This window comes from Pollutimonas harenae (genome assembly GCF_004153685.1).
Classification (GTDB): Bacteria; Pseudomonadota; Gammaproteobacteria; order Burkholderiales; family Burkholderiaceae_B; genus Pusillimonas_C; species Pusillimonas_C harenae.
This window is the reverse complement of record NZ_SDQD01000002.1, coordinates 1-57,517: the sequence shown is the minus strand read 5'-3', so window position 1 is coordinate 57,517 and position 57,517 is coordinate 1. Positions and strand designations below refer to the sequence as shown.

The following is a 57,517-nucleotide window of genomic DNA, read 5'->3' as shown; positions in this document are numbered from 1 at the left end:
CCCGCCGCGACAGCACCGAACACCTGGATACGCTGAAAGAACATGGCATAGATCGCATCGATCTGCTGGTCGTCAATCTTTATCCCTTTCGCGAAACCATCGCCAAACCAGGCTGCACCTTTGCCGACGCCGTTGAGAACATAGATATCGGCGGACCCGCCATGTTGCGCGCTGCTGCCAAGAACCACGGGACGCAAGAAGGTGGCGTCACCGTTGCCATTGATCCAGCCGACTATCCGCGCATCCTTGCCGATATGGACGGCCCGCAGGGTGGCCCCTCCTACGCCTTGCGCCTGGAACTGGCCACCAAGACGTACGCCCATACCGCCGCCTATGACGGCGCTATTGCCGCCTATCTAAGCAGCCTGTCGACCGCTGAACCTGTACAAGACCAGGAACCAGAACGTGGCCCCTGGCCCCATAACCTGACCGTGCAAGTCAAGCGGCAGCAGATTCTGCGCTACGGTGAAAACCCACACCAGTCTGCGGCTTTTTATGTCGACCAGCCTATCAAGGCCGGCCTGCTGGGTAGCTATACCCAATTGCAAGGCAAAGAGCTGTCTTATAACAACATTGCCGATGCCGATGCCGCCTGGGAGTGCGTACGCAGCTTCCAGGGTAGCGCCTGCGTCATCGTAAAGCACGCCAACCCTTGCGGTGTCGCGCTGGGCGACAACCCCTTGCACGCCTATCAACAGGCTTTCAAGACCGACCCCACCTCGGCGTTTGGTGGCATTATTGCCTTCAACCGCCCCGTCGACGAAGCCACGGCCCAAGCAGTTAGCGGTCAGTTCGTCGAAGTTCTCCTGGCTCCGGGCTACGCGCCCGAGGCACTGGCAGTCTTTGCCGCCAAGAAAAACGTCCGGGTGCTCGAGGTACCGCAAGGCCAAGGCCATAATGAATTCGACATCAAGCGTGTCGGAGGTGGCTGGCTGGTACAAAACCCCGACGACTACCAGGTACCCGAAGACGCCTTCAAGGTAGTCACCAAACTCGCACCGACCGAAGCGCAGATGCTGGACCTGCGATTTGCCTGGAAAGTGGCCAAATACGTCAAATCCAACGCTATTGTCTTTGTCGGAGGCGGCATGACACTAGGGGTGGGCGCCGGCCAGATGAGCCGCATCGATTCAGCACGCATCGCGTCCATCAAGGCGGACAACGCAGGACTAAGCCTGAACGGGTCAGCTGTGGCTTCAGACGCTTTCTTCCCGTTCCGCGACGGGCTTGACGTGGTGGCCGACGCAGGCGCCACTTGCGTCATCCAGCCCGGTGGCAGCATACGCGACGACGAAGTTATTGCAGCCGCGAACGAACGTGGCATTGCCATGGTCTTCACGGGTGCGCGGCATTTTCGCCATTAAACCCGGTCATGCGCATACTGGGCATTGATCCGGGCCTGCGTCGCACCGGCTTTGGCGTTATCGATGTCCAGGGTACGCGCCTGGTTTACGTGACCAGTGGCACCATAGTGGTGCCGCCCGACCAAGCGCTGGCCGGGCGGCTCAAAGTCATTCTGGACAACATCCGCGAAGTCGTCCAGAGCACCCGGCCGACGGTGTCTGCACTGGAAAAAGTATTCGTCAATACCAATCCGGCTTCGACGCTGCTGCTGGGACAGGCACGAGGCGCCGCCATGTGCGCGCTGGCCGACAGCCTGCTCGAGGTGCACGAATACACCGCCCTTCAAATCAAGAAATCAGTGGTAGGCAATGGGCATGCCGCCAAAGAGCAAGTGCAGAAAATGGTGCAGCACCTGCTGGGTTTGAATGGCGTTCCGGCAGCCGACTCGGCCGATGCCCTGGCTTGCGCCATCTGCCATGCCCATTTTCATCCGCTCAAGCAGCGCCTGCAAGACACCGGCCAACTCCCCGTATCGGGGCGCGCCAGCCGGATACGCGGCGGCCGCTTGCTTGGCTAAGACCACCCGCCTGTTGATAAGGACACTACATGATCGGTCGCATTACCGGCACTCTGATTGAGAAAACCCCACCTATGGTCTGTGTTGATGTGGGTGGTGTGGGATACGAAATCGATGTCCCCATGAGCACTCTGTACGACCTGCCCGACAATGGTGCCACCATCACGCTATACACCCACCTTGCCGTCCGTGAAGACGCTCATACTCTGTATGGCTTCCTGTCGCCCAAAGAACGCAGTGCATTCCGGGCCCTGATCAAGGTTACAGGCATAGGTGCCAGAACAGCGCTGGCAGTGCTTTCGGGCATGAGCGTCGATGAGCTGGCCAATGCAATTACACAGCAAGAAACAGGTTTGCTGACGCGTGTGCCCGGCATAGGCAAGAAAACCGCTGAACGTCTGCTACTGGAGCTGCGCGGCAAGCTGGGCGGCGATCTGGCACACGGCGCCGGCACGGTTTCATCGGGCCGCGACGACATCCTGAACGCCCTGCTATCGCTTGGTTATTCAAACAGCGAAACCCAGGCAGCCCTGAAAACCCTGCCCGAAGGCGTGGACGTGGCGGAGGGAATACGCCTGGCGCTCAAATCGCTCGCCAGGCACTAAGCTTTTACACAGCTCGAATGTTGTCCGCATAGGCCGACAAGTCGACGTTGCCACCACTGAGCAGCACACCGATTCTTTTGCCTTTGACCGGAACAATCTGGTTGAAAGCTGCTGCAGCACCCAAACAGCCGGTAGGTTCGACCACGATCTTCATGCGCTCGGCGAAAAACCGCTGCGCCTGCACCAGATGCTCATCACTGACCGTGAGGATATCGCGGGCATACTGGCGGATGATGGGAAACGTCAACGAGCCAAGCGCCAGGGTCAGGGCTCCATCGGCAATGGAGTCTGGGGGCTGGATACGCACGACCTCACCCTTGCGAAACGACTGCTGTCCATCATTGCCTGCCTCTGGTTCGACACCATAGACGGCGCAGTCGGGGCTGATGGCATGGGCGGCCAGCAAAGAGCCTGACAATAAGCCGCCGCCGCCCATGGGGACGAACAAGGCATCCAGGCCACCAGTCTCTTCCAGCAGTTCTTTGACCGCAGTACCCTGCCCGGCAATGACGTCTGGATGGTTGAAAGGCGGAATCAGCGTCAGGCCCTGCGCTTCCATCAGCTCGCGTGCAACCTCTTCCCTGTCTTGTGTCTGGCGGTCGTAGCCCACCACACGCGCACCATAGCCACGTGTAGCGGCAATTTTGGCAGCGGGAGCATCGTGTGGCATGACGATAGTGGCCTGTATACCCAACAGACGGGCAGACAGGGCTACCGCCTGTGCGTGGTTGCCGGACGAAAAGGCAATCACACCCGCCTTGCGCTGTGCATCGTCGAGCTTGGCCAGCGCGTTATAGCCTCCACGAAACTTGAAGGCACCAATACGCTGCAGGTTTTCGCACTTGAAAAATACCTGAGCACCAAGCCGGTCGTCGAGAGACGACGAGGTCATCACCGGCGTACGGTGAGCAATACCTTCCAGTCTTTTACTGGCCTGAACAACATCTTCATAGGAGGGGAAACTTGAGCTCATGGGATTTCGCTATGGTTAATGGTAAACAAGCATTAAGGAATTTTCGCCTATCGACAATTATGCTTCAATCGCTGCAAAGCTGCGCAAACAGCTTGCTTTAGAGTACGATTACCACTGTAAATATAATCAGCTACCAGCCATGGCCATCCACTCCGATTCGCTTTCCAGCCTTCCTCAACCCGAACGCCTCATAGCGCCCCAAAGCAGCTCACCCAACGAAGACTCTGCAGAACGCGCACTACGGCCGCGCGAACTGAATGAATATATTGGCCAACACCGGGTGCGGGAACAGCTTGAAATCTTCATTACGGCCGCCAAAAATCGTGGCGAAGCACTCGACCACGTTTTGTTATTCGGCCCACCAGGCCTGGGCAAAACCACGCTGGCCCATATCGTGGCCCACGAAATGGGTGTGCAGCTGCGTCAAACCTCCGGCCCCGTCCTCGAACGCGCGGGCGACCTTGCCGCACTACTGACCAATCTCGAAAAAAACGATGTGCTGTTCATCGACGAGATTCACCGTTTATCACCCGTGGTGGAAGAGATTCTGTATCCGGCACTGGAAGATTTCCAGATCGATATCCTGATCGGTGAAGGGCCGGCGGCGCGCAGTGTAAAGATTGACCTCCAACCCTTTACCTTGGTCGGTGCCACCACCCGTGCAGGCATGCTCACGAATCCCCTGCGTGATCGCTTCGGCATTGTTTCGCGGCTGGAGTTCTACAACACTGAAGACCTCACCCATATTGTTACCCGCAGCGCGCACTTGCTCAATGCCAGCACCACGCCAGACGGCGCCGCTGAAATCGCCCGCCGCGCACGCGGAACACCGCGTATCGCCAATCGTCTGCTGCGTCGGGTACGCGACTACGCCGAGGTCAAGGCCAATGGCAATATCGACGCTACGGTAGCAGGCGCGGCACTATCCATGCTGGAAGTCGATCCACAAGGGCTGGATCTGATGGATCGCAAGTTGCTGGAAGCCATAGTCCACAAGTTCGATGGAGGCCCAGTGGGGGTCGACAGCCTGGCAGCAGCCATAGGTGAGGAGCGTGACACCATCGAAGATGTGATCGAGCCGTTCCTGATTCAGCAAGGGTATTTACAGCGCACGCCGCGGGGCCGCACCGCCACGCAAACGACCTGGCGGCATTTGGGGCTGACGCCGCCATCTGGGGCGTCAGGGGCTACGTCTGATTTATTCGACTGATTAGTTGACTGTACACCTGAGCAGACCTGGATGACAGCACGTGGCGATCACGCGTTGCTGTCATCAATCTTGCGGGAGCAGGGCAAATAGACCCCATCTTAGGGGGCTATGCTGGCGCCTCGCGCAAGTCGTTCAACCAGATGAGTCGAACCGTCATCCAGCCACACAGCGCAGCAAATCCTCTCCATAGGCCTCGAGCTTGCGCACCCCCACCCCACTGATACCGCCCAGATCCTCCAGCGTTTGCGGGCAACTCAACGCCACCTCCCGCAAAGTCGCATCATGGAAAATCACATAAGCTGGCACACCATGGCTACGGGCAACCTCTGCCCGCCAGGCGCGCAAATCCTCAAAGCGCTGCTGTGCATCCGGCGGCAGCACGATGCCCGCATCCTTGCTCCGGGTACTGGCAGCGCGTCCATTTCGTGCCTTTTTCTCGGGCTCCCGCCTGAACATCAGCGTCCGCTCCCCCTTCAGCACCTCCCGGCTGCCCTCCGTTAAGGCCAGCGTGCCATAACCCTCGTGATCCACCGCCAACAAACTTTGCGCCAGCAACTGACGCAACACGCCACGCCAGGCTTGCTCGGAAAGATCGCCGCCAATACCAAACACTGTCAGGGTTTCATGCTCATACTGCTTGACCCGATCCGTCGTCTTGCCACGCAGGATATCGATCAGATGCCCTGCGCCAAAACGCTGCCCACGCTCGCGCCACAACCGGTAGACAGCTGACAGGATTTTCTGGGCAGCAACCGTACCATCCCAGGCCTGCGGCGGCTCCAAACAGGTGTCACAATTGCCGCAAGATGCCATGTCCTGATCGAAATAAGCCAGCAGACGCTGACGCCGGCACGATACCGTTTCACACAAGCCCAGCATGGCGTCCAATTGGGCTCCCAGCCGCCGCCTGAACGCCTCGTCGCCGGCCGACTCATTGATCATACGCCGCTGCTGAACCACGTCTTGCAAGCCATATGCCAGCCAGGCGGTAGCCGGAAGGCCGTCGCGACCGGCTCGACCGGTTTCCTGGTAATAGCCCTCTACCGACTTAGGTAGATCGATATGGGCCACAAATCGCACGTCGGGCTTGTTGACCCCCATGCCAAAGGCTATCGTGGCCACCATGACCACGCCTTCCTCCCGGAGGAAACGCGCCTGATTGGCCGCACGCACGCTGGCATTCAGGCCGGCATGATAAGGCAGCGCCTCGATCCCGTTCTCACATAGAAAATCAGCGGTTTCTTCGACTCGGGCACGCGACAGACAATACACAATGCCGCAATCGCCTTCGTGCTCAGCCTTGATGAAAGCCAGCAACTGCCGCCTGACCTCATTTTTTTCGATAATGCGGTAGCGGATATTGGGCCGGTCAAAACTGGCCACGAAATGCGGTGCGCCGGTCAGGTCCAGGCGTTGGGCAATCTCGCTCCGGGTCACCGACGTGGCGGTCGCCGTCAGGGCCAATCGCGGAACATCGGGCCAGCGCTCATGCAAGATCGACAGGCCCAGATACTCTGGCCGGAAGTCATGACCCCACTGCGATACACAATGAGCCTCATCGATGGCAAACAGCGACACCCGGCCCTGGCCCAACAACTCCAGGCAGCGGTCTGTCAGTAAGCGCTCGGGCGCCACGTACAATAAATCGAGTTCACCGCGCAGGAAGGCCTGCTCAACTTCGCGCGCGGTACGCCAGTCTTGCGACGAGTTCAGGAAGGCCGCACGCACACCCAGTTCGATCAAGGCATCAACCTGATCCTGCATCAAGGCAATCAAAGGCGATATCACCACGCCGACGCCCGGCCTTACCAAGGCAGGTATTTGATAGCAAAGTGATTTTCCACCCCCCGTCGGCATCAGCACCAAGGCATCACCACCCTGCACGACATGATCAATAATGGCTTGCTGATCGCCACGAAAAGACTCGTAGCCAAAGACTTGCTGCAGGGTTTCCAGGGAAGATAGGGACATGCTTAATAAATAGGTACTGAGAAACGAATACCTATATCATAGTCGCCGCCGTCCAACTCTCGTTCCGCCTTCAGGCCTATACGCAGATTCGGGCTATACCAGAACTGCTGTGTAAAGCCGAAGCTGCGCCGGCTATCACCCAGGGAGGTCTGTTCATTTTCATACCGACCGCTCAGATTTCCCCAGCGCCCCATTGGTATAGTGGCCATCCAACGCTGACGTTGTCCACCTACAGAAGGGTCTGCAGTGTACCGGCTCAGATCGGCGTAGCCCGGGTCGCGATACTCACCCAGCCAGGAAAGCCGTAGATCCTCGAATACATCCACCTCGTAGGCAGCCTGATAGCGCCAACCCTGGTCATCGTGCACACGCGCCCGAGCCAGGCCTGCACTCCAGTTGCCCAAGCTTGTACGGTACTGTCCACCCAATCCGGAAGACACCAGATTGGGTGCGAGCTGCATCTGGGACTCCAGTACAAAGCTTGGGCTAACGCCATAGCGGAAGACGGAATTAGCGGCAGTGGGACCGAGCTCCAGATCTCCCTCCGAGCCTGAGGAATAATCAAGGGCGCCAATGGATAAGGCATATTGCCAATTGTTTTCGACATCTTCTGCATTGACCTGTGACGACTGCGAGATGCTGATGCCACCCAATCTTGCAGAACTGCCCCAGGCCGGCGCAACAATATCGTTGCTGCCCAAGGCCAGATCCAGTCCATCATCGCCCTGAAAGCTCCAGTTGCTTGTACCCAATGTCCAAGGCGTCCCCCCACCTATAGACGAAGGAGTGAACTGCCGACCCCGAGGCGTACTTAGCGCCCCCCATAATCCGGGTGATGAAGGCGATACATCGCTGTTGCGCCAAATTTCCGAATCACCCGCACTCCAGGAAAAACTATAGGAAATATCGGGAATGCTGTCGGCCTCGTCTGTGAAGATGGTTTCGTCATTGTCCATGGCCTGCGGCACAACGACGCCCGGCAAAGAAACAGGCGGCGCCAGGTCGATTTGAGGTGCCGCGAATATCCGCACCGGCGCCAACTCGCGCAAGCGTGAGCTATCAGCATGCGCCGACGGCGCAATCAACAAGCATGCCAGACCAGCGCACTGCATGCTGACCGCTATATGCATCAGCCTGACAAAAGAGAAATTCTTAAAAGCACACTGCAAAACTACCCCGCCAAACAAACACACTCGCGTCAGCGCAAGCGCCTGCCTGCCGGAAAATCCAGCATGGCTTCACCACTGGTATCAAAAGATCTTTTCAGGGCACTGTATTTTTCAAGCAGGGACGATTTGTACACCACACCCAGTAGCGTAGGCTGATCGCCGCGACTGACCACAGGCAAGCGCTCGCCCTGGAAATGCACAAAATATTCCTGCGCCTGATCCAGCGTCATATCAGGATGCAAAGTCTTGACGAAATCCAAACGCAAGACCTCGCCTGCCAGCTTGCTCTGAACATCACCCTGACCCAACAATAAACTGGTCAAATCCTGTTGAGCAATCACCCCTTGGTAAGTATTCTTTTCATCGACCACATACAGATACTTGACCGGATACTCCAGAAACATCTGCAAGGCATCGCGCACCGGTGCTGTCGTGGCCACCACCGTATCGGCCGGACGGACCAGGTCCTGAATGACGGTGTGCCTAAGCCGATAGCGAAACCAGGCATCGCGCTCTCGCACGACGGTGACATCGTACATAGCCACTTCCGCCACAGCCCGGGAGACAAAATGGGCAATGACGCAAGCGAGCATCAAGGGCAGGACAATCTGATAGCTCAGTGTCATTTCGAAAATCATCAGTATGGCCATCAGGGGCGCACTGGTGGCCGCTCCCAGAAAGCTGCCCATGCCAACCAGGACATACATATAGGTTTCGGCCGTCATACCCGGCCAGAGCCAGGACACGACCATACCAAACAGCGCTCCAAGGCCTCCACCCACGAAAAGCGCGGGCGTAAAGACACCGCCCACAGCGCCCGACCCCACGGTAAAGGCCGTGGCCAGCACTTTGAACAACAAAATAGTCAGTACCGCATACCATGTCCATGAGGCATGCAGCAGCGAATGGACGACGCTGTAACCGTTGCCTGCCACCTCGGGCATGATGATGAGCAAAATACCCAGCAGGCCACCACCCAGACCTAGCCTGGCCGGCAAAGGCAATTCGGTACGTCGAAACTGGCGACGGGAAAAATCCAGGAACTTCAGGAACAGTGGCGCACCCAAGCCCGAAAAGACGCCGAGCAGCAGGAAGGGCAGCACCTCTAGGCCCGGGATCTGCGGCATGTCGATAATGGCATAGGTGGTATGGTAGTGGCCTGACAAACGCATGACGATATTGGCCGAGGCCGCTGCCACCAGCAAAGGCCCGAGGCTTTGCATGCCCATGGTCCCCAACACGATTTCCGCCACGAACAAGGCGCCAGCGATAGGCGTGCCATAGGCTGAGGCGACACCCGCCGCCGCGCCGCACGCCACCAGCAAGCGCAGGCGAGCGGTACTGAAACGGGTAAAACGGCCAATAAGCGAGGCACTGAGCGAGGCCAAATGCACCATGGCACCCTCCCGCCCTATAGAGCCGCCCGAAGCCACCGAGCTGAGTGAGGACAAGGAGCGCAGCAGTCCTTGTCGTAAAGACAGACGGCCATCGCCAATAGCCACCGCCTCCATGTAGTCGGAATTGGTGCTCTCTTTGAGCTGCTTGGACGCCCAGAGCAGAGCACCCGCCACTACACCGCCCAGCATTGGAAACAGCAGGCGGCCATACCAGGGTAGTTCGCGCGTCACCCCCACAATAGAGCCACTGCGGCCAGTGGCCAGTTCTTGCACCAAGCGCATGCCTTCATGAAAGGCAATCGTGGCAAATGCTCCGAGCGCACCCACCAGAGCAGCCCAGCACAACATAGCTGGAAGGTCGGACAGCCAAGAGTAGCCCGCAAGGCGTTCGCGTACCGATTGCACGGAGCTGCGTATCATGCTCAACCTATTTCTGATGAATCACAAACCATAACGTAAGGCGATGACTTATTTCAATCCATTTCGGATGCTTGCCTCGCGACCTGGCAAAAGGCACACTTTCGGTCTATGGAAAATCCCTTGCTAAAAGTACTGGTTGTTGACGACGACCCCGCACTGCGACAGTTGCTGGCCGACTATCTGAACCGCCATAATTACGACACACTGCTTGCTCCCGACGCCAGCGACCTACCTTCACGCATCCAGCGCTATTCTCCCGATCTCATCGTCCTAGACCGCATGATGCCAGACGGGGATGGTGCCGAGGCCTGCCGCAGCCTGCGCCAGCGTGGAGAAGACATTCCCGTTATTTTACTGACTGCCCGCGATGAAACCGTCGACCGGGTCATTGGGCTGGAGGCCGGCGCAGACGACTACCTGGGCAAGCCCTTTGACCCACGCGAGCTGCTGGCGCGTATCGAAGCCGTGCTGCGCCGCAAAAAGGGAGCTTCGGCACTCAACAAGGATCAGCCCGTATCCTTCGGTCCTTTCACTTTCGACCCGGCCACCCGCCAACTCACCAAAGGCGACGAAACCATAAAGCTTACAGGCGGCGAGGTCAACCTGCTGGAGGCCTTGATCAACAACTCCGGCAAACCCCTCTCACGCGAGCGCCTGCTGGCGCTGGCACGTGACGACGATGAGGGCGAACGCAATGACCGCGCCATCGACATTGCCATATTACGACTGCGCCGCGCCATTGAAGACGATCCCAAACAACCGCGCTGGATACAGACGGTATGGGGCGTAGGCTACCGGTTCTCGCCTTGAGAGCCAGCATGAGGCTAAGCCATTGGCTGCCAAGGTCACTAAGCTCGCGCATGGTGTTGCTGACGCTGGGCACCATTTTGCTGGTGCAGGCGGCCACCTTCGCGTCCGTGTCTTACTACAGAAAGAAGTACACCGAGGAAGTAACCGTCGAATTCACGGCAACGACAATACGTACACTGCGTGCCGCCCTGGCAGAGATTCCATCGATTCAACGCGACGAATTCGTACGCCAGGCGTCCCAGAACCAGTGGCATTTATGGTCGCGCAGCCTGCCCTCGAATGCCAGCATGGAGCACCGCCGCCCACCGCGCAACCCTGCGCCACCGCCACCAGGCGACATACGTCACTCGCTGCGTACTTTCGTCCAGGCGCTGAACCTGCGTCTTGACGATGACACCCGAGTAGCCCTGTCGCGCGGCTCCGAGCCGCGCCTTTATATCTCCCTGCCTTACCCTCCCGTCAGCGACATCCCCCCAAACCGGGAGTGGCTGGTGATCCCCCTGGACCGCATCGCACCGCCGGTCGCCACACCCATGATTGCCGTCTGGCTAAGTGGCATGGGCCTATTGTTGCTGTTGGCAGCCGCCTTCTCCTGGCACATCACCCGCCCTCTCACCCGGCTGGCCAAGGCGGCCGATCAGTTGGCCGCAGGCCAGCCGCAGCGTGTCACGCCATCGGGCCCCTCTGAAACCCGTATTTTGGGTGAACGCTTCAACGCCATGCTCGATACCCTGGCTGAGTCAAGCGCAGTTCAGCGCACCCTGCTGGCTGGCTTGCCGCACGACCTGAAAGGGCCTTTATCCCGTATGTGGCTGCGCATAGAAATGGTTGACGATCCTACTTTCAAGGAAGGCATGCTCAAGGACGTCCAGGATATGCAACGCATGGTGAATCAATTCATCGGTTTTGCACGTGGCTCCGACCCAGGCTCATATCAATTCACCCGGCTTCGACTCAACTCGTGGCTGGACGAGCAGGTTAGCGCCTGGGAAAGCGCCGGCAGCCCCGTCAAGCTGGCACGCATGCATCCAGAAGCCCTGCTCATCATCGGGGACAAAATGGCACTGGGGCGGTTGCTGGACAACCTGATCACCAATGCCCTGAATCACGGCGAGCCACCAGTCGAAGTCTCACTGGACCTGGTCGACGGCAAAGCGCTGATTACTGTAGCGGATCATGGCCCTGGTATTAGCGCCGAGCGGCGCACCGAAGCCCTGCGACCCTTTTCTCGTTTGGACGACGCTCGTACCCGCACGGGTTCGGTCGGCCTGGGCCTCGCGCTGGCCGACAGCATTGCTCGCGCTCACGATGGCACGCTGACGCTGGAAAACGCAAGCTGGGGAGGCCTGGAAGTACACATAAGCCTGCCCATCATGCCGCCAGCTAGCCATCAAAACTCGGCGGCGTAGGCGGTATCGACAAGCCGAACATCCGCCAGTACACCCAGATATTGAAGATCACTGCCACGGGCAAGGCTATGATGGTGGCCGACAAGACCAGTCGCATTGAATCTACCGATGCAGCGGCATCCCAAAGCGTGATCTCGTCCAGCACCAGATAAGGGAAAAAGCTGTAGCCCAGGCCGCCGAGCACTGTCATGAAAATCAGCAGAGTCATGAAGAATGGTAGCGCCGTAGTGCGGTAGCTGTTGTTGATCATGCGCTGCAAACACATTTCAACCGATACAAAGCACACCAGCAATACGCCCCAAAGCGCCACCACGATTTGCCAGTGCGGCCCATCACTCCACTTCAGAAACACGCCCGGGTTGGCGAAAGCCAGCACAACAGACACCGCGACGGCACCGGCCGCCGACCAGCGTACTGCGCGCCTGCCCCACATTACCGCGCGTGCGCGCAACTCGCCGGCCACCCGCATGATCAGCCACGATGCCCCCAACAAGCAATATGCAGCTACCGAGCAAAGGCCGACAAACAGTGAAAACCAGACATAGCCAGGCTCAGAGTGGTACGACACCACAACTTGCGCCAATAGCACGCCATGCGAAAACGCCGTCAGCAAGGATCCCAGGCCAAAGCCGGTCAGGCAACGCCCCTGCAGCTCCTTGGGCGCGCGCAAACGTATTTCGAATGCAGCCGAACGCAGCAAGACACCCAGACCCAGCAGACACAAAGGCAGATAGAGCTGCCCCATGATAATGCCCGCTGCCTTGGTGAAGACCGACAGGAACAAACCCAGACCTAAAAACAGCCAGAACTCATTCGCATCCCTCCAGGGACTTAATAAGGAAAGCATGCGTTGTCTGGACTCTTTTGGAGCGAACAGCGTCAGGCAACCCACCCCTATATCGAAACCGTCCAGCACCGTACCCGCCACGATAATGGCAAAAAACAGCAGCATGAAGACCAAGGGCATCCAGAAAAACGGATCTTGTGCGCTCAAGCCCAGAGCAGTCGCCAACACGTCTATCATGCCCTTCCCCTGCGCCGGGCAACCGGCACCACGCCATAGCGCACAATGTGGCGAAGCATGTGCAAGAAGCTGACGAGCAGCGCAATATAAACCACCAGATGAGCAAAATAGCCGCCCAACAGCGTCTGCCAGGACGCTGATACGGCCACTTCACTTACTGTAATCGTGCCGTTTACTGCGTACGGGTAAGCACCCAACAATACATGGGCCAAGCCGGCCAGCAACATCAGCCAGCCCGAAAATGTCATGCCTGCAAGCAGTCGCCGCCCCCAACGCGATAATTCTCCTGGATCGTATCGTACCCGGCGTGCGCGCCACAAAGTCAGCCACGCAGCAAGCAGCATCAGCAAGCCCACCAGCAGGGTCAGCCGGAATGCCCAGAATGTAGCGGCTACCGGCGGCCCCATGCCCGAAAACTGATCCAGGCCCCGCAATGCACCTGCCTCATCGCGCCCTATCCAGGTGTCGCCACCATCGCGCCATAGCCAGGCCAGGCGATTGGTGTGGCTGTGTGCGTCGGGCCAGGCGAACAGCACCAAGTCGGCTGGCTGGCCACTCATCCAATAGCCGGCAGTCGCCGCCGCCTTGGCCGGCTGATAACGCGCGGTCATGTGACCAGCCCCTGCAGCGGCGAGGCCCTGCAACACAATGCTGACCGTGGCCAGCCATAGTGCCGTCTTGAATACCAGGCGTCCGCTTTCGTCGACTGGACGACGCAGACTTTGGGCGGCAACCACGCCTATCATGAGGAATGCAGTCGTCAGAATCGCGGCCAGGCCAAAGAGTGCGGCATACCAGGGCAACGCAGGGTTGAACAAAATGTCCAGCCAGTCGACCACCGTGTACTGGTCGCCGACAAACTGCACGCCAGCTGGCGCGTGCATCCATGACAACAACACCAGCAGCCAGAAAATACTTGCGGCGACGCCCACTGCCACCATGAAAACCACCAGCGTATGCGTTCGATCGGACAAATGACGCTGTCCGAACAGCATGGCACCCAGGAAGCAGGACTTGAACACATAAGCCGACAACACCCCGGCCGCCAGCAAAGGTCCTGCCACATTGCCTATTTTCTCCATGAGCTCAGGCCATAGGCTGCCGAACTGTATCAGTACCGGCAGGCAGGCGGCAAAGCTTAGAATAAAGGCCAGTGCAAACACGCGCACCCAAAAGCGGTACGCTGCTGTCCAGGCGGCCGGGTCCCGTCCCAGGGCACGAAGCTTGAAGTACAGTAAAACCCACGCCAGGCCCAGCTCTATGGCTAGAAACAACAGCATAAACCCCAGGCTCGAGAAAAACTGTATCTGAGATAACCACAATGTCGTGTGCGTCATAATGAGCGCTAGTTTAGAGCCAGTTCGACATTTGTAAACCCACAAAGCGGGCAAATAACCCTGGACGTGGCAAAATGCTTACTTCAACCGACTATTCCTGTTTAATTAATTCTGTATGACCTCTGTGCCATCTCCTGCTCCCGTTTCCAACTTCCTGCGCACCATTATCGATAACGATCTGGCCCAGGGTCGTTACGCCGACAAACGTTGGGCGGGCAAACCGGGGCCGGCTTCGGTACAGGCCCTGGGCAACAGCGATCCCGCACGGATACGCACCCGTTTTCCGCCTGAACCGAACGGCTACCTGCATATTGGGCATGCCAAAAGCATTTGCCTTAATTTTGGCCTGGCTAACGACTATCAGGGCGCCTGCCATCTGCGCTTCGACGACACCAACCCCGAAAAAGAAGAAGACGAATACGTCAACGCCATTATTGAAATGGTCGAATGGCTAGGTTTCGACTGGCGCTACGGCAACGAGAACAACCGTTATTTCGCCAGCGACTATTTCGACTATATGTACCAATTTGCCCAGGCGCTGGTACAGGCCGGGCTGGCCTATGTCGACGAACAAAGCCCCGACGAAATGCGTGCATCACGCGGCACACTGACAGAAAAAGGTACGAACTCACCCTGGCGCGACCGTCCGGTCGAAGAATCGCTACGCCTGCTCGAAGAAATGCGCCAGGGCAAGCACGCCGACGGCAGTATGGCATTGCGCGCAAAAATCGATATGGGTTCGCCCAACATCAATATGCGCGACCCAGTGATGTACCGCATACGTCACGTACCCCATCACCGCACCGGCGATCACTGGTGCATTTATCCCATGTACTCCTGGGCTCACCCAGTCGAAGACGCCCTCGAAGGCATCACACATAGCTTTTGCACACTTGAGTTCGAAGACCAGCGCCCTTTCTACGACTGGATACTCAATCACCTGGCCGATTTGGGACAACTGCAGCGACCTTTGCCACGGCAATACGAGTTCGCCAGGCTGAATCTGAGCTACGTCGTGACCAGCAAGCGCAAGCTGTTGCAACTGGTGCGCGAAGACTATGTGCAAGGCTGGGACGACCCCCGTCTGCCGACACTGGCCGGGCTGCGTCGACGCGGCTATACACCAGAGTCCATACGCCTGTTCTGCGAACGCCTGGGTGTATCAAAAGCCCATCAAAGCATAGACTACAGCATACTCGAGCAAGCTCTGCGGGATGCACTCGATCCCATTGCCGCCCGCAGTGTAGCCGTGCTCGACCCGGTCAAGCTGGTGCTCACCAATTATCCCGAAGGCCAGGTCGAGACCTGCCACGCTCCTCGAAACCCGCACGCCCCTGATGCAGGCCAGCGCGAGTTTCCGCTCAGCCGCGAACTCTGGATTGAGCGCGACGACTTCCGCGAAGACCCGCCAAAAAAATACTTCAGGCTCTTTCCAGGCAATACCGTACGCCTGAAGTACGGCTACATCATCCGCTGCACTGGGTGCATCAAGGATCAGGACGGCAATGTAACGGAAGTTCACGCTGAATATCTGCCCGACACCAAGAGCGGCACGCCTGGCGCCGATTCGGTCAAAGTCAAAGGCAATGTCACCTGGATCAGCGTGGCCCATGCAATTCCAGCAGAAATCCGGCTATACGACCGGCTGTTCACCGATCCTCATCCTGACTCAGGTGACAAGAACTTTCTGGACGCCATCAATCCAGACTCTTGTCAGGCGGTCCACGGCTGGCTCGAACCCGGCACGCCATTATCGGCAGACAACCCTTTGCAATTCGAACGCCTGGGCTATTTTGTCGTCGACAGCAAAGAGTCTGTACCCGGCAAGCCGGTGATCAACCGTACGGCCACGCTCAAGGATTCCTGGGCACAGAAAAAATGATGCACCGAAGTTTTGTAAATTTTTATTAACGAAAGAAGAACCTGTGAGCAACGCCAAACCAAAAAGCAAAAGCCCTTCGGCGCTGGACTTCAAAAGTGCCACCCTCTATGCATTGCGTGTCGTGCTGCGCAGCCACGACGATGCCGAGCTGCTGGCGGCACTCAGCCAGCGCATGAACGATGCCGGCGCATTCTTCGAGAACGAGCCGGTCGTCATCGATGCAAACCTGATTACCGAGACCATAGACTGGGCGGCCCTGCTGCAAGCCCTGCGCGGCCATAGCCTACATCCGGTAGGGGTCGTTGCCCAGGGCGCCAACCTGGATGCAGCTCTGGCACAGGGCTTGGCTGCGGTAGACCTGGGTAGCCCCACGCCGCGCCCAACCGCTCAGCCAGCACCCGAACAAGAGGTCCCTGTGGTGGCTCCACCACCAGCGACACAAGGCAACGACACGAAAGCCGAGGGCGCTGAACAGACCACGCCACCTGCCGGGCATGTCCCCGAAGTGGCGCCTGCGGCCATGGTCATCAATCGCCCCCTAAGGTCAGGACAGCGTATTTATGCACGGAACACCGACCTGATCGTGATTGGCGTGGTCAGCCAGGGAGCTGAAGTCATTGCTGACGGCAATATTCATGTCTATGGGCCTCTGCGCGGCAAAGCCATGGCAGGCGCCCGTGGCGATACCAGCGCACGTATTTTCACGACGCAACTCGACCCCGAACTGCTGGCAATTGCCGGTGTATACCGTGTCATCGAAACCAAACTGGATCAGACATTGCACAACCAACCGACTATCATCCATCTTGACGACGATACCCTTAAAATTACAGCGCTGACCAAGTAACAGATATTTTTTGTTGCCAAGCTATTGTCAAATTGGCGTACGCTTGTGCAATTTTGATGCAATTTTGCATTACGATTACGTGTTTTATCAACAATACCTAAAGGAATTCTATCGTCATGGCGAGAATTGTTGTGGTGACTTCCGGCAAAGGCGGTGTGGGCAAAACCACCACCAGTGCAAGCTTCTCCTCCGGACTGGCGATACGCGGCCACAAAACTGTCGTGATCGACTTTGACGTGGGCCTGCGTAACCTGGATTTGATCATGGGTTGCGAGCGCCGTGTGGTATATGACTTCGTCAACGTCATTCAAGGCGAAGCAACACTGAATCAGGCACTCATACGCGACAAACAGCTTGAAAACCTGTTTATTCTGCCCGCCTCACAAACCCGGGACAAAGACGCGCTCACCAAAGAAGGCGTTGAAAAAGCACTGAACGACCTGGCCGAAATGGGTTTCGAGTACATTGTCTGCGACTCGCCAGCCGGCATTGAAACGGGCGCCTTGATGGCTTCGTATTTTGCTGATGACGCCCTCGTCGTCACCAACCCCGAAGTGTCATCGGTGCGCGACTCCGATCGCATCCTGGGCATACTGTCTGCCAAATCGCGCCGCGCCGAAAAAGGCGAAGAACCCATCAAGGAATACTTGTTACTGACACGCTACAACCCCAAACGCGTAGCTGAAGGCGAGATGCTGTCGCTGAAAGATATCGAGGACATCCTGCGTATCAAGCTGATAGGCGTGATTCCCGAATCCGAGTCAGTACTGCAGGCATCAAACCAGGGCATTCCAGCCATTCATTTGCGCGACAGTGACGTGGCGGTTGCCTATCAGGACGTCGTTGCCCGCTACCTCGGCGAAGAAAAAACACTGCGTTTTGTCGACTACGAAAAGCCAGGCCTGTTCAAGCGTCTGTTCGGGGGGAAATAATATGTCCCTGCTTTCCTTTTTTCGTGGCCAGAAGAAGACTTCCGCCAGCGTCGCGCGTGATCGCCTGCAACTGATCCTGATCAATGAAAGGGGTGATGGTGTTACCCCCGACTATCTGCCTCAATTGCAAAAAGAGCTGGTCGAGGTGATCTCGCGTTACGTCAAGATCAATCCAGACGACATCAAGGTCAATCTCGAACGCCAGGACTCACTCGAGATTCTTGAAGTCAAGATTGAAATGCCTCAAGCCGAAGTACGCTAAAAAAAGAACCCCAGGAGCCTGGCTACCTGGGGTTTAATACGGAGAAGACATTTTTCGAGGGTAGTGCAAGGCAAAGCCCTGCAATCAGGTTATCAGTTCTTGCCTACCTGGTCACCAATGACGCCGCCTATGGCTGCACCACCCACGGTGCCCAGTATGCCACCGCCGGTCAACACAGCACCGGCGACACCACCAAGGCCTGCGCCGGTAACGGTACTCTTCTGGCGATGACTCATGTTGTCCCATGAGGAACAACCGCTCATGACTAAAGTCAGTAAGCCGATGGCACCCAGTTTGCCTAATGTTGCTGCTTTCATTCTTTACCTCCAGATGTTGCATGCATGACCTTAAAGTAGCCTATTCCAGGCTATCAAGCATGGCAGGAGGTACCGCCTTGTGAACTTGCGCAACAAATGTTTCGAGGTAGAAAGTGAGGCGCGTCGGCTATAGCGCCTTGATCAGCGCCAGCACCTCTTTGAACTGAGGATGTGCGGGTGATTCCATCCATTCAAACATGGCCATTTCGGCACTGATCCGCTCGAGCCCGTAATGGTCCCAGCGTGCACACGCCGCAGCATGGTCATCAATATGGCGGGATCCGCTGCAGTCGGTCACCAGGATGGGCTGCAAACCCACATCGACCAGGCCAAGGCCAGTTTGTAACACACAGACATGAGCCTCGGTGCCTAGCAACAACACTTTTTCGCGGCGACGCGGCAACTCCGGTAAAAAATGAGACTCACGGGCGGCGTTGAAGTGTCGTTTATGAATGACGTGGTCGACCCAGCGCCGCAGCGCTGGGTCGGTGGGGCCTATTTTTTCAGCAAAATGCTCGGTGGCGATGACGGGCACACCCAACAGTTGAGCCGCCTGAAGCAAGCTGGCAGCCGTATGCACCAGCGCCTGATGATTGGCTATGGCAGGCAACAGCCCGGTTTGCATGTCAACCAGCAACACCATCGTGTCGTGCGTGCTCAGGGTAGGCATGATCGCTCCGTCAGGCCACGGCCTTATTTAAGCGCCTTATAGCGCAAGCGCTTGGGTTTGGCACCTTCTTCGCCCAGGCGCCGCACCTTGTCGGCTTCATATTCCTGGTAGTTGCCATCGAAGAAGACTACTTCGGAATCACCTTCGAATGCCAGTATATGCGTTGCAATACGATCCAGGAACCACCGGTCGTGACTGATGACCATAACGCTGCCCGCAAACTCCAGCAAAGCATCTTCGAGCGCGCGCAAGGTTTCAACGTCCAGATCGTTGGACGGCTCGTCAAGCAGCAGTACATTGCCGCCGGCAATCAGCGTCTTGGCCAGATGCAGCCGGCCGCGTTCACCCCCTGACAGCTTGCCCACCTGCTTGTTCTGGTCACCGCCCTTGAAGTTGAAACGTCCCAAATAGGCGCGCGACGGCATTTCGAAGCGCCCTACCGTCAGCAGGTCAGCGCCGTCGGAAATAGCGTCGAATACGGTTTTGTCATCGGGCAATGACTCGCGTGACTGGTCGACAAAAGCCAGTTTGACCGTCTGCCCTATTTTGACCGTCCCGCTGTCAGGCTGCTCTTGTCCGGCAATCATGCGAAACAGCGTCGACTTACCGGCGCCGTTTGGCCCGATAATGCCTACGATTGCACCAGCCGGAATCTTGAAGCTGACGTTATCGATCAACAGCCGGTCACCATAGCCCTTGCTGACATTCTCGAACTCAATCACTTCGTTGCCCAGGCGTTCGGCGACAGGAATGAAAATCTCCTGGGTTTCATTACGCTTCTGGTACTCGTGGGACGACAGCTCTTCGAATCGTGCCAGCCTGGCCTTGGCCTTGGCTTGCCGGCCTTTGGGATTTTGTCTGACCCACTCCAGCTCTTTCCTGATAGTGCGTTGCCGGGCCGATTCTGAGGCCTCTTCCTGCTTAAGACGATCGTCTTTTTGCTCGAGCCAGGAACTATAGTTGCCCTTCCAGGGAATACCATGCCCCCGGTCGAGTTCAAGTATCCACTCTGCGGCGTTATCGAGGAAGTAGCGGTCGTGGGTGACGCCTACAACCGTACCCGGAAATTTGCGCAGAAACTGCTCCAGCCACTCAACGCTTTCCGCATCAAGGTGGTTGGTTGGCTCATCGAGCAACAGCATGTCGGGTTTGGACAACAATAGACGGCACAACGCTACACGGCGCTTCTCGCCTCCCGACAGATTGCCAATAACTGCATCCCATGGCGGCAGACGCAGGGCATCTGCCGCAATTTCCATTTGATGCTCGATATCGTCGGCGCCACTGGAGGCTGCGGCTGCAATAACGGCTTCAAGCTCGGCCTGCTCGGTGGCCAGCTGATCGAAATCGGCATCTGGTTCGGAGTAGGCAGCATAGACCTCTTCCAGCCGCTTGCGTGCGCTGAATAACTCACCCAGCCCCTCCTCCACCGACTGGCGCACCGTGTGGTCGGGATTCAGGACGGGCTCTTGTGGCAGATAACCGATATTGAGCCCTGGCATGGGTATGGCTTCGCCCTCGATCTCGCGGTCGATACCCGCCATGATCTTGAGCAAGGTCGACTTGCCTGAGCCATTCAGGCCCAGCACGCCAATTTTTGCACCAGGGAAAAAAGACAGGGATATATCGCGCAGAATCTGGCGTTTGGGTGGCACAATTTTGCCAACCCGGTTCATCGTATATACGTATTGGGCCATAACAAGCAAGATCTAGAATAAAAAGCGGAAAACTTCTGAATATGTGATTGTAGGCGGTTAAAATGAAAGGTCCACCCAGGCCCTGTCAACACTGCTAAAGGAGCCCCGACGGTCGCCATGTCCAAAGAAGAAACGTCTCCCCTCGTCTTCACTGCCGAAGAACTCGATTTACTGGGCCGCACCGCCGATGCCCTAAGCGCGTATATGGGCAAGCCTGTGCTGGCTGAAATCATGGACGCCCAGGAAACAGGCTTCGAATGGGTCATCTTCGCCATACCACTCGATGTCCAGGACAACCCCGACGACTACGTATTAGTCCAGATCGGTGGTGCCGGCGCCCGTTACGTCGGCAACACGGGCGGCATGACCATCAGCGATGACGAAGTCTACGATTGCGAATACCTCTGGGCCATACAGCTCTCTGATCTTGAAGGCGTGCGCTATATCAAGGTTGATCAAGAAGGCGACGAAGTCGCCTGGGCAGACAAGCTGCAAGACATTCTTCCATTCATCATGATCGACGATGCTGCCGACAACGACACAAATGATGAGGATGACGACGAAGATGACGGCCTGCCTGATCTCGATGGTTCAGTCGAACCGCGAACACTGCACTAAGAAGGCATCCGTTCAAGCCCGATGGCGCGCCGGACTGCGCAGGAATCGGTCGCGCAGGTAAAGCAGCAAACCCAGCGGCCACATCGTGCCAACCAGCATGCGTGAAGCCCAGCCCTTCAATTCGCGTCCCGCCGGCAGGGCCTGCCTGTTGTGCCTGAGGTGCAATGAAAAACGTGTATAACGCACTGCCGCCATCAGAAAAGCCTGCGGCTTGTACCGGAACCATGGCAAACACTCGACGACAGTATCATGCGCCAGCAACCACAAGCCCAGTGCATGTTCCTGGCCATCCCTGCCCTGCCTGGACAGAGCATCGTCGCTTTCGTGATAAACCCTGAACACCTGGTTGACGAAGCGCGTGAGGTAACCGGCACGGGCAATGGCTCGCCATACCAGGCTTTCGGGTACAAAACCGACGATTTCCTCGGGAAAGGGAAACATGCGCAGTACATCAGTGCGCAGGCAGCCGAATTTCTCACCCTTGACATGGTACTTGAATGTCATGTCGAGCGACGACGCGTCGAGCAGGTCGCGCGGGTACATATCACCCACAATATGCCCATTGGGTCGCGCGCACAGCCCTGTGATTGCTACAAATCGGTCACGGTCCGCAAGGGGAATATCGCGCCAGGCGGTCGCCATGGCGTATAAGGCATTGGTATCCAGGCTATCGTCGCTGTCTAGTGCCACGACAAGCTCACCGCTGGCTTTGTTGACGCCACGGTTGAATGCGGTTTTTTTATGCTGATTTTCTTGCCACACGTAGTGGATGGGAAAACTGGCTTCTTGTTGCCACCCCATGACCACCTCTTGGGTATTGTCGGTAGAGCCATCGTCAACAATGACCCACTCGAAATCCTGGAACGACTGTTCCCCCAAAGACAGATACACCCGCTCAAGAGTATGGGCTCTGTTATAGGTTGGTGTGACAACCGTAAAAAGATGGCGCCAAGTGGACATACGACCTTCTTTATTCCCCTACTTCAATCAGCCTATCATAGGACAAAAAAAATCCACAGACCCTGGATCTGCGGATTATTTGCCAGACTTACGTATTGATACCAGGCAGTCTGGCAGGCCATTACAGGCCGTTACTGATTAAGCCGCTTAAACGCGCTTGACCTTTTCGAGCATTTTGAAAATGCCTTTGGGCGAGCGCACGAAAAGGCGCTTGAAAGCCTTGCCCAGGCAACGGCGTTCGAGGGTGTTGCGTCGCGTACGTTTGATTTCTGCCATGTTGATCTCCGATCTGTGCATAGTAGGCACGCAAAGCCGCGGGCCCAAAAATTCAGGTAACCCGGCATTCTACCAAAAACCGGCCACATTCACAAAACAAAGGATGCCAGGACACCCGTGGAAGAACGATTATCATAGCGACATGAGCTCACATATCCGCATTTTCGGCGCACGCCAAAACAATCTCAAGAATCTTGACGTTTCCGTCAATACCGGCGAGTTGCTGGTCGTGACGGGCGTTTCCGGGTCCGGTAAAAGTTCACTGGCTTTCGATACCCTATATGCCGAAGGCCAACGCCGCTACGTAGAGACTTTCTCACCCTACGCCCGGCAGTTTCTCGACCGCATGGACAAGCCTCAGGTCGAGCGCATCGAGGGCATATTGCCCGCCATCGCCATCGACCAGGTCAATCCGGTGCGTAATTCGCGCAGCACAGTGGGTACCATGACTGAGCTGAACGATCACTTGAAATTGCTGTTTGCACGGTTGGGCCGACTATATTGCCAGTGCTGCGGCCAGCGCGTGCAGCGCGACGATGCACAATCCATACAGCAGCAGTTGGCCGCTCGTACCCCAGAAGCTGGCGATCCACGCCTGATCGTTACCTTCCCGATCATCGTTCCAGCCAACTACACCGAAGAAGAGGTACGCGGCTTTCTGGAGCAACAAGGCTATACACGCATTCACCATGAGGAAACCCGCCTGCACACGCCCGCGCCAGCCAAGGGCAAAGGAAAGGGCAAGCGCGTACCCAAGGCGGAAAAACTGCGCGTGCTGCATGTTATACAGGACCGGTTCCGCTACAGCACCACCGAACCTGAACGCATCATGGAGGCTCTGGATACAGCTCTGAAGCAGGGCGATGGCCACATCGCGATTCATGCACTGGCCGATTCCGACACAGAAGGCGCTCAGGAAACCACATGGCGCTTCAGCAATCGTTTGCATTGCGCCACCTGCAATATCGAATACAGCACCCCACTGCCCAGCACTTTTTCCTTCAACTCGCCCTTGGGGGCCTGCGAATCGTGCCGTGGCTTCGGGCGTGTCATGGGCATAGACTATGGCCTGGTCGTACCTGACGAAAAGAAAACGCTGCGCCAGGGAGCGATCAAACCCTGGCAGACTAACAGTTATAAAGAATGTCAGGTCGAGATGGAGCAATATGCTCCTGTCGCGGGCATACGCCTCGACACCCCGTGGCAAGACTTGACGGAAGATGAAAAGCAGTGGGTGATTGGCGGCACTCCCGACTGGAAAGGCGGCCAGAACGCCTGGAAAACGCAATGGTATGGCGCACAGCGATTCTTCGACTGGCTGGAGTCCCGGGCCTACAAAATGCATGTGCGCGTGCTGCTTTCAAAATACCGCAGTTACACCCCCTGCCCCGCTTGCGGCGGCGCCCGGCTCAAGCCGGATGCCACCCTGTGGCGCTTGGGCACGCAACCTGCAGACCTCGACGACGCCTACCCTCGCTTCATGCCAGTGCACGCGCAATGGACTCATGCGCAGCTTGATGCCTTGCCCGGGCTGGGCATACACGACCTGATGCGTCTGCCCATCAGTCGTGTGCGCGACTATTTTCTGGATATCAGCTTCGGCGCCCAGATGGATGCCGCCATTGAGCTGCTGCTCAATGAGGTCCGGACCCGCCTCAAATTCTTGTGCGATGTGGGTCTGGGCTATTTATCACTGGATCGCCAGAGCCGCACCCTATCCGGTGGCGAAGTCCAGCGCATCAATCTGACGACGGCGCTGGGAACCTCGTTGGTCAATACATTATTCGTGCTCGATGAGCCCTCCATCGGCCTGCACCCACGCGACATGCATCGCGTCGTGGAAGTCATGCACCGCCTGCGTGCCAATGGCAACACCCTTGTGGTGGTTGAGCACGATCCTCAGGTCATGATTGCCGCCGACCGTATCATCGACATGGGACCTGGTCCTGGCGAGCGCGGCGGCCAGATTGTGTTCGATGGTACGCCGACACAGCTGCGTAATGCCGACACACTGACAGGCAACTACCTGGGCAGCCGCTTGCGCGTCGAGGCGCCACGTCCCATGCCCGTGGCGGCCAACACGCCGCGGCTTATTCTCGAAGGCGCCAGAGCCAACAATCTGCAAAACGTGTCTATCTCCATACCGTTGGGACGTCTGGTGTGCGTGACTGGGGTATCGGGCTCTGGCAAGTCGACACTGATCCAGGATGTGCTCTATCCGGCGCTGCTGAAGCAACAGGGCAAACCCACCGAGGCGCCGGGTGAATATGATCACCTGCTGGGTGCGGAGCAATTGGCCGAAGTCGTCATGGTGGACCAAACACCCATAGGCAAGACCGCACGCTCCAACCCTGCAAGCTATGTTGGCGCCTTCGATGCCATACGCAAGCTGTTTGCCCAGGTCCCGATGTCCAAAGAGCGCGGCTATACAGCAGGAACCTTCAGTTTCAATACCGGTGATGGACGCTGCCCAAGCTGCGGCGGCACCGGCTTTGAACATGTCGAGATGCAATTCCTGTCAGACGTTTACCTGCGCTGCCCCGATTGCGATGGCAAACGCTTCCGTCCCGAGATACGGGAAATCCGGGTCGAGCACCTGGGCCGCAGCGCCTCAATCGATGAAGTCCTCGACATGACCATCAGTGAAGCACTGGCTTTTTTCAGCGGGCTGCGCGACGTTCAATGGGCTTTGGCCCCACTGGCCGATGTAGGACTGGAGTATGTGCGCCTGGGCCAGCCTGTCCCTACGCTGTCGGGTGGCGAGGCCCAACGCCTCAAGCTGGCCGGTCATCTGGCGGCTGCGGCACGCAGCGGTATCTCGTCGGCCAAAGTTGCCAAGAAAGGCAGCCTGTTCCTGTTCGACGAGCCTACCACCGGCCTGCACTTCGACGATGTGGCTCGCCTGATGCGTGCCTTCCGCAAGCTACTGGCAGCCGGTCACTCCCTGCTGATTATCGAGCACAACCTGGACGTCATCCGCGCGGCGGACTGGCTGATAGACCTCGGGCCAGAAGGCGGTGATGCGGGTGGACGCGTCACCGATGTCGGGACGCCGCAAGACCTCATGTCCAACAAGGCGTCGTACACCGGACAAGCGCTGGCCGACTACACAAGCGCCATTGTCTACGAAGATAAATCACAGCAGGCCAGGCAACTGGCCGAGCCCGCGCCGCGTTACCAGGATGCCGCGGGTACACCCCTGCAAACAGCCTTGCGGCATCGGCGTGGACCGGGACTGAGCATAGACCTGGTCAATGCGCGCGAGCACAACCTGAAAGGCATCAATGTCAGCATTCCGCACGATACCTTTACCGTGATCACGGGCGTATCGGGTTCGGGTAAATCCACTTTGGCCTTCGACATCCTGTTCAATGAAGGGCAACGCCGCTATCTCGAGTCGCTCAATGCCTATGCCCGTGCCATCGTGCAGCCTGCCGGCAAACCCGACGTGGATGCCATTTATGGCATCCCTCCCACGGTCGCCATCGAACAGCGCACCAGCCGTGGTGGCCGCAAGTCGACGGTTGCCACCATGACCGAGATCCATCACTTTCTGCGCTTGCTGTATGTCAAGCTGGGTACGCAGATGTGCCCCACCTGCAATGTGGCGGTTGAACCGCAGAAGGCCGAACAAATCGTTGCCCAGATCCTGAAGGACTGCAAAGGCCGCCATATAGGCATACTGGCGCCGCTGGTCAGCGCACGCAAGGGCTACTACACTGACCTGGCCAAGTGGGCTGCCGGCAAAGGCCATACACATCTGCGGGTAGACGGAGAATTCATACCGGTATCTCCCTGGCCACGACTGGACCGATACAAAGAGCACACTATCGAACTGCCTGTCGCCGATCTGATCGCCGACCCGAAGGACGAAGCGGCACTGCGTGAAGCCGTGCGCAGTGCACTGGAATATGGTCAAGGCACCATGAGCCTATTGCTGGACATCTCGGCAACGCAGGCCAGCAGTCTGGACGAGCGCCGCGGCGCCATGCTCAATGCGTCGGCCGAGCAAAGACATTTTTCAGTCAAGCGCGCCTGCCCTAGCTGCGGCACTAGCTTCCCCGAGCCCGATCCACGCATGTTCAGCTACAACTCCAAGCATGGCTGGTGCAACAGCTGCTTTGGCACAGGCCTGCAGTTGGCGGGCTTCGACGCCGAACAGACGGGGGAGGAAACCACCTGGAACGCCTGGTACGAAGGCCATGCCGAAACCTGCTCCAGCTGTCATGGCGCACGCCTCAACCCGGTCTCCCGGGCATTTCTATGGCGCGAGCGCTCTATTGCCGATCTGGCCGCCATGCCGGTATCTGATGCACAGAGCTTTTTCGACGGACTGATCATCCGCGGACGCGAAGGCGAAATCACTCGTGACATTCTTGCCGAAATCAGGGGCAGGCTCAATTTCATGCGGGAGGTCGGCCTGGGCTACCTGGCGCTGGACCGTGCCGCGCCCACTCTGTCGGGCGGTGAAGCACAGCGCATACGGTTGGCCGCCCAACTGGGCTCCAATCTGCAAGGCGTTTGCTACGTACTCGACGAACCCACTATCGGCCTGCACTCGCGCGACAACCAGATTCTGCTCAATGCCCTGGCCTCGCTGGAAGGCAACGGCAATACATTGGTTGTGGTCGAGCATGACGAAGACACCATACGACGGGCCTCGCACATTATCGACATAGGTCCAGGAGCCGGTACGCGCGGTGGCATGGTGGTGGCTCAGGGCACAGCCGAAGACCTGATGAAGAGCCCAGCCTCCGTCACAGGCCGCTACCTGAAGCAACCCCTGCAACATCCCTTGCAAGCCCGCCGGGCCATCACGGACGAAACTGCCCTGATCACCGTACAAAACGCCCATCTGCACAATCTGCACAATGTCACGGCCCAATTGCCTGTCGGGCGCCTGAGCGTGGTCACCGGCGTATCGGGATCCGGTAAATCCACACTGGCACGTGACGTACTGCTAGAAAATCTTGCACAGGCAGTATCACAGCGCAAAGATCCTCCATGGCATGGCTGCACCGGCATGACCGGCTGGCAAGCCATAGACCGCGTGCTGGAAGTAGACCAGACGCCTATCGGGAAAACCCCGCGCTCCTGCCCTGCCACCTATGTAGGTTTCTGGGACGATGTGCGCAAGCTCTTTGCCGACACGCGCGAAGCCAGGATACGCGGCTGGACGGCGGCGAGATTCTCATTCAACACCGGTGAAGGCCGCTGCCCCATCTGCGAGGGGCAAGGTATGCGAACCATAGAAATGAGCTTCCTGCCCGACGTTAAGGTATTGTGCGATGGCTGCAACGGCGAACGCTTCAACCGCGACACGCTGGGTGTGACCTGGCGTGGCAAGAACGCCGGCGAAGTCCTGAAAATGGAAGTGGACGAAGCCGTGGAATTCTTTGCCGCTCATTCCAGGATTTCGCGCATCTTGCAATTGATGCAGGATGTCGGTCTGGGCTATCTGACGCTGGGACAGCCCTCACCTACCTTATCGGGAGGAGAAGCGCAGCGCATCAAGCTGGTAGCGGAACTGGCCAAGGCACGCCTGACCGAAGGCGTGATCAAAACCGGTCGGGCCTCCCGGATTCCCCACACGCTCTATGTGCTGGATGAGCCTACCGTGGGTCTGTCGACAGCCGACGTTGAAAAACTGATTCATGTCCTGCATCGCCTGGTCGATGCCGATAACACTGTACTGGTCATTGAACACAACTTGGATATCATCGCAGAAGCCGACTGGATTCTCGACCTCGGACCCGAAGGCGGCAACGGCGGAGGACGTCTGGTGGCACAAGGATCCCCTGAACAGGTCATGGACTTGAAGTCGGTTTCACATACTGGCGCTGCACTCGCGACGTTTCTTGAACCGGCACAACACTGACATGCTGTGCCGCTTTGAGAACCGGTTGTCAGGCCAGGCTCTGGAGCTGGATGGCTTCAGTCGCCGCATTACGGCCAGTTCGGCGTCAGAGCTGGGCGCAGTCTTCGGGGCAATCGAGGCAGCGCAGGCCGCCGGTTGCTGGATTGCGCTACTGCTGGACTATGAGCTGGGAGAATGGCTGGAGCCGGCAAGTCAGCCCATGGCCAACAAATCCGCCATACAGCCACAACCCCGTTTGACGGCACTCGTTTTCAAACAAGCCCGCCACGCAACAGTATGGGCGGCACCTGCACAGGCCGTCAGCCTGGAAAACCGCCCCCTGATTGATCCACAGCGTTATCTGGATGACATTCATGTCCTGCGCGAGAGCATAGGACGCGGCGAACTCTATCAGGCCAACTACACCTTTCCCATTGCCGTGGAAACGCAGTCAACGCCTCGGGATCTCTATCGCAGCATTGCCGCCAGGCATCCAGCAGCCCATGCTGCCTATATCGAAGACGGCTCACGCAGCATTCTTTCCTTTTCACCGGAACTGTTCGTAGCCCGCGAGGGAACAACACTAACCGTACGTCCCATGAAAGGCACCGCGCCACGCCACGACGACCCCGCACAAGACGAAGCCGCCGGCCAAGCACTACTGCGCAGCGAAAAGAACCGTGCTGAAAATCTAATGATCGTCGACCTCTTGCGCAATGACCTGGGGCGTATCGCCACGCCGGGCTCGGTCAAGGTCGAAAAACTGTTTTCCCTGGAACAATATCCTTCCGTCTGGACGCTGACCTCGACCATCAAGGCTGAGGCGCCCGGCATCAGCCTTGAGCAACTGCTGCGTGCCCTGTTCCCCTGCGGCTCGATTACCGGTGCACCCAAGATTGCATCCATGCAGAAAATAAAACAGCTCGAAAACCGGCCTCGTGGCATTTACTGTGGCAGCGTGGGCTGGCTCGCTCCGAATGGGGATTGCTCACTCAACGTGGCTATACGCACCATAGCGATGCATGATGCACGACACGGGATTTTTGGTGTAGGTGGTGGAATTGTCTACGACTCGGAACCTGAGCAGGAATGGCAGGAATGCCTGTGGAAGGCCCGGATACTCAATATTCAAAACTCAGGCTAACGGACGGATCATGGCTGACCTCCAGCTCGTACAACTCATAGAAACCATGCGTGTCGAACCCGGCGGGCACATTCCCCTGCTGGCCGGCCATATGCGACGACTGGCCTCTTCCTGCCGCATTCTGGGCCACGTACCACCGGCCAATCTGGATGTCGAGCTACGCCGGTATACAGACGGACTGGACGCATCCCAAACCTACCGGCTGCGCCTGCTGCTCGGCCAGGATGGCGGTTTGACACTGACTTCCAGCCCCTTGCCCGACACGCCACAACCAGTACAGCTTGTGTTGCAACACAAGCCTCTGCTGGCCGATCCATACTGGCTGCAGCATAAAACCACGCACAGGCCCTGGTACGACGCTGCATACGCCTGGCTAGCCGCACATACCGCCTTCTTCGACATAGTGTTCTGTAACGATCAGAATCAGGTTTGTGAAGCCAGTCGCAGCAATATATACATACGGGATGACGCCGGCCGCTGGCTGACTCCGCCGCAAAGCTGCGGTCTGCTACCTGGTGTACAACGGCAGGATTTGCTCGATAGGGGGCTGGTCGCCGAAGCCTTCATCAGCCGTCGAGACTTGCTGAGCGCCCCCGCTATTCGGGTATCCAACGCATTACGCGGATGGCTGAATGCCGTGATGGCCGAGCCCGATCTGCCAGACAACATGCCATAATCCATGACGTCCCCCTTCGGACTCAAGACTCTACCCAGGAGACAGGACTCATCATGCTGCACTCTCACATTGACCACATCGTCATTACCGCATCGTCACTTGCAGCGGGTTCGGAATACATATTTCGCACGCTGGGGGTTGCGCTGGAATCAGGCGGCGAACACTCTCGTATGGGTACCCATAACCTGTTGCTCAGGCTGGGCAAGGACGTGTATATCGAGGTGATCGCCATCAATCCCGAGGCGCAGCAACCTGACCGTCCAAGCTGGTTCGGATTGACCAGCGACTATAACCAGCCCACCGGCCTGGCAGGATGGGTCGCCAGGACCAACGACATTACAGCGGCCTCCCAGGCTGCAACATTACCTTTGGGTCCTGTCGAAACCATGACGCGCGGGCAATTATCATGGCAGATCACCATACCCGATGACGGCAGACTGGTCATGAACGGAGCCGCGCCCGCCCTTATACAGTGGGATGGCACACAGCATCCGGCGAGCAGGATGGAAGACATAGGCTGCACACTGATCAGCCTGGAAGCGTTTCATCCCGATGCGGCAGATGTCCGGCAACTACTTGAGCAAATAGGCTTCGAAGGCCCGTTTACGGTATCGCCACTGGAAGCCGGGCAAGCACCCTATTTGATCGTACACATCCACACACCCTCCGGGCCAAAACAGATCGATAGTCGTCACGCCTCAAAAGGATGAGGTGGGGTTGCACAGACTGCAGCTTGCTGCGAACGGTTCTAACTGAAGAATTTCCCATTCAGGATGTATTGAACAGCCTCATTGGCTGCTGCCATGCCCATGGCAGCAGTTACCGTCACGACTGAACCATAGCCCGCGCATGATAGGCCCTGCAAGGCAGCCGCCTCGGGAGCTTGTGTCGCCATCAAGCCCAACTCCTGGCGGTCGGGCGCATGTTTGGCCAGCTCAATACTGGTCTGTTGCCATTGTGCAGGCAACAAGGCTGCCTGGTCGAACCACAGGGCACGCACGCCCATCTTGGGTACACGCTTACGTACCTTGCCCCCTTGAGTTCCGGCTTTGGGAAAAGCATGCTGGCGTCTTAGCGTATTACGCAACTTGGCCAGCAAGGCATCATTGACAGCCGCAGACAAATCCCCGGCACGCAAGCTCAGGGGATTGGTCTTGCCGCCCGCTCCACCACACACCACGATGGGTATATTGCGTCGACGGGCCTCGAGAATCATGGCAATCTTGGCCTGTGCCTGATCGGTACAGTCGATGATCAGTCGAACATCATCAGCAAAGAGATCCGTCACGTTATCAGGGCTGACGAAGTCATCGATGATCTGCAATCGACATGCCTGGTTGATGCCATGCACGCGTTGCGCCATGGCCATGACCTTGGCTTGGCCCAAGGTCTCGGTCAGCGCATGCAGCTGACGATTGATATTTGATTCAGCAATATGATCGAGATCGATCAGGCTGAGCGCACCGATACCGGTACGAGCCAGTGCCTCGGCACACCATGATCCCACGCCTCCTATGCCGGCCACCGCCACATGTGCCGCGCTCAGCCCACCCAGGCTTGCTGGGCCGTATAAACGCTCCAGACCGCCGAAACGGCGCTCTAGGTCAATGGAAACAACATCGGACATGGCAGACTCTGATAAGGCAAGGCGTACTGTTGCACAGAACTTTTACAAAAGGGGTTACGGCATTCATGGCCGTCCCATCCTGGAAGTTTACCTGCCGGGAAGCCGCAGGAACCGCATAAGCAGGATTTTGAGCCTGTACCCAATTACTTCGCACAAAAAAACCACAAGATAGCGGCAGACTTTAGCACCAGACCAGGACGGGCTTAAAATAAGCGTGAGCATCAACACCCGGAGCCGCCAGTACAGTGAATACCGTTTTCTCGCCAAATCCTCATCCCATGCCTGCCCCCAGCAATTTTCGGCTACTCACCGATGCCGAACGCCACGCTTCGCTGCAGGCATCACTGGCAGACTGGAACCCCGACCAGGACCTATGGGTATACGGCTATGGCTCACTGATCTGGCGTCCCGAGTTCGATTTTTCTGAAAAAAGAATAGCCCTGCTGCATGGCTATCACCGCGCGCTATGCCTGTGGTCCAGGGTGAATCGCGGCACGCCGGATCAACCCGGCCTGGTGTTCGGCCTGGATACCGGTGGATCCTGCCAGGGGGTGGTGTTCCGTATTCCGGCCAATGACGTCCCCACCACCATGGAAGCGCTATGGCGCCGTGAAATGCCCAGTGGCGCCTATATACCCAAGTGGCTGAACTGCCGCACAGACGAAGGGCCAATTACGGCCCTGGCCTTCACCATGAACCGCAATACCGACGCGTATGTCAGCGGGCTGCCCGTAGATCGTCTGGTCCACATCGTTCGCAATGCCCACGGCAGCTATGGCCCCTGCATAGAGTACGTGCTGGAAACCGCACAGGCCCTGAGACAATCCAACATTCACGACAAACGGCTACAAACGCTGGTGGGCGCACTGCAGACATCCCTGGCCCAAGACTGCTAAGTCCCGGTAAAGCCTCGCACCGCGGCATCCGGTAAACTACTGATCATTCCCTTGATACTTATCTTTTCCCCCCAATCATGACTGTTGCCGATATTCGCCAGAGCTACGAAAAATTCGAACTGCTCGAGAGCTCTCTGGCCGCTGACCCTTTCGAACAGTTCACGCTATGGTTCAACGACGCCTTGACTGCCAAGGTGGCCGAGCCCAATGCCATGACGCTGGCCACCACAACCCTGGCAGGCAAGCCTTCGGCACGTATCGTGCTGCTCAAGGGTTTTGACCAGCAGGGCTTCGTCTTTTACACCAACTATCTTTCACGCAAAGGCCATGAGCTGGCCGAGAACCCCAACGCCAGCCTATTGTTTTTCTGGCCCGCACTGGAGCGGCAGATTCGCATAGAGGGCGTTATAGAAAAAGCTTCCGCAGCCGAATCCGACAGCTATTTCCAAAGCCGCCCCCTGGGATCTCGCATAGGTGCCTGGGTATCACCGCAAAGCCAGCCCATTACCCGTGCAGAACTCGAAGCGCGGGCTGCCGAACTGAGCAAATCGCTGGGCGCCGAGCCTGCAAGGCCCGAACACTGGGGTGGCTATCGCCTGAACCCTGATCGCGTTGAATTCTGGCAAGGACGCCCATCCCGGCTGCACGACCGACTGGTGTTTCAGCGCGATGAAAGCCAAGTCTGGTCGCACATACGGCTGGCGCCGTAAGCACCGGCACCAAGCATGCATATGGCCCCAACGGATCCCGATTTCGATTCGCTCTTTTTTCGCTCCGCCCTAGGCAGGTTCGCCACTGGCGTCACGGTCATCACCACCGAAGGGAAGCCCGACCATCAGCCATTGGGACTGACCATCAGCTCCTTCAATTCCGTGTCGCTGGAGCCGCCGATGGTGCTGTGGTCTTTGTCACGCAAAGCATCGTCACTGCTTCACTTCCAGCAGTCCGAGCGTTACGTCGTGCACGTACTGGCAGCATCACAGCTGCCCTTGGCAAAACGTTTTGCCTACGGGTCCCAGGCACAGCGATTCGACGGCCTGGCCCTGACCCGGGCACCCAGCGGCACCCTGATGCTGGGCGACAACGAGTGCGCCGCATGGTTCGAGTGCTACAACCTGATCCAACATGAGGCGGGCGATCATATGATCTTCGTAGGGCAAGTCGAGCATTGCCATCGCAACTTCAATCAACCGCTGGTGTATCATGCCGGCGATTTCGACCTGACCCCGTCAACCGAGCCGTTATCGAACAACTGACGAGCAGGTTGACGTAATCATCATATATGCAGGACATTCTATGGCAGCAGATATAGACTGCGTCGTTCTGGGCGCCGGCGTCGTCGGCCTCGCCGTCGCACGCGAACTTGCCCTGGCAGGGCGTGAAGTCATGGTGATCGAGGCAAACGAGGCCATCGGCACCGGTACCAGTTCACGCAACTCAGAAGTTATTCACGCTGGCATCTATTACGAACCTGGCAGCCTCAAGGCGCAGCTGTGCGTAGCCGGGAAACACCTGCTTTACAGCTATTGTGACGAGCGCGGCGTGCCTTATAAAAGAATCGGCAAGCTGATCGTAGCGGCAACACCCGAACAAAGCGCACAACTGCATCGTATCGCCGAGCATGCCGGGCGCAACGGCGTCGACGATTTGTACCAGATCAGTGGCGTCCAGGCCCGCAAGCTGGAACCCGCGCTGACCTGCGATGCAGCCCTGGTCTCACCTTCGACCGGTATCATCGATAGCCATGCCCTCATGCTGGCACTGCAAGGCGATGCCGAGCACCAGGGCACCCAATGCGTCTTCCATACGGCCTTCCGCCAAGGCAAAGTACTGGACTCGGGTGAGTTCGAGCTGGAATTCGACGGCGACGAACCCATGACACTGACGGCAGACTGCGTCATCAACGCAACAGGCCTGCATGCGCCATCCGTTGCCCGCAAATTGCTCGGCCAGCCCACAGAGCTGATACCACAAGCCTATTTCTGCAAGGGTAGCTACTTCACTTTGTCGGGCCGATCACCCTTCAGCCGTCTCATTTATCCTATGCCGAATAACGCAGGCCTGGGCGTGCACCTGACTCTGGACCTGGGCGGCCAAGCCAAATTTGGCCCCGACACAGAATGGATAGACGGCGAAGACTACACTCTGGACCCTAAACGCGCCGAAGCATTCTATGCTGCCGTCCGCAGTTACTGGCCGGCGTTGCCCGACAGCGCCCTGAATCCCGGCTATACGGGTATTCGTCCTAAAATAGTAGGGCCTGGCGAAGCCGCTGCCGACTTCGCTATTGCCGGGCCGGCCACACACGGCATCCCTAATCTGGTCAACCTGTTCGGCCTGGAATCGCCCGCACTGACCGCCAGCCTGGCCATCGCCCAAACAGTACGCGCAGCATTGAACGAAGCACCGCATCACCGCTAAGACAACACATCATGAACGACTATATTCTGACCCTCTCCTGCCCCGACCGCACAGGCATTGTGCATAGCGTTACCGGTTGGCTGCTGAGCCTGCACGGCAATATCATCGACGCACAGCAGTTCGGCGACCTGGGTACCGAACGATTCTTCCTGCGCGTCCACTTCGCCTTGCCCCAGCCCGCCGACATTGCTGAGCTGGAAGCCTCTTTTGCGGAGACGGCCGGGAAATTCGATATGGAAGCACATATTCACGATGCACAACGCAAGGCACGTGTGCTGATTCTGGTCAGCCGCCAGGGCCATTGCCTGAATGACCTGCTGTTCCGCACACATAGCGGGCAACTTCCGATAGACGTCGCAGGGATTGTCTCCAACCATCAAGACTACGCAGCCATGGCCAAGGCCTACGGTATTCCTTATCATTATTTGCCGGTAACGCCGGACACCCGGGAGGCGCAAGAACAGCAAATTCTGGATATTGTGGACAAGGAACAGATCGATCTGGTTGTGCTGGCACGCTATATGCAGATTCTGTCGAATAATTTATGCCAGGCGTTGTCTGGCCGGGCCATCAACATTCATCACAGCTTTCTGCCCAGCTTCAAGGGCGCACGCCCTTATCATCAGGCGCACGCTCGCGGGGTGAAAATCATTGGCGCCACGGCACATTATGTGACGGCTGATCTGGATGAGGGCCCTATCATCGAGCAGGACATCGAGCGCGTGGATCACGCGCATCCAGCCCAGGATCTGGCTCAGGTAGGCAGCGATGTCGAGTCTCTGGTACTGGCGCGCGCGGTGCGCTGGCATGTAGAGCATCGGGTTTTGCTGAACGGGCAGCGGACGGTGGTTTTTCGATGACAGGTCCATAGCCTCGTGGTTCACCCACCCGCGGCCACGCCCTCCCGACGCGGATCCGCACCGCCCTCCAACCCATCAGGCGTCAATCGAATTCCTTGCAGACCACTGGGAAAATCGACCTCCCGCACTTCATGCCCCATAGCCCGTAAATCGTCGGCAACATCGCGTAAAACAGTGCCCTTCTCCAAATCCGTAGCGTAATTTCGGCTACCGAAATTAGGTAAATCGATCGCCTCTTGCAAACTCAAATCCCAGTCCAGGACGCCAACCAGTACCTTGGCTACAAAATTAATGATCGAAGCCCCGCCTGGAGAGCCTATCGCCATATAAGGTTTGCCATCCTTCAACACCAACATGGGTGACATCGAACTCCGTGGGCGCTTGCCCGGTTCCAGTCGATTGGCCACCGGCCTGTTCTGGGCGTCGACATCCGACAAGGAAAAATCAGTCAGCTGATTATTCAGTAGAAAACCGTCGACAAATATCTTGCTGCCAAACGCAGACTCTATGCTGCTGGTCATGGACATCACACTGCCTTCGCTATCCACCGCCACAATATGCGTTGTGGACGGCAATTCGGGAGACACATCTTCTCCACGCACGGCAAGCATCCCGATAGGGTCGCCCGGCGGTGCCTGGCCTATGGTTCGCCTGGGCATGATCAAATCGGCACGCAGGCGCAGATATTGAGGATCCAGCAAGGCCTTGACCGGGACCTCGACAAAATCAGGGTCAGCCAAATACACAGCCCGATCGGCAAAAGCCAGCCGGCCTGCCTCAGAAAAATAATGAACTGCCCCTGCAGAGCCCGGCACCAGATCAGCAATAGGCGTATACGACAGTATCGTCATCATTTGAATAATGGACAGCGGGCCTGAGCTGGGTGGCGGAACGCCGCACAATACATACACCTTGTAAGGCGCACAGAGAGGCTCCCGCTCTATTGAGCGATAAGCCGTCAGATCCTGCAGGCTCAAATCACCCGGCACCAGATGCCCGGCGACCGCATCCACGATATTGTGAGCAATCTTACCCTGGTAGAAAGCGTCAGGCCCAGTGGCCGCAACACGACGCAGCACTTGTGCAAACGCCGGGTTCTTCAAGACATGCCCTACAGGCCAGGCGAGCCCTTTTTCATCGTAAAAATAAGCAGCAGCCGCTGCTTGCCGGCGCAGCTCGGTATTCTGGTCCAACATGGCATGCAAGCGGGGCGACACTTCAAAACCTTGCTCTGCCAGCTCGATTGCCGGTTCAAAAAGCCTGGCCCATTCCAGCTTGCCATGCTCGGCATGCACCTGCCCCAGCATGCGCAGCAAACCCGGGGTACCCACCGATAGACCGCTATTTACAGCATCCTTGAAAGCAATGGCTTGCTCCCCTTGCATGAAGCGGGTGCTACGCGCGGCACCTGGAGCAGTTTCACGCCCGTCATAAGCTTGCACCTTTTGTGTTGCTGCGTCGTAGCCGATGAGAAAGCCACCGCCTCCGATACCCGAGGACTGCGGCTCGACCAGGTTAAGCACCAACTGGGCAGCAATAATCGCATCGGCCGCACTCCCGCCTTCAGCCAGAATGGCCACACCCGCTTGCGTGGCAAGAGGATTGGCGCTGCTGACCATATAGTGTTCGGCGTGAGCTTGCTGCGATTCCCGCCTGCCCGTTGCGATTTCCGGGTTAATGTCTTCTTTATGCTGAATTACCGGCGTTTCATTGACAGCCTTCAACAAGAGCTCTGGCACTCCCGTTGCCCAGACAGCCGGACATGCCAGCAAAACAGCCAACATGCCGGCCAGACCTCGCCACCCGGCCTGCTTGTATTGCCGGCCAACAAAACCAGCCCTGACGACATGCGGGGCCTGAATGCTGCTCATACAAACTCCTTGCTGGAATGTGCGGCTGCGGCCAGCCACGATTCAAAAGAAGCCAGCGCTTCAGACCGCTCGCTGACCAGTGGATAACTGAAGAAATAAGCTTCCCGCACTTGCAAGACTCCCTCGGCAGGCGTCACCAGCCTGCCTTCAGCGATGTCGTCCTGTACCAGGAATCGAGGAACCAACGCCACCCCGAGCCCGGCCTTGACTGCCGCAAGTGTCATGGTGAATAGTTCATAGCGTGGCCCGCCGCTGATCATGGGAATGTACTCTTTATTCTGGGCCTGATACCAGTGCCGCCAGGCATCGGGGCGCGAGCTCATATGCAAATGAACCAGGCCGCTCATGCCCTGAGCCGAGTCCTGGCGCCGATCCAGCAGCTCGGGAATACAAACAGGCAGCAGCTCACCCTCATCGAACAGCTTGATTCCGGCAGTACTGGGCCATATCTGCGCTGCGTGATAAATAGCCGCATCGAATGGGTGATCCTTGAACTGGAAAGGCAGGGTGCGTACAGAAAGGCTGATGGCAATGTCAGCATGCTGTTGTTGAAACTCAGGCAGACGTGGCAGCAACCAAGTGGTTGCCAGAGTGGGCAACACGGCAATATGCAGGCTTCGTCCCATGCCTGAACGCGATATCAGACCAAAAGTGTCTTTTTCGAGTTGTTCCAGATGATGCCGTACACGAGCGGCATACTCGGCGCCGGCATCAGTCAGCGCCACCCGACGACGCACCCGTGTCAGCAGCTGCACGCCCAATCTTTCTTCCAGCCCGGTGACCTGACGATAGATTGCACTATGTGTAAGCGAGAGCTCTTCGGCCGCCCTGGAAAATGAGCCCAGTCTCGCTGTCGCCTCAAATGCCTGTAAAGCACCCAAATGTGGAATTCCGTTTCTCATATACCCTGATCACCCTGCTTCGACCTCATGGCATGCAACTCAAGTCGCAATTCAACGCAATTTACGCCGCAAGGTTAGAATCAAAGCTTGCGGCACTTTATGGCTAGTCTTGCACAAACAGCAAGACATTGTGCAATTTTATCAATTGCGTTGTGCATACAACGCACATTATCCTCATACTATGAACGCCAGCCCCGAAACCACACTGCGCCCACGCCTGGGCGGACACATTCTTGTCGATCAACTGCTTGCGCAAGGCACCGAGCATGTTTTTTGCGTGCCTGGCGAAAGCTACCTCGCCGTCCTCGACGGACTGCACGATGCCGCCATACAAGTCACCGTATGCCGTCAGGAAGGCGGCGCAGCCATGATGGCTGATGCTTATGGCAAACTGACCGGCAAACCCGGCATCTGCATGGTCACGCGTGGGCCTGGCGCCTCCAATGCCCTGGCTGGCATACATATTGCCAAACAAGACTCCACACCGCTCATCCTGTTCGTGGGCCAGATCGAACGCGGCATGCGCGAACGAGAGGCTTTCCAGGAAATGGACTACCGCGCGGTATTCGGCACTCAGGTCAAATGGGCCACCGAAATAGACCAGGTCGAACGCATCCCTGAAATTGTCTCACGTGCCTTTCACGTAGCTACCTCGGGTCGCCCGGGTCCCGTTGTGATTGCCTTGCCCGAAGACATGCTGGTCGAAATCGCCGAAGTCAGCGACGCTCCTCGATACGAAGTCATTGAAAGTGCGCCTTCGAGCCAGCAGCTTGAGGCCCTCGCACAGCAGCTTGGCCAGGCCCGAAAACCCATCGCCATCCTCGGGGGCACCCGCTGGAACCAGCAAGCTGTCGACCAATTTGCCGATTTTGCGACCAGCCATCAACTGCCGGTTGCGGTGCAGTTCCGCCGGCAAATGTTGTTTTCCACCGCCCACCCATGCTTCGTTGGCGATGTCGGCCTGGGCAGCAACCCCGAACTGATGCGCTATATCAAAGAGTCCGATCTGGTGCTGTTGGTAGGCGGACGCATGTCGGAAATTGCAAGCCAAAGCTACACCTTGCTCGACATACCTGTTCCTGCACAGACCCTGATCCACGTGCACCCCGACGTCAGTGAGCTGAACCGCGTTTATCGCAGCAATATCGGCATCAATGTATCGCCCATTGCCTTTGCCCAGGCACTGGGCTCGCTGACGGCGCCGCAAGCACCTGCCTGGTCTGGCGAGCGCGATCAGCTACGCGCCAGCTACCTGAACTGGACTGATCCGCAAAAGATCACGCACCCGGGGCAACTGCAAATGGGTCAGGTCATGAGTTATTTGCGCTCGGTACTCCCAGAAGACGCCATTATGTGCAACGGTGCAGGCAATTACGCAACCTGGCTGCATCGCTTTCATCGTTTCACACGTTATGGCACTCAACTGGCTCCCACATCAGGATCCATGGGCTACGGCTTGCCTGCTGCCGTTGGCGCCAAGCGTATAGATCCATCCAAAACAGTCATATGCTTTGCCGGAGACGGCTGCTTCATGATGCACGGCCAGGAGTTCGCCACTGCCGTCCAGTATCAGTTGCCGATTATCGTTTTGCTGATCGACAACGGCATGTATGGCACCATACGCATGCACCAGGAACTCCATTATCCTGCGCGCCTGTCGGCCACAGAGCTGCAAAATCCTGATTTTGCAGCCTATGCGCAGGCTTTTGGCGGCCACGGCGAACGCGTGGAAACCACCGAGCAGTTTGCACCGGCTTTCGAACGAGCCCTGGCCAGCGGCAAACCCGCCATCTTGCATTGCCTGATCGATCCACAAGCAATTTCACCCACAACAACATTGCAAAAAATACGGGAAAAAGCCCTGGCGTCGCAGTCCTGACAGCTTGCTCGCACCGGCCAACCCAGAAACACTGTAAATTCAACTTACCCAACGGAGCCCACTATGTCGGCAGCCCCCTCCTTTCACTGGCAAGACCCCCTGTTGCTGGATACCCAACTTACCGAAGAAGAGCGCATGGTGCGCGATGCTGCGCAAGCCTATGCGCAGGACAAACTCGCAACCCGCGTTCTCGATGCCTTCCGTCACGAAAAAACCGACGCAGCCATTTTTGCTGAAATGGGCGAACTTGGGCTGTTGGGTGCCACTATCCCTGAAGAATATGGTGGCGCCGGACTGAACTACGTCAGCTATGGCCTGATCGCCCGTGAAGTTGAGCGCGTCGATTCAGGCTACCGCTCCATGATGAGCGTTCAATCCTCACTGGTCATGGTGCCCATCAACGAATTCGGCAGCGAAGAGCAAAAACAAAAGTATTTGCCCAAGCTGGCCAGCGGCGCCTGGATAGGCTGTTTTGGCCTGACCGAGCCCAATCATGGCTCCGATCCAGGCGGCATGGAGACCCGTGCGGTCAAAACTGCCAACGGCTATAAGGTCAGCGGCAACAAAATGTGGATCACCAACTCGCCCATCGCCGATGTATTCGTCGTGTGGGCCAAAGTAGTGGGCGGCGACGACGACGGCAAGATCCGTGGCTTCATCCTCGAGAAAGGCATGAAGGGCCTGTCGGCCCCTGCCATTCATGGCAAGGTGGGCCTGCGCTCCTCCATTACCGGCGAAATCGTCATGGACGAGGTCGAGATCGGCGCCGAGCAGATGCTACCTAAAGTCACCGGTTTGCGTGGCCCCTTCACTTGTCTTAACTCGGCCCGCTACGGCATAGCCTGGGGCGCCCTGGGCGCTGCCGAGGCATGCTGGCATACCGCTCGCCAGTACACCCTGGATCGCAAGCAATTTGGCCGCCCTCTGGCACAAAATCAGCTGATCCAGAAAAAACTGGCTGATATGCAAACGGAAATTACGCTGGCACTGCAAGGCTGCCTGCGACTCGGACGCATGAAAGACGAAGGCACCGCCGCCGTCGAGATCACCTCGATCATGAAGCGCAACTCTTGCGGCAAGGCGCTCGATATCGCCCGCCTTGCCCGTGACATGCTGGGCGGCAACGGGATATCCGACGAGTTCGGTGTTGCACGCCACCTGGTCAACCTTGAAGTGGTCAATACCTACGAAGGCACGCACGACGTGCATGCTCTGATTCTGGGTCGCGCCCAGACCGGACTGCAGGCATTCTTCTAGGCCTGATGCCACGCCAGCATGAGGGCATGCATACGCTGAAATGCCCCCATGCCGAATACAGCATCGAAAAAGGCAGCTTATTGTGAGCTGCCTTTTTGCATTATCGAGGCTCTGCGCCCAGGTCAAACAAGCTGGTGGCTTCAACCTCAAGGACTTGTTCGTCTTTTTGGTTGAATACACGCCAGGTCCAGCGCAATATTCCCAGATCGCTGCGTGAGGATGAGGTGCGCAGCGAATCGACTGTGGCCTCGAGACGCAAGGCGTCACCAGCACGCACAGGCAGAAGCCAACGCAAACGCTCAAGGCCAGGCGATGCAAACGATTCAGAGTTCTGTAGCGCGGCGTCGACAGCCATGCGCATGGCCAGACTGCAGGTCAGCCAGCCGCTGGCAATCAAACCGTCCCAGCGGCCCTCTTTGGCCTGCTCGGGGTTAATATGAAACCACTGCGGATCGTACGATTTGGCGAATGCCAGCATCTCGGCTTCGTCGACAATAACAGGGCCATGCTTGATGACCATTCCAACTGTAAACTCACTAAATTTCATGGCAAGGCCCAAACACCTTCTGATAACCAGTAAAACGAAGTAGTTTAACCTTAATATAAATCTAAAGTGCCGCCCCGCCGGAACATCAGGAATCCATGCCAGCCATCGCCCGCACCACCGCTTTAGTCCCCATCGTCCATACAGGCAACGATATCGTCCTCGAGTGCCAGTGGATCAATCCCGATATCAGCGCAGCCCCATTGCTGGTTTTCCTGCATGAAGGCCTTGGATCAGTATCCATGTGGAAAGACTGGCCAGAACAAGTATGCAAGGCTGCCAACTGCCGAGGGCTGGTGTTCTCGCGCTATGGCTACGGACAAAGCACACCGCGCCCGCTGTCTCAGCCGCGCTCACCCGACTACTTGCACATCGAGGCTGAACAGGCGCTGCCCGCACTGTTCAGCGCACTGGGACTGGACGACGAACGCCCCGTGCTGTTCGGCCACAGTGATGGCGGTTCGATAGCCTTGCTGTACGCCGCCCTATACCCCAATCGTCTGAAAGGAATAGCTGTGGCGGCCCCACATATTTTCGTTGAAGATATCACCCTCAAAGGCATTCAGATCGCACGCGAGCTGTATCTGGCCACCGACCTGGAGCAAAAGCTTGGGCGCTATCATCAGGATCCCGCTTCAGTTTTCTGGAGCTGGAATGACACCTGGCTGAAGCCTGAGTTTCGAAACTGGAATATCGAAGCATTGGTTCCGCAAATACGCTGTCCAATTCTGGCCATCCAGGGAGAAGGCGACGAATACGGCAGCCTGGACCAGATCCACGGTATCAAACGCCTGGCTCCGCACACAGAACTTTGCATTTTGCCCAAGTGCGGTCACATTCCGCAACGCGACCAGCCTGAACGCGTCACACAAGCGCTAACGGAATTTTTAAACCGCCTATGAAAAAGCGGCTGCCGCCCGGCCAATGCGGTCATTGACAGCCTGCCAATCGGCCGTGCGCGGAGGCTGCTCCATCAGGATGCGTGCATAGCCCTGCGCATCCAGTCGACGTAACAAGGCATATAGCTCGCGCGCATAAGCAGCCGGGTCGGCATTGCATATCAGTGTATCCACACCAGGTAAGGCGTCGAACTGGACAGGATTGAATGCCACTACCGCCGTGCGCCCGCGAGCCTGATTTGACCCGCCCTGCCGGACGGCATCCAACAGCAAGCTTAGCGGCAATACTTGCAAGGGTGTGTGCGGTGCGTAATGCGCTTTCAGCGAACCCGATACCTGGGGTGCGTGGTCATCAGGCCGCGCTGGTGGCGCACCCAGTACCGCGGCAAGCTGCGCTGCCGAGATATGGCCTGGACGCAACAATACTGGCCCCATACCTGACTCGATCCTGGAAACGTCCACAATCGTGGACTCAATACCTACCTCGGACGGGCCTCCCTCCAGCACTAACAATTGATCAGCACCCAGTTCAGGAAACTCGGACCATACATGCTCCGCGTGCGTCGGTGAGACCTGCCCGAATTTGTTGGCCGATGGCGCTGCCACGCCACCCTGGCCGTTGGGTTTCTCGCGGGCGAACTGGCGCAACAAAGCCTGAGCGACAGGGTGCGATGGACACCGCAAGCCTATGCTGTCCTGTCCCCCACTGACTGCGGCGGGGATATGTGCCGCACGCGGAAGAATCAAGGTCAGCGGACCAGGCCAGAATGCCTGTATCAATATCCTCGCCTCGGCAGGTATGGATGCGGCCCAATAGCTCAGGTCGGCTTCGGGCGCCACATGTACGATCACCGGGTGATTGGCCGGACGACCCTTGGCTGCATAAATACGGGCAATAGCCTGCGGATTTTCGGCATCGGCCCCCAGCCCATAGACCGTCTCGGTGGGGAAGGCGACAAGCCCACCCTGCGCCAAACGCTGAGCGGCTGCACTCAATTGTTGTTCCATATTCGGAGCAACAGACGATGCCAGGGTGCTCATGGACGAAACTCTATACCCAGAATCTGAGCCACTTGCTGTGCCCGGACGCGCGCTTCGGCAAGCGTGGCGCCCAGAACATTTACATGGCCCATCTTGCGGCCTGGGCGCGCCTGAGCCTTGCCGTACAAGTGCAGTTTGGCACCCGGTATCGCCAATACACCAGCCCAGTCGGGTTCACGCGCTGTTCCGCTGTTTTCAGCAAACCAGAGGTCGCCCAACAGATTCAACATGACAACCGGACACAGACTGTCGGTATTGCCTAGCGGCAAGCCCGCCATGGCCCTGGCCTGTTGCTCGAACTGGCTGGAGGCGCTGGCATTCATGGTGAAATGGCCACTGTTATGCGGACGCGGAGCAATCTCGTTGGCCACCAGGCTGCCATCGCGCAACACAAAAAACTCGACACACAGCACCCCTACATACTCCAGCGCCTGAGCAATAGAGACCGCGGCATCGGCCGCCTGCCCGGCAAGCGAGGCATCAAGCAATGAGTCATCAACCGTGGATACGGCAAGAATACCGTCGCGATGTTCGTTCTGGGCCGATGGAAAAAGTGCCACCTTGCCATCGTAACCACGCGCCAGAATCACTGACAGCTCGCTTGCCAAAGGCAGCATGGCTTCCAGCACACATTCGGCCTGCTGGAAACCCTCGAAAGCGGCCATGGCCTCGGCGCGGCTGCTCACCCGCGCCTGCCCCTTGCCGTCGTAACCCAAACGGGCGACCTTTAAAATTCCTGGAAACAGGGTGTCGGGCGCAGTGACGATATCTTCAGACTGACGTACAGCAACATAAGGGGCAACCGGCACGCCAGCTTTGCGGATAAAAGCCTTTTCCTGGATACGATCCTGGACGATAGCGACCGCTGCGCCAGCCGGACTGACTCGCACGTTGTCTGCGAGCGTCTCGAGGCTGAGCGCCGGTACGTTTTCGAATTCGGTGGTGATGGCCTTGCAACGTTCGGATAGACGAGCCAGTGCGGCCTCGTCCTGATAACCGGCCTGAATGTGCAGGTCGGCAACAGCGCCTGCCGGACTGTGCTCGTCGGGGTCGAGTACAGCCACCTTATAACCCAGGCTTTGGGCGGCATGACAGAACATGCGCCCCAACTGGCCACCCCCAAGAATACCCAGCCAGTCGCCCGGCACAACGGAGGAAGGAAGTGAGGCTTGACTCATGAAAATGCCATCCGTGAACAATAAATGCAAAAAAGAACTTGCGAGCCGCTGCGGCTTTCTATACCCGCTACAGGGTTACATGCGGCGGTACGACCATGGACCTGGCCACCTCGGTTTGCCGGGCCCGAAAGGCAATCAGGCGCTGCTGCAGGGCTGCGTCGGTGGTTGCCAGGCAAGCCACGACATGCAGGGCCGCATTGGCTGCACCCGCCTCGCCTATGGCAAAGGTGGCCACGGGCACGCCCTTGGGCATCTGGACGATGGACAGGAGTGAGTCTTCGCCCCTCAGATAGCGCGATGGGACAGGCACGCCAAAGACCGGCACCGGGGTCAGTGCCGCCATCATGCCCGGCAAATGGGCCGCCCCACCTGCACCGGCAATAATGGCGCGCAGGCCCCGTTCGGCGGCATGGGCACCATACTCGACCATATCGTGCGGCATGCGGTGCGCCGACACAACGCGGATTTCGTGGGTGATATCGAATTCATCGAGTATGGCAGCGGCGTGCTGCATGACATCCCAATCGCTGGATGAGCCCATGATCACGCCCACGACGGATGACTCTGCGCTTTGCTGTGCTGTATCGCTCATGTTGAACTCCACTATATCGGTATTCAAGATCAGGCCATCAACCGGGTAGCGGCTTCACGATATTTATCCGCCGTTTTTTCGAGGACCTCTGCCGGCAGGCGCGGAGCTGGAGGGGTTTTATCCCATACCTGGGTTTCGAGCCAGTCACGCACGAACTGTTTGTCGAACGAGGGAGGGCTGATACCCACCGCGTAGCCGGAGGCTGGCCAAAAACGGGACGAATCCGGTGTAAGGACTTCATCCATCAGATGCAGCTGCCCGTGCTCATCAAGGCCGAATTCGAACTTGGTGTCGGCAATGATAATGCCCTTGTCAGCCGCAAATTGCGCGGCTTCGGAGTACAGCTGCAAGGTGGTCGAGCGTATGGTTTGAGCCAGTTCGCTGCCGACCTGCTTTATAACGTAATCGAAATCAACGTTTTCATCGTGCTCACCGAACTCCGCCTTGGCGGCAGGTGTAAAAATAGGCTCTGGTAGACGGCTGGCCTGCTGCAGGCCCTGGGGCAAGGCAATGCCGCAGATACTGCCTGTGCTTTGATAATCTTTCCAGCCCGAGCCAATCAGATAGCCGCGCGCAACCGCTTCGACCAGGATAGGCTTGAGACGCTTGACGACCACCGCCCTGCCTGCCACCTGTTCGCGCTCGTGCTCGGTGACGACGTCTTGGGGGTCGATGCCTGTGGAATGATTGGGAAGGATATGTGCCAGCTTCTTGAGCCAGAACTCGGTCAACTCGGTCAGTACCTGGCCCTTGCCCGGAATAGGATCATCAAGAATGACATCGAAAGCAGAAATGCGGTCAGAGGCCACAATCAGCAATTTGTCATCGCCCACCGCATACATATCGCGTACTTTGCCTCGTGCAAGCAGGGGCAACGAAGTAATGCTTGATTGATGTAAAGCCTTGACCACGATTTATCCTAAAAAAGAAACAAGGGCCTGCTGACAGGCCCTGGTAGAACGGCTTGTCGTGCTTATTGAACGACTTGGGCCAGCTCACCCGCAGCATAGCGTTTTGCCATTTCGGACAAGCTTACGGGCTTGATTTTGCTGGCATTGCCGGCTGTGCCAAACTGTTCGTAACGCTGCTTGCAGATTTGCTTGGCGGCTTCGCGAGCGGGCTTCAGGTATTCGCGGGGGTCGAACTTGGATGGATTTTCGCCCATATAGCGGCGAATCGCACCTGTCATGGCCAGGCGGATGTCGGTATCGATGTTGACCTTGCGCACGCCGAACTTGATGGCTTCCTGGATTTCTTCGACAGGCACGCCATAGGTTTCTTTCATGTCACCGCCAAACTCGCGGATTTCAGCCAGCAGATCTTGCGGTACGCTGGAGCTGCCATGCATGACCAGGTGAGTATTGGGCAGACGCTTGTGGATTTCCTTGATGCGGGAAATGGACAGAATGTCGCCGGTGGGCTTGCGAGTGAACTTGTATGCACCGTGGCTGGTACCAATGGCGATAGCCAGCGCATCGAGTTGGGTCTGGCGCACAAAATCAGCAGCCTGCTCAGGGTCGGTCAGCAGTTGCTCTATGGTCATGGTGCCTTCTGCACCGTGGCCGTCTTCCTTGTCGCCCTTCATGGTTTCGAGCGAACCCAAGCAACCCAGTTCACCTTCAACGGTGACACCCAGTTTGTGCGCCATCTCGACCACGCGACGGGTCACGTCGAGGTTGTATTCGTACTCGGCAATGGTTTTGCCGTCTTCTTTAAGCGAGCCGTCCATCATGACACTGGAAAAACCCAGGTCGATGGCGCCCTTGCAGATGGCGGGCGACTGGCCGTGGTCCTGGTGCATCACGACTGGAATGTGCGGATAAGACTCAACCGCAGCCTGAATGAGGTACTTCAGAAAACCCTCGCCCGCATACTTGCGGGCGCCGGCTGACGCCTGCATGATGACCGGGCTATCAGTTTCGGCCGCGGCTTCCATAATGGCCTGAACCTGTTCCAGATTGTTGACGTTAAACGCGGGGATGCCATAGCCGTTCTCGGCTGCATGGTCGAGCAGCTGGCGCATGGAAACAAGGGCCATGAATAGACTCCTGAAATCAATTTAAAGGGATAACAAACATTTTACCTGAATGTCAGGAAGGCTTTGCGCTATCAAGTATCCATAGGATACAGGCTGTTCACGGCCGTTGCCCTGCAAGCGGGCCTAGGCGGATCGGATGGCCGACTTGGGACGAAAAGCCTTGATCACCGACTCGTGAGTTTCGATGTAAGGCCCACCAATCAGGTCGATGCAATAGGGAACCGCAGCAAAAATACCCGGAACCTGCACCCTTCCGTCGGCATCCTTCAAGCCCTCCAGGGTTTCCCTGATCGCCTTGGGCTGACCTGGCAGATTGATGATCAAGGCAGCGTGGCCGGCCGTTTCCCGTATGACAGCCACTTGCCGCGACAAAATTGCCGTTGGTACGAACTTCAGGCTGATTTGACGCATCTGCTCACCAAAACCCGGCATCTCCTTGGTGGCAACCGCCAGCGTGGCTTCGGGTGTTACATCGCGACGGGCCGGGCCTGTACCGCCAGTGGTCAGCACCAGATCACAACCGAGCTCGTCCACCAGCTCGACCAAGGCAGCCGATATTTGCTGCGGCTCGTCAGGCACCAGACGCATTGCGCACTGGGCCGAACGGGTAAGAGCAGTATCCAGCCATGACCGCAAACCCGGCAGACCTTCGTCTTGGTAGACGCCACTGGTGGCGCGGTCGGACACAGACACCAGGCCCACGAGCAATTCGTCGGGATGGCTGCGGACTAGACGTGTTTGACTGGACATAGCCGGCTTTTTAGGCTTGAGCGCGTTGCTGCAGTATATCGACGGCAGGCAGGGTTTTACCTTCGAGAAACTCCAGGAAAGCCCCGCCTCCGGTCGAAATATATCCGACCTTGTCGGCAATATGATACTTGGCGATGGCGGCCAGGGTATCGCCACCCCCTGCAATGGAAAAACCATCCGATTCGGCCACTGCCTGCGATACCACCTTGGTGCCATCGGCAAATGCGTCGAATTCGAACACCCCTACCGGGCCATTCCATACGATCGTGCCGGCTTTTTTCAGAATACCTGCCAGCTGCTGCGCCGTTTCAGGGCCGATATCGAGCACCTGGTCGTCATCGGCCACCTGATCGGCGGGCTTGACGGTAGCAGTTGCTGTTGGGCTGAACTCTTTGGCGCAGACGACATCAGTGGGGATAGGCACGGCCGCACCACGCTGTTTCATCATATCGATGACGGCACGCGCCTGGTCGAGCTGCTCGGGCTCGGCCAGAGACTTGCCTATGGGCAGGCCCGCCGCCAGCATGAAGGTATTGGCAATGCCGCCACCCACCACCAACTGATCAACCTTGCCTGCAAGCGCCTGCAATATGGACAGCTTGGTCGACACCTTGGAGCCACCCACAATCGCCACCAGGGGGCGTTTGGGATTTTCCAGTGCACGGCCCAACGCCTTCAGCTCGGCCTCGAGCAAAGGACCTGCGCAAGCAACCGGGGCAAACCGTGCGATGCCGTGCGTTGTGGCCTCTGCGCGATGCGCCGTGCCAAATGCATCGTTGACATACACATCGCACAAGGCAGCCATCTTTTGGGACAGCGCCTCGTCGTTCTTCTTTTCGCCCACGTTGCAACGGCAGTTTTCAAGCAGCAGCACTTGTCCGGCCTCGGGCTTGACACCATCGACCCAATTGGTAGCCAGGGTGACGGGCTGTCCCAACAGCTCGGACAGACGGCGAGCCACAGGCGCCAAAGTATCGTCAGGGCCTACCGTTCCCTCGGAGGGACGCCCCAGATGCGACGTCACCATGACGGCGGCTCCACCGTCGAGGGCCATACGTATGGCAGGCACCGAGGCACGTATGCGCGTGTCTTCGGTGATTTGACCGTCTTTAAGCGGCACGTTCAGATCGGACCGAATAAAGACACGTTTGCCGGCCAAGGCATCAGTCTTGGCCAGTTCGGACAAGGTTTTGACAGTAGTCATACTATTTTATTTTGCTGACATCAGGGCCACGGTGGTATCGAGCATGCGGTTCGAGAACCCCCACTCGTTGTCGTACCAGGACGAAACCTTGACCAACGAGCCGGAGACTTTGGTCAGGCCAGCATCGACCGTGCTGGAGGCGGGATCGTGGTTGTAGTCGACCGAGACCAAAGGTTCTTCGTTGTACTGCAAGATGCCTTTGAGGGGACCGGACTCGGCGGCGGCCTTCAGGATGCCATTGACTTCATCGACCGTGGTATCGCGCGCAGCGACAAAAGACAGATCGACGATGGACACATTGATGGTGGGGACACGGATAGCGTAGCCATCGAGCTTGCCATTCAGTTCAGGCAATACCAGACCAACCGCAGATGCCGCACCGGTTTTGGTGGGGATCATGCTGTGTGTGGCAGAGCGAGCGCGGCGCAAGTCTTCGTGGTAGACGTCGGTAAGCACCTGGTCGTTGGTATAGGCATGAATCGTGGTCATCAAGCCACTGACAATACCCAGCTTTTGGTGCAACGGCTGAACCAGTGGTGCCAGGCAGTTGGTGGTGCACGACGCGTTCGAAATGACGGTGTCGCTGGCCTTGAGTACTTCGTGGTTGACGCCGTACACAATGGTCGCGTCGACGTCTTTGCCGCCCGGAGCCGAGATAATGACTTTCTTGGCGCCGCCCTTGAGGTGGGCACTGGCTTTTTCCTTGCTGGTAAAGAAGCCGGTACACTCCAGCACAACGTCTACGCCCAGCTCGCCCCATGGCAGGGCCGAAGGATCGCGATTGGCCAGCACGCGGATCTTGTCGCCATTGACGACCATGTAATCGCCATCGACCGTTACCGTGCCGGGAAACTTGCCGTGCGCAGTATCGAAACGGGTCAAGTGAGCGTTAGTGTTAGGGTTGCCCAGATCATTGATCGCCACGATTTGAATATCGTGCGATTTGTCACTTTCGTAGTGGGCCCGCAAAATATTGCGGCCTATGCGGCCATAACCGTTGATCGCCACGCGAATCGTCATTGCTACTCTCCTGTTTTACAAAACTCGTTCAACTGCCGCAGCCAAGTGCTCGGCGGTCAGGCCAAAATGCTTGAACAACACGCCGGCCGGAGCCGACTCGCCGTAGGTATCGAGGCCCAATACGGCGCCATCCAGACCCACATATTTATACCAGCCTCCGGTCGCGCCCGCCTCAATAGCAACACGTGGTAAACCTTTGGGCAAAACAGTATCACGCCATTGCTGGTCTTGCGCATCGAATACATTGGTACACGGCATGGAGACAACTCGCACGGCTATGCCCTTGACAGCCAGCTGCTCTTGCGCAGCAAGCGCCAGGGCAACTTCAGAACCAGTGGCAATAATGATGGCTTTTGCGTCTTGCGCATCACGCAGCACATAGCCGCCACGCGCAATACCCGCCAAAGCCTGTTCATTGCGTTCCACGAACGGCAGGTTCTGACGCGACAACAACAAGGCGCTGGGACCGCCATCGCGTACAGTCATGCCCACACTGACTGGCCGCTGGATGGAGCAGGACCAGGCAACGGCAGCTTCGGTGGTGTCGCAAGGACGCCATACATGAAGATTGGGAATAAGCCGCAAGCTGGCCGCATGCTCGATGGACTGGTGCGTGGGGCCGTCTTCGCCCAGACCGATGGAGTCGTGTGTGAACACATGCACTACGCGCTGCTTCATCAGTGCAGCCATGCGCAAGGCATTGCGCGAGTAATCGGAAAAAGTCAGGAACGTACCGCCGAAAGGCAGATAACCACCATGCAAGGCAATACCATTCATGACAGCCGCCATGCCGAACTCGCGTACACCGTAGTTGATATGACGGCCAAACTGAAGATGTTCCTGTCCAGCACGCACGGGCTGCACACCCTTCCAGTCGGTCAGGTTGGAGCCGGTCAGGTCGGCTGAGCCGCCCAGCATTTCGGGCAACAGCTCGACAAACGCGGCGATAGCCAGTTGCGAAGCCTTGCGCGTGGCAACGGTTTCGGCCTTCTGGTTGGTAGCCTCGACAAACAGGCGTGCCTGCTCGGAAAAATCAGCCGGCAGATCGCCCGTCAGGCGACGCTGAAGCTCAGCCGCTTCAGCGGGGAAAGCCTGGGCATAGGCATCAAAGCGGGTCTGCCACTCGGCCTGCTGTTGCTGGCCTTTTTCCTTGCAATCCCAGTAATCGTAAACCTCGGCGGGCACCGCAAAGGGTTCGTGCGGCCAGCTCAGTGACTCGCGGCATGCCTGGATTTCAGCAGCACCCAGTGGGGCACCATGCACTTTTTCGGTTCCTGCCGCAGTGGGCGCACCCTTGCCTATGATGGTCCGGCAGCAAATCAATGTGGGGCCATTACCTTGCTCGGCCAAAGCCTTGGCCTTGACGATGGCGGCATCAACAGCGGCCACATCGTGACCATCGACATCGGCCAGCACGTTCCAGCCGTAGCTCTCGAAGCGCTGGGGGGTATTGTCGCCAAACCAATTCTCGACCCGCCCGTCGATGGAAATACCGTTGTCATCGTAAAAAACGATCAGCTTGGATAGCTTGAGCGTACCGGCCAATGAGCAGGCTTCGTGCGAAATACCTTCCATCAGGCAGCCATCGCCCACGAAAGCATAGGTGTAGTGATCGACGACTTCGTGGCCCTCGCGGTTGAACTCTTGCGCCAGCAAGGCTTCAGCCAGCGCCATGCCTACGGCATTGGCCAGACCCTGGCCCAATGGCCCTGTGGTAGTTTCGACACCAGCCGTAATGCCGACCTCGGGGTGGCCGGGTGTGCGTGAATGCAGCTGGCGGAAATTCTTGAGCTCTTCTATAGGAAGGTCATAACCGGTCAGATGCAACAGTGCATAAATGAGCATAGAACCATGGCCGTTCGAGAGCACGAAGCGGTCGCGGTCTGCCCAGGCCGGGTCGGTCGGATTATGGCGCAGATGGCGCGTCCAGAGCGCCTGAGCGATATCAGCCATACCCATCGGGGCACCAGGATGGCCTGAATTGGCTTGTTGAACCGCGTCCATGGCAAGCACGCGAATGGCATTGGCCATGGAAGTATCTTGGGCAAGCGTAAGGCTCATTTAAAACTCGCAGGAAGCATCAGCCGAAAATAGGCCGCTTTAGTTTACAAAGCCTCCGATTTTACCATTGTGGACGGGGTTATGATCTGGGGGTCGTCACTTGCAATTTGTATGCCTATCATGGCCATTTCACGTTTTTACTGCGCTACGCCGCTATCACCCAATACCCGCATCGAACTGCCGGCCGCACTAGCCCATCATGCAGTACGGGTCTTGCGCCTGAAAGCCGGCTCCGACATCGTTCTTTTTGATGGTCAGGGCGGCCAGTACACCGCAAACCTCGAGATAAATGGAAAGCAGGCCCATGCCCAGTTGGGCGACCATGAGCCCATCGAGGCGGAATTGGCCGGTCGCATCACCCTGGTCCAGGGCATCCCCTCGGGCGACAAGATGGACTGGGTGATTGAAAAAGCCGTCGAACTGGGCGCATCCCGCGTCGTACCCCTGGCGGCACAGCGCAGCGTACTGCAATTGTCCGGCGAACGGCTGCGCAAGCGCCTGGAGCACTGGCGCCGAATTTCCCAGGCCGCCAGCGAACAATGTGGACGCAACCGCATCATGGAAGTGGCGTCGCCCTTGTCGCTGCAGCAATTTGTTGTCTCGTCAGAGGCCGAGCCCAGTTCAATTCTGTTTTGCCATCCAGGCAGTGCCCGTACGCTGGCACAGGCAGCCCAGGACGCCGGCACAGCACTGACACTGGTGGTCGGCCCCGAAGGGGGGTGGTCGGATGAAGAGTTGGCGCTAATAGAAAAACACCATATGACACCCGTGGGATTCGGTGCACGCGTATTGCGCACCGAAACTGCCGGCCTGGCGTTGATCGCCGCGGTCAGCGCCCTGCGCGGCTGGAACTGAACTTTTACCAGGCAGCCGTATCAGGCCTCGGCGCCGCCAGAATAAGGCGTAGGATCTACCCCGGGCTCGGGGTCTGGATGCTTGCCAGCATGCACCACCGCATAGGCAAAACAACGCTCGTTGTTGGCGGCGAACTCCGCGGCATCGCCACATACCTGGAGGATGGCCTGCGAGTCTTCGGCCAAAGCCGGGTCGCCCGAGTGCAAATTGTGAAACCACAAAAACAGCCCCTGCTTGTGATCCAGAACCGTATCACACAAGCAATCGTACAAGGCGTCCAGATTGCCTCCGAAGTATTCGGGAAAATCAACGGCCTTGACCACAGCACGCAACACCGCAGACCGACTTCTGGCGCGGTCGCAGTCGACCACAAAAGCAGTCATACCGGCCTGACGCGCAGTATTTACAGCTTCTTCACGAGAGGCAGCAGGCAAATCAATCAAACCGCCTTTTTGCAACTTTTTTTGCAATGACTGCGCTTGGCTCATACTGGCGTCTCCTTGAAAAACGCTTTCACTTCGTCAACACGGCTCAGACTATCGGCTCGTCCAAGACGGATGAGCTCCTGCGTATAGCTGGCCTCGAACAACAAATACGAGATCAGCGCGCCGCCTGTCCGGGCTCTGGAAGCCGACGATACACCAAGGACGCGAAAAAGGGTACGTGCAGCGCGAGGAAGTTGTTCCAGATGCGCCATAGCCAGATCATCGAGAGAGCTGCTGGGTGTCACGACAAAGGTGCGAATAGGCCGTAAAGCCAGGCTGTTGGCCGCTTCTTCGGGCACCAGGGCCAATAATTCGTTGAGACGTTGCGTCCTTTCCACATCCATGGACAGACTATCCAGGAAAATATTGGATAGCGCATGGCCGCCAATCTGGGCCAGAGTGGGATATTTGGGCTTGAGATCTCTCTCTTCTGGGTGTGTATCATCCTTGTAGCCCGTACCGATCACCACGATTTTTTCGGCACCAAGATGAATTGCCGGGCTCATGGGGGCCAATTGCCGCATGGAGCCGTCGCCACACCACTGCGTCTGGCCACGTATCAGCATGGCCTGAGCAGGAAAGATAAAGGGTATGGCACTGGACGCAAGCAAATGATCGATGCCGATTTTGCAGGGCACAGCCTGCCGCAATGAGCGCTGCCAGGGCTTGATGACGCCGTGCGACTGATAGAAGGTCAGGTGCTCGCCAGTGGTATAGGCGGTAGCCGTGATAGCCAGAGCGCTCAAGACGCCACTACCCAGATTGGCCTGGAGGTGATCAAAGTCCAGAGTGTTCGACAGCAGCTTGCCCAGAGGCGTATTGTCGAGCAACGAACGAGGCTGCCGGTCGCGCAGGTGGGGCAATAGCCAGCCCAATCCCAGCATGGCAAACCAGCGCAAACCCGTGCGCAGCAAGCCAGCCGCATCGGCATGATAGACATCGCCCGTATGCAGATTACTCCATAGCTTTTGCAATCTATCTGCGGCAAGATGGGGGTCATTGGCACGGCATGCCATGGCCGCCGCATTGATGGCACCCGCCGATGAGCCGCAGATGATATCGAAAGGATTGACGAAACCAGGAGACCGGTCGGGATCCAGTATTTCAAGTATGCCCGCCAAAACGCCCACTTGATAGGCAGCACGGGCCCCGCCTCCGGTCAGTACCAGTCCTACCGGCTCACGCTTTGCGGCTTCAGGCATGGCGCGGCATATTTGCATCAAGCACCGTTAACGCTGCCATATTCACTATACGACGCACGGTGGAACTGGATGTCAGGATATGAACGGGCGCATTTGCTCCTAGCAAAAAGGGGCCTACAGCCACATTTCCGCCTGCCGCTGTCTTAAGCAAGTTATAAGCGATGTTCCCGGCATCTACATTGGGACAGATCAGCAAATTGGCTTCTCCTTGTAGGGTGGTCGAAGGCAGTATGCGTTGACGCAGTGATTCATCGAGCGCACAGTCGCCATGCATTTCACCATCGATTTCCAGCCCAGGTTCACGCTCGCGGATCAAAGCCAGCGCCTGCTGCATTTTGGCACCCGACAAGGAACTGCCTGAACCAAAATTGGAACGTGACAGCAAGGCCACCTTGGGCTCCATGTTCAGGCGTCGCATTTCGCCAGCGGCGGCAAGCGTGATATCGGCGATCTGCTCAGCATCGGGGTTATCGTTGACATGTGTATCGGCCAAGGCAATAACGCGTTCGGCCAGCAACAGAATATTCATGGCTGCGTAGGTTTTCGCACCCGGAGCCTTGCCCAATACCTGGTCTATAAACTGCAGATGATTGGCATAAGATCCCACCGTACCGCAAACCATACCATCGGCATCACCCAGGTGTACCATCATGGCGCCGATCAGGGTCAGGCGGCGGCGCATTTCAACACGGGCCATTTCTTTACTGATACCCTGGCGGCACATAAGTTCCCAATAAGTGGTCCAGTAGCGATGAAAGCGCTCGTCATAATCAGGATTGGTCACCTCGACATCCTGGCCCAGCGTTAAACGCAAACCGAACTTCCGGATGCGATCGGCCAGCACTGCTGGCCGCCCCACCAAGATGGGCCTGGCGAGCTTTTCATCTACAACAATCTGCACAGCGCGCAGCACACGCTCTTCTTCGCCTTCGGTAAAGACGATGCGTGCCTTGCCGCCCTCGCGCACCAATTGCTTGGCAGCAGAAAACAAGGGCTTCATGAAAGAACCCGAGCGGTACACGAACTGTTGCAGCTGTTCGGCATAGCTTTCCATGTCGGCCAGTGGCCGGGTTGCCACACCGTCTTCCATGGCAGCTTTGGCAACCGCCACGCCAATCCGTACGATCAGGCGTGGGTCAAAAGGTTTGGGAATAAAGTATTCAGGCCCAAAGGCGACGCCGTAGGTACCGTAGGCCGCCGCCACCACATCGTTCTGCTCTTCGCGGGCCAGCTTGCATATGGCCATGACCGCCGCCTTTTCCATCTCGCGCGTGATGGTGGTGGCCCCCACATCGAGCGCACCCCGGAAAATATAAGGAAAGCACAGCACGTTGTTCACCTGATTCGGGTAATCAGAGCGTCCCGTGGCCATGACAATGTCATCGCGCACCGCATGCGCATCTTCCGGAAGAATTTCAGGATTCGGATTGGCCAGCGCCAGAATCAAGGGCCGAGCCGCCATCCGGGCCACCATCTCGGGCTTGAGCACCCCGCCGGCCGACAGCCCCAGGAACACATCGGCATCCTCGATGATCTCGCCCAGCGTACGGG

At 57.6% G+C, this 57,517-nt stretch carries 51 protein-coding genes (1 of these 51 cut by a window edge); 24 read left to right on the top strand and 27 right to left on the bottom strand.

The features are described from left to right. The 3 genes in view from purH to ruvA are tightly spaced (at most 29 nt apart) and all read left to right on the top strand, a layout consistent with a single transcriptional unit that may run on beyond the window. Positions 1-1,364, top strand: the 3' portion of a protein-coding gene (gene purH / locus ERD84_RS07045; protein WP_130038947.1) for a bifunctional phosphoribosylaminoimidazolecarboxamide formyltransferase/IMP cyclohydrolase. The gene continues 229 nt to the left of window position 1, outside the view; only the last 1,364 of its 1,593 coding nucleotides appear in the window; its start codon lies off the left edge, out of view; it ends in the stop codon at positions 1,362-1,364. An 8-nt stretch (positions 1,365-1,372) separates the two neighbouring features. Further along, positions 1,373-1,921 carry a crossover junction endodeoxyribonuclease RuvC gene (gene ruvC, locus ERD84_RS07040; RefSeq protein WP_130038946.1) on the top strand — a complete coding sequence of 183 codons (549 nt, stop codon included), beginning with the start codon at positions 1,373-1,375 and terminating at the stop codon, positions 1,919-1,921. Positions 1,922-1,950: 29 nt separating this feature from the next. Further along, positions 1,951-2,526, top strand: coding sequence for a Holliday junction branch migration protein RuvA (gene ruvA, locus ERD84_RS07035; protein WP_130038945.1), 576 nt, complete (start codon positions 1,951-1,953; stop codon positions 2,524-2,526). Between the two features lie 4 nt (positions 2,527-2,530). Here the strand turns inward: ruvA and ERD84_RS07030 are convergent, their stop codons facing one another. Continuing rightward, complete coding sequence (locus ERD84_RS07030; RefSeq protein WP_130038944.1) at positions 2,531-3,499, bottom strand: threo-3-hydroxy-L-aspartate ammonia-lyase; 969 nt, start codon at positions 3,497-3,499, stop codon at positions 2,531-2,533. 139 nt (positions 3,500-3,638) lie between these two features. On the opposite strand from ERD84_RS07030, the gene ruvB reads away from it, so the two are divergent. Continuing rightward, positions 3,639-4,709: a Holliday junction branch migration DNA helicase RuvB gene (ruvB, locus tag ERD84_RS07025; RefSeq protein WP_130038943.1), complete on the top strand. Its 1,071-nt coding sequence runs from the start codon at positions 3,639-3,641 to the stop codon at positions 4,707-4,709. 153 nt (positions 4,710-4,862) lie between these two features. On the opposite strand, the gene recQ is transcribed toward ruvB, so the two are convergent. The 3 genes from recQ to ERD84_RS07010 all read right to left on the bottom strand — a co-directional run bounded on the left by recQ (position 4,863) and on the right by ERD84_RS07010 (position 9,666). After that, a complete protein-coding gene (gene recQ, locus ERD84_RS07020) occupies positions 4,863-6,680 on the bottom strand; it encodes a DNA helicase RecQ (protein WP_130038942.1) in 1,818 nt (605 codons plus the stop codon). 2 nt (positions 6,681-6,682) lie between these two features. Further along, positions 6,683-7,792, bottom strand: a complete 1,110-nt coding sequence (locus tag ERD84_RS07015; RefSeq protein WP_167667355.1) for a fimbria/pilus outer membrane usher protein — start codon at positions 7,790-7,792, stop codon at positions 6,683-6,685. Positions 7,793-7,878: 86 nt separating this feature from the next. Then, positions 7,879-9,666, bottom strand: coding sequence for a ClcB-like voltage-gated chloride channel protein (locus ERD84_RS07010; RefSeq protein WP_130038940.1), 1,788 nt, complete (start codon positions 9,664-9,666; stop codon positions 7,879-7,881). 108 nt (positions 9,667-9,774) lie between these two features. Between ERD84_RS07010 and ERD84_RS07005 the strand changes: the two genes are divergently transcribed. Together ERD84_RS07005 and ERD84_RS07000 are read left to right on the top strand one after the other, a co-directional pair. Beyond that, positions 9,775-10,476, top strand: a complete 702-nt coding sequence (locus ERD84_RS07005; protein WP_130038939.1) for a response regulator — start codon at positions 9,775-9,777, stop codon at positions 10,474-10,476. 8 nt (positions 10,477-10,484) lie between these two features. Beyond that, a complete protein-coding gene (locus ERD84_RS07000; RefSeq protein WP_167667353.1) occupies positions 10,485-11,885 on the top strand; it encodes an ATP-binding protein in 1,401 nt (466 codons plus the stop codon). On the opposite strand, the gene ERD84_RS06995 is transcribed toward ERD84_RS07000, so the two are convergent. Together ERD84_RS06995 and ERD84_RS06990 are read right to left on the bottom strand one after the other, a co-directional pair. Next, positions 11,860-12,909, bottom strand: coding sequence for a cytochrome d ubiquinol oxidase subunit II (locus ERD84_RS06995; protein WP_130038938.1), 1,050 nt, complete (start codon positions 12,907-12,909; stop codon positions 11,860-11,862). The two genes, ERD84_RS07000 and ERD84_RS06995, sit on opposite strands and share 26 nt — an antisense overlap. Beyond that, a complete protein-coding gene (locus ERD84_RS06990; RefSeq protein WP_130038937.1) occupies positions 12,906-14,246 on the bottom strand; it encodes a cytochrome ubiquinol oxidase subunit I in 1,341 nt (446 codons plus the stop codon). The genes ERD84_RS06995 and ERD84_RS06990 overlap by 4 nt, the downstream gene beginning before the upstream one ends. A gap of 115 nt (positions 14,247-14,361) precedes the next feature. Here ERD84_RS06990 and ERD84_RS06985 point away from each other — a divergent pair, with 115 nt between their 5' ends. The 4 genes from ERD84_RS06985 to minE all read left to right on the top strand — a co-directional run bounded on the left by ERD84_RS06985 (position 14,362) and on the right by minE (position 18,169). Then, the gene (locus ERD84_RS06985) at positions 14,362-16,128 is read left to right on the top strand and encodes a glutamine--tRNA ligase/YqeY domain fusion protein (RefSeq protein ID WP_130038936.1); all 1,767 of its coding nucleotides are present in this window, start codon (positions 14,362-14,364) and stop codon (positions 16,126-16,128) included. Between the two features lie 43 nt (positions 16,129-16,171). Then, entirely contained in the window at positions 16,172-16,975 is an 804-nt protein-coding gene (gene minC / locus ERD84_RS06980; RefSeq protein WP_130038935.1) for a septum site-determining protein MinC, read from the top strand. 116 nt (positions 16,976-17,091) lie between these two features. Then, positions 17,092-17,907, top strand: coding sequence for a septum site-determining protein MinD (minD, locus tag ERD84_RS06975; protein WP_130038934.1), 816 nt, complete (start codon positions 17,092-17,094; stop codon positions 17,905-17,907). A 1-nt stretch (position 17,908) separates the two neighbouring features. Further along, positions 17,909-18,169, top strand: coding sequence for a cell division topological specificity factor MinE (gene minE, locus ERD84_RS06970; RefSeq protein ID WP_130038933.1), 261 nt, complete (start codon positions 17,909-17,911; stop codon positions 18,167-18,169). A 92-nt stretch (positions 18,170-18,261) separates the two neighbouring features. Here minE and ERD84_RS06965 read toward each other — a convergent pair whose 3' ends face one another. The 3 genes from ERD84_RS06965 to ettA form a co-directional block, all read right to left on the bottom strand. After that, positions 18,262-18,486, bottom strand: coding sequence for a glycine zipper 2TM domain-containing protein (locus ERD84_RS06965; RefSeq protein WP_130038932.1), 225 nt, complete (start codon positions 18,484-18,486; stop codon positions 18,262-18,264). 127 nt (positions 18,487-18,613) lie between these two features. Further along, complete coding sequence (locus tag ERD84_RS06960) at positions 18,614-19,156, bottom strand: isochorismatase family protein (RefSeq protein ID WP_130038931.1); 543 nt, start codon at positions 19,154-19,156, stop codon at positions 18,614-18,616. Between the two features lie 23 nt (positions 19,157-19,179). After that, positions 19,180-20,853, bottom strand: a complete 1,674-nt coding sequence (gene ettA, locus ERD84_RS06955) for an energy-dependent translational throttle protein EttA (RefSeq protein WP_130038930.1) — start codon at positions 20,851-20,853, stop codon at positions 19,180-19,182. Positions 20,854-20,970: 117 nt separating this feature from the next. Here ettA and ERD84_RS06950 point away from each other — a divergent pair, with 117 nt between their 5' ends. Beyond that, positions 20,971-21,471, top strand: coding sequence for a hypothetical protein (locus ERD84_RS06950; protein WP_130038929.1), 501 nt, complete (start codon positions 20,971-20,973; stop codon positions 21,469-21,471). Between the two features lie 12 nt (positions 21,472-21,483). Here the strand turns inward: ERD84_RS06950 and ERD84_RS06945 are convergent, their stop codons facing one another. Both ERD84_RS06945 and ERD84_RS16105 read right to left on the bottom strand, forming a co-directional pair. Continuing rightward, a complete protein-coding gene (locus ERD84_RS06945; protein ID WP_130038928.1) occupies positions 21,484-22,431 on the bottom strand; it encodes a glycosyltransferase family 2 protein in 948 nt (315 codons plus the stop codon). Between the two features lie 147 nt (positions 22,432-22,578). Further along, on the bottom strand, positions 22,579-22,707 hold the full coding sequence (locus ERD84_RS16105; protein ID WP_257215248.1) for a hypothetical protein: 129 nt from the start codon (positions 22,705-22,707) through the stop codon (positions 22,579-22,581). Between the two features lie 142 nt (positions 22,708-22,849). On the opposite strand from ERD84_RS16105, the gene uvrA reads away from it, so the two are divergent. From uvrA to ERD84_RS06925, 4 genes are read left to right on the top strand one after another with little or no spacing between them, the layout of a single operon-like run. Next, positions 22,850-28,585: an excinuclease ABC subunit UvrA gene (uvrA, locus tag ERD84_RS06940; protein WP_130038927.1), complete on the top strand. Its 5,736-nt coding sequence runs from the start codon at positions 22,850-22,852 to the stop codon at positions 28,583-28,585. Position 28,586: 1 nt separating this feature from the next. Then, positions 28,587-29,708, top strand: a complete 1,122-nt coding sequence (locus ERD84_RS06935) for an aminodeoxychorismate synthase component I (RefSeq protein ID WP_130039976.1) — start codon at positions 28,587-28,589, stop codon at positions 29,706-29,708. 10 nt (positions 29,709-29,718) lie between these two features. After that, complete coding sequence (locus ERD84_RS06930) at positions 29,719-30,384, top strand: aminotransferase class IV (RefSeq protein WP_130038926.1); 666 nt, start codon at positions 29,719-29,721, stop codon at positions 30,382-30,384. Between the two features lie 53 nt (positions 30,385-30,437). Continuing rightward, positions 30,438-31,094, top strand: coding sequence for a VOC family protein (locus tag ERD84_RS06925; protein WP_130038925.1), 657 nt, complete (start codon positions 30,438-30,440; stop codon positions 31,092-31,094). A gap of 38 nt (positions 31,095-31,132) precedes the next feature. Here ERD84_RS06925 and ERD84_RS06920 read toward each other — a convergent pair whose 3' ends face one another. Beyond that, on the bottom strand, positions 31,133-32,011 hold the full coding sequence (locus tag ERD84_RS06920) for a tRNA threonylcarbamoyladenosine dehydratase (protein ID WP_130038924.1): 879 nt from the start codon (positions 32,009-32,011) through the stop codon (positions 31,133-31,135). A gap of 245 nt (positions 32,012-32,256) precedes the next feature. Between ERD84_RS06920 and ERD84_RS06915 the strand changes: the two genes are divergently transcribed. From ERD84_RS06915 to purU, 5 genes are all read left to right on the top strand, one after another. Next, entirely contained in the window at positions 32,257-32,907 is a 651-nt protein-coding gene (locus tag ERD84_RS06915) for a gamma-glutamylcyclotransferase (RefSeq protein ID WP_130038923.1), read from the top strand. Between the two features lie 77 nt (positions 32,908-32,984). Then, positions 32,985-33,617 (top strand): pyridoxamine 5'-phosphate oxidase, encoded by a 633-nt coding sequence (pdxH, locus tag ERD84_RS06910; protein ID WP_130038922.1) that lies wholly within the window; start codon positions 32,985-32,987, stop codon positions 33,615-33,617. 21 nt (positions 33,618-33,638) lie between these two features. Then, a complete protein-coding gene (locus ERD84_RS06905) occupies positions 33,639-34,163 on the top strand; it encodes a flavin reductase family protein (protein WP_130039975.1) in 525 nt (174 codons plus the stop codon). A 40-nt stretch (positions 34,164-34,203) separates the two neighbouring features. Next, complete coding sequence (locus tag ERD84_RS06900) at positions 34,204-35,328, top strand: NAD(P)/FAD-dependent oxidoreductase (protein WP_130038921.1); 1,125 nt, start codon at positions 34,204-34,206, stop codon at positions 35,326-35,328. Between the two features lie 11 nt (positions 35,329-35,339). Continuing rightward, a complete protein-coding gene (gene purU / locus ERD84_RS06895; protein WP_130038920.1) occupies positions 35,340-36,188 on the top strand; it encodes a formyltetrahydrofolate deformylase in 849 nt (282 codons plus the stop codon). A 20-nt stretch (positions 36,189-36,208) separates the two neighbouring features. Here purU and ggt read toward each other — a convergent pair whose 3' ends face one another. Continuing rightward, positions 36,209-37,972 (bottom strand): gamma-glutamyltransferase, encoded by a 1,764-nt coding sequence (ggt, locus tag ERD84_RS06890; RefSeq protein ID WP_130039974.1) that lies wholly within the window; start codon positions 37,970-37,972, stop codon positions 36,209-36,211. Between the two features lie 83 nt (positions 37,973-38,055). Next, entirely contained in the window at positions 38,056-38,961 is a 906-nt protein-coding gene (locus ERD84_RS06885) for a LysR substrate-binding domain-containing protein (RefSeq protein ID WP_130038919.1), read from the bottom strand. A 181-nt stretch (positions 38,962-39,142) separates the two neighbouring features. Here ERD84_RS06885 and ERD84_RS06880 point away from each other — a divergent pair, with 181 nt between their 5' ends. Continuing rightward, positions 39,143-40,840, top strand: coding sequence for a thiamine pyrophosphate-binding protein (locus ERD84_RS06880; protein ID WP_130038918.1), 1,698 nt, complete (start codon positions 39,143-39,145; stop codon positions 40,838-40,840). A gap of 63 nt (positions 40,841-40,903) precedes the next feature. Next, a complete protein-coding gene (locus ERD84_RS06875; RefSeq protein WP_130038917.1) occupies positions 40,904-42,097 on the top strand; it encodes an acyl-CoA dehydrogenase in 1,194 nt (397 codons plus the stop codon). A gap of 100 nt (positions 42,098-42,197) precedes the next feature. Here the strand turns inward: ERD84_RS06875 and ERD84_RS06870 are convergent, their stop codons facing one another. Beyond that, entirely contained in the window at positions 42,198-42,644 is a 447-nt protein-coding gene (locus ERD84_RS06870) for a MaoC family dehydratase (protein WP_130038916.1), read from the bottom strand. A 95-nt stretch (positions 42,645-42,739) separates the two neighbouring features. On the opposite strand from ERD84_RS06870, the gene ERD84_RS06865 reads away from it, so the two are divergent. After that, positions 42,740-43,543, top strand: a complete 804-nt coding sequence (locus ERD84_RS06865; RefSeq protein ID WP_130038915.1) for an alpha/beta fold hydrolase — start codon at positions 42,740-42,742, stop codon at positions 43,541-43,543. Here ERD84_RS06865 and ERD84_RS06860 read toward each other — a convergent pair. The 9 genes from ERD84_RS06860 to tkt all read right to left on the bottom strand — a co-directional run bounded on the left by ERD84_RS06860 (position 43,538) and on the right by tkt (position 53,424). Continuing rightward, positions 43,538-44,581 carry an L-threonylcarbamoyladenylate synthase gene (locus ERD84_RS06860; protein ID WP_130038914.1) on the bottom strand — a complete coding sequence of 348 codons (1,044 nt, stop codon included), beginning with the start codon at positions 44,579-44,581 and terminating at the stop codon, positions 43,538-43,540. The two genes, ERD84_RS06865 and ERD84_RS06860, sit on opposite strands and share 6 nt — an antisense overlap. Continuing rightward, a complete protein-coding gene (locus ERD84_RS06855; protein WP_130038913.1) occupies positions 44,578-45,759 on the bottom strand; it encodes a 5-(carboxyamino)imidazole ribonucleotide synthase in 1,182 nt (393 codons plus the stop codon). The genes ERD84_RS06860 and ERD84_RS06855 overlap by 4 nt, the downstream gene beginning before the upstream one ends. 67 nt (positions 45,760-45,826) lie before the next feature. Beyond that, positions 45,827-46,351, bottom strand: a complete 525-nt coding sequence (purE, locus tag ERD84_RS06850; protein ID WP_167667351.1) for a 5-(carboxyamino)imidazole ribonucleotide mutase — start codon at positions 46,349-46,351, stop codon at positions 45,827-45,829. A 29-nt stretch (positions 46,352-46,380) separates the two neighbouring features. Next, a complete protein-coding gene (locus ERD84_RS06845; RefSeq protein ID WP_130038912.1) occupies positions 46,381-47,262 on the bottom strand; it encodes a phosphoribosylaminoimidazolesuccinocarboxamide synthase in 882 nt (293 codons plus the stop codon). A gap of 62 nt (positions 47,263-47,324) precedes the next feature. Beyond that, the gene (gene fba / locus ERD84_RS06840; protein WP_130038911.1) at positions 47,325-48,389 is read right to left on the bottom strand and encodes a class II fructose-bisphosphate aldolase; all 1,065 of its coding nucleotides are present in this window, start codon (positions 48,387-48,389) and stop codon (positions 47,325-47,327) included. 123 nt (positions 48,390-48,512) lie between these two features. Then, complete coding sequence (mog, locus tag ERD84_RS06835; RefSeq protein WP_130038910.1) at positions 48,513-49,139, bottom strand: molybdopterin adenylyltransferase; 627 nt, start codon at positions 49,137-49,139, stop codon at positions 48,513-48,515. A 10-nt stretch (positions 49,140-49,149) separates the two neighbouring features. After that, complete coding sequence (locus ERD84_RS06830; protein ID WP_130038909.1) at positions 49,150-50,343, bottom strand: phosphoglycerate kinase; 1,194 nt, start codon at positions 50,341-50,343, stop codon at positions 49,150-49,152. A gap of 6 nt (positions 50,344-50,349) precedes the next feature. Beyond that, the gene (gene gap, locus ERD84_RS06825; protein ID WP_130038908.1) at positions 50,350-51,363 is read right to left on the bottom strand and encodes a type I glyceraldehyde-3-phosphate dehydrogenase; all 1,014 of its coding nucleotides are present in this window, start codon (positions 51,361-51,363) and stop codon (positions 50,350-50,352) included. 15 nt (positions 51,364-51,378) lie between these two features. Next, the gene (tkt, locus tag ERD84_RS06820) at positions 51,379-53,424 is read right to left on the bottom strand and encodes a transketolase (RefSeq protein WP_130038907.1); all 2,046 of its coding nucleotides are present in this window, start codon (positions 53,422-53,424) and stop codon (positions 51,379-51,381) included. A gap of 120 nt (positions 53,425-53,544) precedes the next feature. Between tkt and ERD84_RS06815 the strand changes: the two genes are divergently transcribed. Then, a complete protein-coding gene (locus ERD84_RS06815; RefSeq protein WP_130038906.1) occupies positions 53,545-54,279 on the top strand; it encodes a 16S rRNA (uracil(1498)-N(3))-methyltransferase in 735 nt (244 codons plus the stop codon). A 20-nt stretch (positions 54,280-54,299) separates the two neighbouring features. On the opposite strand, the gene ERD84_RS06810 is transcribed toward ERD84_RS06815, so the two are convergent. The 3 genes from ERD84_RS06810 to ERD84_RS06800 form a co-directional block, all read right to left on the bottom strand. Further along, complete coding sequence (locus ERD84_RS06810; RefSeq protein ID WP_130038905.1) at positions 54,300-54,767, bottom strand: barstar family protein; 468 nt, start codon at positions 54,765-54,767, stop codon at positions 54,300-54,302. Further along, on the bottom strand, positions 54,764-55,966 hold the full coding sequence (locus ERD84_RS06805; protein WP_130038904.1) for a patatin-like phospholipase family protein: 1,203 nt from the start codon (positions 55,964-55,966) through the stop codon (positions 54,764-54,766). Before ERD84_RS06805 ends, ERD84_RS06810 begins: the two co-directional genes overlap by 4 nt. Beyond that, on the bottom strand, positions 55,959-57,517 hold a 1,559-nt coding region (locus ERD84_RS06800), incomplete at its 5' end, for a phosphate acyltransferase (RefSeq protein ID WP_130038903.1). The genes ERD84_RS06800 and ERD84_RS06805, both read right to left, overlap by 8 nt.

Excerpts from the sequence above, each read along its gene's own strand:
- ruvC (WP_130038946.1), top strand. The coding sequence starts at position 1,373 with ATGCGCATACTGGGCATTGATCCGGGCCTGCGTCGCACCGGCTTTGGC.
- ruvA (WP_130038945.1), top strand. The coding sequence starts at position 1,951 with ATGATCGGTCGCATTACCGGCACTCTGATTGAGAAAACCCCACCTATG.
- ERD84_RS07030 (WP_130038944.1), bottom strand. The coding sequence starts at position 3,499 with ATGAGCTCAAGTTTCCCCTCCTATGAAGATGTTGTTCAGGCCAGTAAA.
- ruvB (WP_130038943.1), top strand. The coding sequence starts at position 3,639 with ATGGCCATCCACTCCGATTCGCTTTCCAGCCTTCCTCAACCCGAACGC.
- recQ (WP_130038942.1), bottom strand. The coding sequence starts at position 6,680 with ATGTCCCTATCTTCCCTGGAAACCCTGCAGCAAGTCTTTGGCTACGAG.
- ERD84_RS07015 (WP_167667355.1), bottom strand. The coding sequence starts at position 7,792 with ATGCAGTGCGCTGGTCTGGCATGCTTGTTGATTGCGCCGTCGGCGCAT.
- ERD84_RS07010 (WP_130038940.1), bottom strand. The coding sequence starts at position 9,666 with ATGATACGCAGCTCCGTGCAATCGGTACGCGAACGCCTTGCGGGCTAC.
- ERD84_RS07005 (WP_130038939.1), top strand. The coding sequence starts at position 9,775 with ATGGAAAATCCCTTGCTAAAAGTACTGGTTGTTGACGACGACCCCGCA.
- ERD84_RS07000 (WP_167667353.1), top strand. The coding sequence starts at position 10,485 with ATGAGGCTAAGCCATTGGCTGCCAAGGTCACTAAGCTCGCGCATGGTG.
- ERD84_RS06995 (WP_130038938.1), bottom strand. The coding sequence starts at position 12,909 with ATGATAGACGTGTTGGCGACTGCTCTGGGCTTGAGCGCACAAGATCCG.
- ERD84_RS06990 (WP_130038937.1), bottom strand. The coding sequence starts at position 14,246 with ATGACGCACACGACATTGTGGTTATCTCAGATACAGTTTTTCTCGAGC.
- ERD84_RS06985 (WP_130038936.1), top strand. The coding sequence starts at position 14,362 with ATGACCTCTGTGCCATCTCCTGCTCCCGTTTCCAACTTCCTGCGCACC.
- minD (WP_130038934.1), top strand. The coding sequence starts at position 17,092 with ATGGCGAGAATTGTTGTGGTGACTTCCGGCAAAGGCGGTGTGGGCAAA.
- minE (WP_130038933.1), top strand. The coding sequence starts at position 17,909 with ATGTCCCTGCTTTCCTTTTTTCGTGGCCAGAAGAAGACTTCCGCCAGC.
- ERD84_RS06965 (WP_130038932.1), bottom strand. The coding sequence starts at position 18,486 with ATGAAAGCAGCAACATTAGGCAAACTGGGTGCCATCGGCTTACTGACT.
- ERD84_RS06960 (WP_130038931.1), bottom strand. The coding sequence starts at position 19,156 with ATGCCTACCCTGAGCACGCACGACACGATGGTGTTGCTGGTTGACATG.
- ettA (WP_130038930.1), bottom strand. The coding sequence starts at position 20,853 with ATGGCCCAATACGTATATACGATGAACCGGGTTGGCAAAATTGTGCCA.
- ERD84_RS06950 (WP_130038929.1), top strand. The coding sequence starts at position 20,971 with ATGTCCAAAGAAGAAACGTCTCCCCTCGTCTTCACTGCCGAAGAACTC.
- ERD84_RS06945 (WP_130038928.1), bottom strand. The coding sequence starts at position 22,431 with ATGTCCACTTGGCGCCATCTTTTTACGGTTGTCACACCAACCTATAAC.
- ERD84_RS16105 (WP_257215248.1), bottom strand. The coding sequence starts at position 22,707 with ATGGCAGAAATCAAACGTACGCGACGCAACACCCTCGAACGCCGTTGC.
- uvrA (WP_130038927.1), top strand. The coding sequence starts at position 22,850 with ATGAGCTCACATATCCGCATTTTCGGCGCACGCCAAAACAATCTCAAG.
- ERD84_RS06935 (WP_130039976.1), top strand. The coding sequence starts at position 28,587 with ATGCTGTGCCGCTTTGAGAACCGGTTGTCAGGCCAGGCTCTGGAGCTG.
- ERD84_RS06930 (WP_130038926.1), top strand. The coding sequence starts at position 29,719 with ATGGCTGACCTCCAGCTCGTACAACTCATAGAAACCATGCGTGTCGAA.
- ERD84_RS06925 (WP_130038925.1), top strand. The coding sequence starts at position 30,438 with ATGCTGCACTCTCACATTGACCACATCGTCATTACCGCATCGTCACTT.
- ERD84_RS06920 (WP_130038924.1), bottom strand. The coding sequence starts at position 32,011 with ATGTCCGATGTTGTTTCCATTGACCTAGAGCGCCGTTTCGGCGGTCTG.
- pdxH (WP_130038922.1), top strand. The coding sequence starts at position 32,985 with ATGACTGTTGCCGATATTCGCCAGAGCTACGAAAAATTCGAACTGCTC.
- ERD84_RS06905 (WP_130039975.1), top strand. The coding sequence starts at position 33,639 with ATGGCCCCAACGGATCCCGATTTCGATTCGCTCTTTTTTCGCTCCGCC.
- ERD84_RS06900 (WP_130038921.1), top strand. The coding sequence starts at position 34,204 with ATGGCAGCAGATATAGACTGCGTCGTTCTGGGCGCCGGCGTCGTCGGC.
- purU (WP_130038920.1), top strand. The coding sequence starts at position 35,340 with ATGAACGACTATATTCTGACCCTCTCCTGCCCCGACCGCACAGGCATT.
- ggt (WP_130039974.1), bottom strand. The coding sequence starts at position 37,972 with ATGTTGGCTGTTTTGCTGGCATGTCCGGCTGTCTGGGCAACGGGAGTG.
- ERD84_RS06885 (WP_130038919.1), bottom strand. The coding sequence starts at position 38,961 with ATGAGAAACGGAATTCCACATTTGGGTGCTTTACAGGCATTTGAGGCG.
- ERD84_RS06880 (WP_130038918.1), top strand. The coding sequence starts at position 39,143 with ATGAACGCCAGCCCCGAAACCACACTGCGCCCACGCCTGGGCGGACAC.
- ERD84_RS06875 (WP_130038917.1), top strand. The coding sequence starts at position 40,904 with ATGTCGGCAGCCCCCTCCTTTCACTGGCAAGACCCCCTGTTGCTGGAT.
- ERD84_RS06870 (WP_130038916.1), bottom strand. The coding sequence starts at position 42,644 with ATGAAATTTAGTGAGTTTACAGTTGGAATGGTCATCAAGCATGGCCCT.
- ERD84_RS06865 (WP_130038915.1), top strand. The coding sequence starts at position 42,740 with ATGCCAGCCATCGCCCGCACCACCGCTTTAGTCCCCATCGTCCATACA.
- ERD84_RS06860 (WP_130038914.1), bottom strand. The coding sequence starts at position 44,581 with ATGAGCACCCTGGCATCGTCTGTTGCTCCGAATATGGAACAACAATTG.
- ERD84_RS06855 (WP_130038913.1), bottom strand. The coding sequence starts at position 45,759 with ATGAGTCAAGCCTCACTTCCTTCCTCCGTTGTGCCGGGCGACTGGCTG.
- purE (WP_167667351.1), bottom strand. The coding sequence starts at position 46,351 with ATGAGCGATACAGCACAGCAAAGCGCAGAGTCATCCGTCGTGGGCGTG.
- fba (WP_130038911.1), bottom strand. The coding sequence starts at position 48,389 with ATGGCCCTTGTTTCCATGCGCCAGCTGCTCGACCATGCAGCCGAGAAC.
- mog (WP_130038910.1), bottom strand. The coding sequence starts at position 49,139 with ATGTCCAGTCAAACACGTCTAGTCCGCAGCCATCCCGACGAATTGCTC.
- ERD84_RS06830 (WP_130038909.1), bottom strand. The coding sequence starts at position 50,343 with ATGACTACTGTCAAAACCTTGTCCGAACTGGCCAAGACTGATGCCTTG.
- gap (WP_130038908.1), bottom strand. The coding sequence starts at position 51,363 with ATGACGATTCGCGTGGCGATCAACGGTTATGGCCGCATAGGCCGCAAT.
- tkt (WP_130038907.1), bottom strand. The coding sequence starts at position 53,424 with ATGAGCCTTACGCTTGCCCAAGATACTTCCATGGCCAATGCCATTCGC.
- ERD84_RS06815 (WP_130038906.1), top strand. The coding sequence starts at position 53,545 with ATGGCCATTTCACGTTTTTACTGCGCTACGCCGCTATCACCCAATACC.
- ERD84_RS06810 (WP_130038905.1), bottom strand. The coding sequence starts at position 54,767 with ATGAGCCAAGCGCAGTCATTGCAAAAAAAGTTGCAAAAAGGCGGTTTG.
- ERD84_RS06805 (WP_130038904.1), bottom strand. The coding sequence starts at position 55,966 with ATGCCTGAAGCCGCAAAGCGTGAGCCGGTAGGACTGGTACTGACCGGA.